This is a genomic window from Massilia aquatica (assembly GCF_011682045.1).
In the GTDB taxonomy this organism is placed as follows: domain Bacteria; phylum Pseudomonadota; class Gammaproteobacteria; order Burkholderiales; family Burkholderiaceae_D; genus Telluria_A; species Telluria_A aquatica.
Map to the genome: position 1 here is coordinate 457,527 of NZ_VVIW01000003.1, position 54,649 is coordinate 512,175.

Annotated in this window: 62 protein-coding genes (2 of these 62 only partly in view); 36 read left to right on the forward strand and 26 right to left on the reverse strand. The window is 62.7% G+C overall.

The genetic code is table 11. The annotated features are described in order from the left end of the window. The 12 genes from F1609_RS08125 to F1609_RS08180 all read left to right on the forward strand — a co-directional run. Positions 1-2,933, forward strand: the 3' portion of a protein-coding gene (locus tag F1609_RS08125) for a hypothetical protein (protein ID WP_167075967.1). It extends 2,551 nt beyond the left edge of the window; only the last 2,933 of its 5,484 coding nucleotides appear in the window; its start codon lies beyond the left edge, outside the window; the stop codon is at positions 2,931-2,933. Then, positions 2,930-3,850, forward strand: a complete 921-nt coding sequence (locus F1609_RS08130; RefSeq protein WP_167075968.1) for a hypothetical protein — start codon at positions 2,930-2,932, stop codon at positions 3,848-3,850. Before F1609_RS08125 ends, F1609_RS08130 begins: the two co-directional genes overlap by 4 nt. Next, complete coding sequence (locus tag F1609_RS08135; protein WP_167075969.1) at positions 3,847-4,785, forward strand: hypothetical protein; 939 nt, start codon at positions 3,847-3,849, stop codon at positions 4,783-4,785. The genes F1609_RS08130 and F1609_RS08135 overlap by 4 nt, the downstream gene beginning before the upstream one ends. Positions 4,786-4,795: 10 nt before the next feature. Beyond that, entirely contained in the window at positions 4,796-5,149 is a 354-nt protein-coding gene (locus F1609_RS08140; protein WP_167075970.1) for a hypothetical protein, read from the forward strand. 56 nt (positions 5,150-5,205) lie between these two features. Then, positions 5,206-5,529: a hypothetical protein gene (locus tag F1609_RS08145; RefSeq protein WP_167075971.1), complete on the forward strand. Its 324-nt coding sequence runs from the start codon at positions 5,206-5,208 to the stop codon at positions 5,527-5,529. After that, positions 5,526-5,747, forward strand: coding sequence for a DUF7940 domain-containing protein (locus F1609_RS08150; protein ID WP_167075972.1), 222 nt, complete (start codon positions 5,526-5,528; stop codon positions 5,745-5,747). Before F1609_RS08145 ends, F1609_RS08150 begins: the two co-directional genes overlap by 4 nt. Further along, positions 5,731-6,186, forward strand: a complete 456-nt coding sequence (locus tag F1609_RS08155) for a lysozyme (protein WP_167075973.1) — start codon at positions 5,731-5,733, stop codon at positions 6,184-6,186. The genes F1609_RS08150 and F1609_RS08155 overlap by 17 nt, the downstream gene beginning before the upstream one ends. Continuing rightward, the gene (locus F1609_RS08160; RefSeq protein WP_370661603.1) at positions 6,168-6,578 is read left to right on the forward strand and encodes a hypothetical protein; all 411 of its coding nucleotides are present in this window, start codon (positions 6,168-6,170) and stop codon (positions 6,576-6,578) included. Before F1609_RS08155 ends, F1609_RS08160 begins: the two co-directional genes overlap by 19 nt. Beyond that, on the forward strand, positions 6,575-6,844 hold the full coding sequence (locus F1609_RS08165; RefSeq protein WP_229421715.1) for a hypothetical protein: 270 nt from the start codon (positions 6,575-6,577) through the stop codon (positions 6,842-6,844). Before F1609_RS08160 ends, F1609_RS08165 begins: the two co-directional genes overlap by 4 nt. Then, on the forward strand, positions 6,841-6,981 hold the full coding sequence (locus F1609_RS08170; protein ID WP_167075974.1) for a hypothetical protein: 141 nt from the start codon (positions 6,841-6,843) through the stop codon (positions 6,979-6,981). Before F1609_RS08165 ends, F1609_RS08170 begins: the two co-directional genes overlap by 4 nt. Positions 6,982-7,279: 298 nt before the next feature. Beyond that, positions 7,280-7,528, forward strand: a complete 249-nt coding sequence (locus F1609_RS08175) for a hypothetical protein (protein ID WP_167075975.1) — start codon at positions 7,280-7,282, stop codon at positions 7,526-7,528. Positions 7,529-7,627: 99 nt separating this feature from the next. Continuing rightward, the gene (locus tag F1609_RS08180) at positions 7,628-9,286 is read left to right on the forward strand and encodes a diguanylate cyclase domain-containing protein (RefSeq protein ID WP_167075976.1); all 1,659 of its coding nucleotides are present in this window, start codon (positions 7,628-7,630) and stop codon (positions 9,284-9,286) included. Positions 9,287-9,450: 164 nt separating this feature from the next. Here the strand turns inward: F1609_RS08180 and F1609_RS08185 are convergent, their stop codons facing one another. Next, complete coding sequence (locus tag F1609_RS08185; RefSeq protein ID WP_370661604.1) at positions 9,451-10,647, reverse strand: tyrosine-type recombinase/integrase; 1,197 nt, start codon at positions 10,645-10,647, stop codon at positions 9,451-9,453. 421 nt (positions 10,648-11,068) lie between these two features. On the opposite strand from F1609_RS08185, the gene F1609_RS08190 reads away from it, so the two are divergent. Next, positions 11,069-11,767, forward strand: coding sequence for a DarT1-associated NADAR antitoxin family protein (locus tag F1609_RS08190; RefSeq protein WP_167075978.1), 699 nt, complete (start codon positions 11,069-11,071; stop codon positions 11,765-11,767). A gap of 60 nt (positions 11,768-11,827) precedes the next feature. Here F1609_RS08190 and F1609_RS08195 read toward each other — a convergent pair whose 3' ends face one another. Further along, positions 11,828-12,715, reverse strand: coding sequence for a zeta toxin family protein (locus F1609_RS08195; RefSeq protein WP_167075979.1), 888 nt, complete (start codon positions 12,713-12,715; stop codon positions 11,828-11,830). A 146-nt stretch (positions 12,716-12,861) separates the two neighbouring features. Here F1609_RS08195 and F1609_RS08200 point away from each other — a divergent pair, with 146 nt between their 5' ends. Next, positions 12,862-13,866, forward strand: coding sequence for a WD40/YVTN/BNR-like repeat-containing protein (locus tag F1609_RS08200; RefSeq protein WP_167075980.1), 1,005 nt, complete (start codon positions 12,862-12,864; stop codon positions 13,864-13,866). A gap of 90 nt (positions 13,867-13,956) precedes the next feature. Here F1609_RS08200 and udk read toward each other — a convergent pair whose 3' ends face one another. Together udk and F1609_RS08210 are read right to left on the reverse strand one after the other, a co-directional pair. Further along, complete coding sequence (gene udk / locus F1609_RS08205) at positions 13,957-14,598, reverse strand: uridine kinase (protein ID WP_167075981.1); 642 nt, start codon at positions 14,596-14,598, stop codon at positions 13,957-13,959. A gap of 73 nt (positions 14,599-14,671) precedes the next feature. Then, positions 14,672-15,106, reverse strand: coding sequence for a hypothetical protein (locus F1609_RS08210; protein WP_167075982.1), 435 nt, complete (start codon positions 15,104-15,106; stop codon positions 14,672-14,674). Positions 15,107-15,302: 196 nt separating this feature from the next. On the opposite strand from F1609_RS08210, the gene F1609_RS08215 reads away from it, so the two are divergent. Then, positions 15,303-15,842 carry a PEP-CTERM sorting domain-containing protein gene (locus tag F1609_RS08215; protein ID WP_167075983.1) on the forward strand — a complete coding sequence of 180 codons (540 nt, stop codon included), beginning with the start codon at positions 15,303-15,305 and terminating at the stop codon, positions 15,840-15,842. Between the two features lie 179 nt (positions 15,843-16,021). After that, positions 16,022-16,507 carry a VOC family protein gene (locus F1609_RS08220; protein ID WP_167075984.1) on the forward strand — a complete coding sequence of 162 codons (486 nt, stop codon included), beginning with the start codon at positions 16,022-16,024 and terminating at the stop codon, positions 16,505-16,507. A 3-nt stretch (positions 16,508-16,510) separates the two neighbouring features. Here F1609_RS08220 and F1609_RS08225 read toward each other — a convergent pair whose 3' ends face one another. Further along, positions 16,511-17,641: an acyltransferase family protein gene (locus F1609_RS08225; RefSeq protein ID WP_167075985.1), complete on the reverse strand. Its 1,131-nt coding sequence runs from the start codon at positions 17,639-17,641 to the stop codon at positions 16,511-16,513. A gap of 164 nt (positions 17,642-17,805) precedes the next feature. After that, entirely contained in the window at positions 17,806-18,267 is a 462-nt protein-coding gene (locus F1609_RS08230) for a cupin domain-containing protein (RefSeq protein ID WP_167075986.1), read from the reverse strand. 144 nt (positions 18,268-18,411) lie between these two features. Here F1609_RS08230 and F1609_RS08235 point away from each other — a divergent pair, with 144 nt between their 5' ends. Further along, positions 18,412-18,684 (forward strand): hypothetical protein, encoded by a 273-nt coding sequence (locus F1609_RS08235; RefSeq protein ID WP_167075987.1) that lies wholly within the window; start codon positions 18,412-18,414, stop codon positions 18,682-18,684. Positions 18,685-18,714: 30 nt separating this feature from the next. Then, a complete protein-coding gene (locus tag F1609_RS08240; RefSeq protein WP_167075988.1) occupies positions 18,715-19,206 on the forward strand; it encodes a hypothetical protein in 492 nt (163 codons plus the stop codon). Between the two features lie 12 nt (positions 19,207-19,218). Here the strand turns inward: F1609_RS08240 and F1609_RS08245 are convergent, their stop codons facing one another. Further along, positions 19,219-19,587, reverse strand: a complete 369-nt coding sequence (locus F1609_RS08245; RefSeq protein ID WP_167075989.1) for a hypothetical protein — start codon at positions 19,585-19,587, stop codon at positions 19,219-19,221. Positions 19,588-19,821: 234 nt separating this feature from the next. Here F1609_RS08245 and F1609_RS08250 point away from each other — a divergent pair, with 234 nt between their 5' ends. From F1609_RS08250 to F1609_RS08280, 7 genes are all read left to right on the forward strand, one after another. Then, complete coding sequence (locus F1609_RS08250) at positions 19,822-20,859, forward strand: OmpA family protein (protein ID WP_167075990.1); 1,038 nt, start codon at positions 19,822-19,824, stop codon at positions 20,857-20,859. Positions 20,860-21,003: 144 nt separating this feature from the next. Further along, a complete protein-coding gene (locus F1609_RS34060; protein WP_187362951.1) occupies positions 21,004-21,234 on the forward strand; it encodes a hypothetical protein in 231 nt (76 codons plus the stop codon). A 10-nt stretch (positions 21,235-21,244) separates the two neighbouring features. Continuing rightward, the gene (locus tag F1609_RS08260; protein WP_167075991.1) at positions 21,245-22,084 is read left to right on the forward strand and encodes an OmpA family protein; all 840 of its coding nucleotides are present in this window, start codon (positions 21,245-21,247) and stop codon (positions 22,082-22,084) included. Position 22,085: 1 nt separating this feature from the next. After that, entirely contained in the window at positions 22,086-22,694 is a 609-nt protein-coding gene (locus F1609_RS08265) for a hypothetical protein (protein ID WP_167075992.1), read from the forward strand. Positions 22,695-22,702: 8 nt separating this feature from the next. Further along, positions 22,703-23,026 carry a hypothetical protein gene (locus F1609_RS08270; RefSeq protein WP_167075993.1) on the forward strand — a complete coding sequence of 108 codons (324 nt, stop codon included), beginning with the start codon at positions 22,703-22,705 and terminating at the stop codon, positions 23,024-23,026. A gap of 133 nt (positions 23,027-23,159) precedes the next feature. Further along, entirely contained in the window at positions 23,160-23,924 is a 765-nt protein-coding gene (locus F1609_RS08275; RefSeq protein ID WP_229421717.1) for an OBAP family protein, read from the forward strand. Positions 23,925-24,104: 180 nt separating this feature from the next. Further along, positions 24,105-24,572 (forward strand): hypothetical protein, encoded by a 468-nt coding sequence (locus F1609_RS08280; RefSeq protein ID WP_167075994.1) that lies wholly within the window; start codon positions 24,105-24,107, stop codon positions 24,570-24,572. Between the two features lie 11 nt (positions 24,573-24,583). Here the strand turns inward: F1609_RS08280 and F1609_RS08285 are convergent, their stop codons facing one another. Next, positions 24,584-25,783, reverse strand: coding sequence for an MFS transporter (locus F1609_RS08285; RefSeq protein WP_187362952.1), 1,200 nt, complete (start codon positions 25,781-25,783; stop codon positions 24,584-24,586). Positions 25,784-25,883: 100 nt separating this feature from the next. Here F1609_RS08285 and F1609_RS08290 point away from each other — a divergent pair, with 100 nt between their 5' ends. From F1609_RS08290 to F1609_RS08300, 3 genes are all read left to right on the forward strand, one after another. Continuing rightward, complete coding sequence (locus F1609_RS08290; RefSeq protein ID WP_167075996.1) at positions 25,884-26,339, forward strand: winged helix-turn-helix transcriptional regulator; 456 nt, start codon at positions 25,884-25,886, stop codon at positions 26,337-26,339. A gap of 226 nt (positions 26,340-26,565) precedes the next feature. Then, positions 26,566-27,099, forward strand: a complete 534-nt coding sequence (locus F1609_RS08295) for a PAAR domain-containing protein (RefSeq protein ID WP_167075997.1) — start codon at positions 26,566-26,568, stop codon at positions 27,097-27,099. 8 nt (positions 27,100-27,107) lie between these two features. Then, positions 27,108-27,743, forward strand: a complete 636-nt coding sequence (locus F1609_RS08300) for a lysozyme family protein (protein WP_229421719.1) — start codon at positions 27,108-27,110, stop codon at positions 27,741-27,743. A 17-nt stretch (positions 27,744-27,760) separates the two neighbouring features. Here the strand turns inward: F1609_RS08300 and F1609_RS08305 are convergent, their stop codons facing one another. Next, a complete protein-coding gene (locus tag F1609_RS08305) occupies positions 27,761-28,699 on the reverse strand; it encodes an SMP-30/gluconolactonase/LRE family protein (RefSeq protein WP_196785416.1) in 939 nt (312 codons plus the stop codon). 102 nt (positions 28,700-28,801) lie between these two features. On the opposite strand from F1609_RS08305, the gene F1609_RS08310 reads away from it, so the two are divergent. After that, positions 28,802-31,066, forward strand: coding sequence for an NHL repeat-containing protein (locus F1609_RS08310; RefSeq protein WP_229421721.1), 2,265 nt, complete (start codon positions 28,802-28,804; stop codon positions 31,064-31,066). A gap of 20 nt (positions 31,067-31,086) precedes the next feature. On the opposite strand, the gene F1609_RS08315 is transcribed toward F1609_RS08310, so the two are convergent. Both F1609_RS08315 and F1609_RS08320 read right to left on the reverse strand, forming a co-directional pair. Further along, on the reverse strand, positions 31,087-31,749 hold the full coding sequence (locus F1609_RS08315) for a CCXG family PEP-CTERM protein (RefSeq protein WP_167075999.1): 663 nt from the start codon (positions 31,747-31,749) through the stop codon (positions 31,087-31,089). A gap of 358 nt (positions 31,750-32,107) precedes the next feature. Beyond that, positions 32,108-33,397 carry a D-amino acid dehydrogenase gene (locus F1609_RS08320; RefSeq protein WP_167076000.1) on the reverse strand — a complete coding sequence of 430 codons (1,290 nt, stop codon included), beginning with the start codon at positions 33,395-33,397 and terminating at the stop codon, positions 32,108-32,110. A 103-nt stretch (positions 33,398-33,500) separates the two neighbouring features. Between F1609_RS08320 and F1609_RS08325 the strand changes: the two genes are divergently transcribed. Further along, positions 33,501-34,004 carry an Lrp/AsnC ligand binding domain-containing protein gene (locus F1609_RS08325; protein ID WP_167076001.1) on the forward strand — a complete coding sequence of 168 codons (504 nt, stop codon included), beginning with the start codon at positions 33,501-33,503 and terminating at the stop codon, positions 34,002-34,004. 37 nt (positions 34,005-34,041) lie between these two features. Here the strand turns inward: F1609_RS08325 and F1609_RS08330 are convergent, their stop codons facing one another. After that, on the reverse strand, positions 34,042-34,899 hold the full coding sequence (locus tag F1609_RS08330; RefSeq protein ID WP_167076002.1) for a pirin family protein: 858 nt from the start codon (positions 34,897-34,899) through the stop codon (positions 34,042-34,044). Positions 34,900-35,048: 149 nt separating this feature from the next. Here F1609_RS08330 and F1609_RS08335 point away from each other — a divergent pair, with 149 nt between their 5' ends. The 4 genes from F1609_RS08335 to F1609_RS08350 all read left to right on the forward strand — a co-directional run bounded on the left by F1609_RS08335 (position 35,049) and on the right by F1609_RS08350 (position 41,877). Then, complete coding sequence (locus F1609_RS08335) at positions 35,049-35,336, forward strand: DUF378 domain-containing protein (RefSeq protein ID WP_167076003.1); 288 nt, start codon at positions 35,049-35,051, stop codon at positions 35,334-35,336. A 70-nt stretch (positions 35,337-35,406) separates the two neighbouring features. Continuing rightward, a complete protein-coding gene (locus F1609_RS08340; protein ID WP_167076004.1) occupies positions 35,407-36,912 on the forward strand; it encodes a dipeptidase in 1,506 nt (501 codons plus the stop codon). A 399-nt stretch (positions 36,913-37,311) separates the two neighbouring features. Then, on the forward strand, positions 37,312-39,099 hold the full coding sequence (locus tag F1609_RS08345; RefSeq protein WP_187362953.1) for a glycoside hydrolase family 2 TIM barrel-domain containing protein: 1,788 nt from the start codon (positions 37,312-37,314) through the stop codon (positions 39,097-39,099). Positions 39,100-39,195: 96 nt separating this feature from the next. Next, positions 39,196-41,877 carry an NAD(P)-binding protein gene (locus F1609_RS08350; RefSeq protein ID WP_167076006.1) on the forward strand — a complete coding sequence of 894 codons (2,682 nt, stop codon included), beginning with the start codon at positions 39,196-39,198 and terminating at the stop codon, positions 41,875-41,877. Between the two features lie 361 nt (positions 41,878-42,238). Here F1609_RS08350 and F1609_RS08355 read toward each other — a convergent pair whose 3' ends face one another. The 9 genes from F1609_RS08355 to F1609_RS08395 form a co-directional block, all read right to left on the reverse strand. After that, a complete protein-coding gene (locus F1609_RS08355; protein WP_167076007.1) occupies positions 42,239-42,994 on the reverse strand; it encodes a hypothetical protein in 756 nt (251 codons plus the stop codon). Between the two features lie 437 nt (positions 42,995-43,431). Continuing rightward, complete coding sequence (locus F1609_RS08360; RefSeq protein WP_167076008.1) at positions 43,432-43,824, reverse strand: VanZ family protein; 393 nt, start codon at positions 43,822-43,824, stop codon at positions 43,432-43,434. A 101-nt stretch (positions 43,825-43,925) separates the two neighbouring features. Continuing rightward, the gene (locus tag F1609_RS08365; RefSeq protein ID WP_167076009.1) at positions 43,926-44,252 is read right to left on the reverse strand and encodes a hypothetical protein; all 327 of its coding nucleotides are present in this window, start codon (positions 44,250-44,252) and stop codon (positions 43,926-43,928) included. A gap of 537 nt (positions 44,253-44,789) precedes the next feature. Beyond that, the gene (locus F1609_RS08370; protein WP_167076010.1) at positions 44,790-45,212 is read right to left on the reverse strand and encodes an organic hydroperoxide resistance protein; all 423 of its coding nucleotides are present in this window, start codon (positions 45,210-45,212) and stop codon (positions 44,790-44,792) included. A gap of 131 nt (positions 45,213-45,343) precedes the next feature. Then, entirely contained in the window at positions 45,344-45,820 is a 477-nt protein-coding gene (locus tag F1609_RS08375; RefSeq protein WP_166878963.1) for a MarR family winged helix-turn-helix transcriptional regulator, read from the reverse strand. Then, positions 45,817-46,581, reverse strand: coding sequence for an SDR family NAD(P)-dependent oxidoreductase (locus tag F1609_RS08380; RefSeq protein ID WP_167076011.1), 765 nt, complete (start codon positions 46,579-46,581; stop codon positions 45,817-45,819). The genes F1609_RS08375 and F1609_RS08380 overlap by 4 nt, the downstream gene beginning before the upstream one ends. A gap of 76 nt (positions 46,582-46,657) precedes the next feature. Further along, positions 46,658-47,185, reverse strand: coding sequence for a TPM domain-containing protein (locus F1609_RS08385; protein ID WP_167076012.1), 528 nt, complete (start codon positions 47,183-47,185; stop codon positions 46,658-46,660). After that, positions 47,185-47,982: a TPM domain-containing protein gene (locus tag F1609_RS08390; RefSeq protein ID WP_167076013.1), complete on the reverse strand. Its 798-nt coding sequence runs from the start codon at positions 47,980-47,982 to the stop codon at positions 47,185-47,187. Before F1609_RS08390 ends, F1609_RS08385 begins: the two co-directional genes overlap by 1 nt. A 4-nt stretch (positions 47,983-47,986) precedes the next feature. Then, a complete protein-coding gene (locus F1609_RS08395; RefSeq protein WP_167076014.1) occupies positions 47,987-48,598 on the reverse strand; it encodes a LemA family protein in 612 nt (203 codons plus the stop codon). 148 nt (positions 48,599-48,746) lie between these two features. Here F1609_RS08395 and pyrF point away from each other — a divergent pair, with 148 nt between their 5' ends. Further along, a complete protein-coding gene (gene pyrF / locus F1609_RS08400; RefSeq protein WP_167076015.1) occupies positions 48,747-49,565 on the forward strand; it encodes an orotidine-5'-phosphate decarboxylase in 819 nt (272 codons plus the stop codon). A gap of 111 nt (positions 49,566-49,676) precedes the next feature. Here pyrF and sbcB read toward each other — a convergent pair whose 3' ends face one another. Beyond that, positions 49,677-51,125 carry an exodeoxyribonuclease I gene (gene sbcB / locus F1609_RS08405; protein WP_167076016.1) on the reverse strand — a complete coding sequence of 483 codons (1,449 nt, stop codon included), beginning with the start codon at positions 51,123-51,125 and terminating at the stop codon, positions 49,677-49,679. A 197-nt stretch (positions 51,126-51,322) separates the two neighbouring features. Next, entirely contained in the window at positions 51,323-52,288 is a 966-nt protein-coding gene (locus F1609_RS08410; protein WP_167076062.1) for a GGDEF domain-containing protein, read from the reverse strand. 96 nt (positions 52,289-52,384) lie between these two features. Between F1609_RS08410 and F1609_RS08415 the strand changes: the two genes are divergently transcribed. Beyond that, complete coding sequence (locus tag F1609_RS08415; RefSeq protein ID WP_167076017.1) at positions 52,385-53,179, forward strand: helical backbone metal receptor; 795 nt, start codon at positions 52,385-52,387, stop codon at positions 53,177-53,179. 91 nt (positions 53,180-53,270) lie between these two features. Here the strand turns inward: F1609_RS08415 and F1609_RS08420 are convergent, their stop codons facing one another. The 3 genes from F1609_RS08420 to F1609_RS08430 form a co-directional block, all read right to left on the reverse strand. Beyond that, the gene (locus F1609_RS08420) at positions 53,271-53,636 is read right to left on the reverse strand and encodes an HPF/RaiA family ribosome-associated protein (RefSeq protein ID WP_166878943.1); all 366 of its coding nucleotides are present in this window, start codon (positions 53,634-53,636) and stop codon (positions 53,271-53,273) included. 129 nt (positions 53,637-53,765) lie between these two features. After that, positions 53,766-54,290 carry a GNAT family N-acetyltransferase gene (locus F1609_RS08425; RefSeq protein WP_167076018.1) on the reverse strand — a complete coding sequence of 175 codons (525 nt, stop codon included), beginning with the start codon at positions 54,288-54,290 and terminating at the stop codon, positions 53,766-53,768. Continuing rightward, a protein-coding gene (locus F1609_RS08430; protein ID WP_167076019.1) for an MFS transporter crosses the window boundary here: on the reverse strand, positions 54,287-54,649 show its 3' portion. 921 nt of this gene lie beyond the right edge of the window; only the last 363 of its 1,284 coding nucleotides appear in the window; the start codon falls outside the window, past its right edge; the stop codon is at positions 54,287-54,289. The genes F1609_RS08425 and F1609_RS08430 overlap by 4 nt, the downstream gene beginning before the upstream one ends.

Consider the following 54,649-nt stretch of genomic DNA (forward strand, 5'->3'; position numbering starts at 1 on the left):
TCACCGACGAGCGCACCCGCGCGGCTGAGTTGCTGGAAATTGACGCCGGGAAGTGGCGCGCGCGGATCGCGCTGGCCCAAGAAGGAACCGAATCGCAGAAGCTGCTCCAGCAGGAATTCGACACTTGGTACAAAAACCAGTCGGGCAAAGCGGCCATGGACGAATGGCGCAAGTCCGTCCAGCAGTACGACGACATTTTCCGTACTGGCTTTGCCGACATGCTGAACAACGGCCAGGATGGCTGGAAGTCGTTCACAAAATCACTGGTCACCACGTTCAAGACCTCGGTTGCGGACCAGATTTACAAGATGTTCATCAAACCGATCGTGGTCCAGGTCATCGGCAACGTCGTTGGCGGGAATGGCGGCGCCGGCGGCATCATGGGGCTCTTCAGCTCGTCAGGTGGCGGCGCAGGTGGTGCAGGCGGCGGGAGCCAATACGTTGGCCTGGCCCAAAGCGCATCGAACGCATACGAGGCAATTGAAAAGGGCTTTACCGGCATGTCCTCCCAAATGGGGAACATGATCAGTACAGTGGGCGACTACTTCGGCTCATCGAACATTTCCGCTTTCGGCAACGGTATGTCGATGGGAACCGGTAATGCCGCCAATGCCGCCAATGCCTATAACGGCGCAGGCATGACCAGCACGGGCACATCGTTGAACGCTGGTGCCACTGCTGGCAGCGCCGCAACCATCGCCATGGCATGGCTTGCTGCCGCGCAGATCGGGCGCAAGATCGGCAATTGGATTTCGGACGGATACTCCGTGCGAAGCGGCAGCAACGGCAACGGGTTTGTAAATTTCACGACCTTGCAGAGCTCGGTCCCGATCTTGGGCGGGATTGTCGGGGGGTTGATCAATCGCGCGTTCGGCCGCCGGCAAAAAGAAACAACCGGATCGACCCTGAACGGCACCTTCGCCGCAGACGGCGGATTCGCTGGCCAGACAGATTCGACCTGGCGCCAGAAAGGCGGCTGGTTCAGGAGCGATAAATCCGGCACCGACACCATGGCCGTCAACGACACGAGCGCCAAAGAATTCGCAAGCGCCTACTCGTCGATCAAACTGGCCGCCGCCGACTTCGCCACGGTGCTTGGCATCAACGCCGAGTCGATCGCCACGCGCACCCAGAAGATCAGCATCGCCATCACAAAGGACGAAGAGGCGACAAAAAAGGCGATTACCGACTTCTTCGTGGGCGTCGGCAACCAGATCGCGCTAGAGCTGGTGCCGTCGTTGGGTGAATTTACGAAGGGTACGGAGACGGCAAGTGAGACGCTGCAGCGTGTCGCTGGCGAGTATGCATTTATCGATGCCGCCCTTGCGGCTGTGGGTGACACGTTCGGCGCAGTGGGCGTCGGCTCGATCAAGGCGCGCGAGTACCTGTTGGAGCTGTCGGGCGGGATGGATGCGTTCGGTAAGGACGTAGCCTACTTCTCGCAAAACTATCTCACCGAAGCGGAACGGCTGGCGCCAGTTGCGAAGGCCGTTGAGGCCGCATTTGCTGACCTCCAGGTTGCAGCGCCCAAGACGCGCGCGGAATTCAAGGCTCTGGTGATGGGCCTTGACCTGACCAGCACGAATGGTGCGAAAACCTACGCCGGCCTGATGAATATTCAGGAGGCCTTCGCGCAGCTGAACCCAGCACTTGAGGAAGCGGCGACAAAGGTTCGTTCTGCCGCTGATATCGAGAAGGAACGCGCCGGCCTACAAGATCAGTTCGACCAGCTGGCCCTGACACCGGAGGCGTACCGCAAGAAGCAGTTGGATAAGCAGCGCCTTGATACGGATGTCAGTAATCGGGACCTGTTCGACAACGTGCAGTATGGGATCGCTGCCGATGCGGCAAACGCTGCGAAGAAGGCGGCGGCCGACACCCTGGCCGCGACGAATAAGGGCTATCAAGATCAGATCGACGCTTTCGAAAAGGTGGGCAAGAAGGCCGCAGAGGTGCGCGACCTGGAAATCGCAGGGATGGACGCCACCACGGTCAAGCTGTACGACAAGCTCAAGGCCTACCAGGCCACCGCCACGGCCGCAGCTCTCGCGGAACAAGCGGCAGAGAAGCTCAAATCGGTCAACAGCAGCTACGAAGATCGGATTTTTGAATTCAAAAAGCCTGACATGGTTCCGGCCAAGGTCCGCGAGCGCGAGATCGCCGGCATGGACGCGACCACGGTCAGGCTGTACGACGAACTCAAGGCGCTCGAAGCGGCGAAGGTGGCAAAGGACGCCTTTGACCGCATCGAAGCCGAGCGCGCGGCCGCCGCCAAGCGCGACCAGGAGGAGCTGGCGCGCGAACAGGCGCGCGTGGCAGAGGAAGCCACACGCGCTGCCGAGCAGATCAAATCTGCCTGGCAGTCGGTCACAGATTCGATCTTCGACGAGGTGGCGCGCATTCGCGGCATGGTATCTGGCAATGCCGCCCAATCGCTTGCGAGCGTGCAGACGGAATTCGCCATCAAGAACGCCCAGGCGCAGGCCGGCAACCAGGACGCGGCAAAGCTGCTGCCGTCCATCTCGCAAAAGCTGATCGAGCTGGCCGAGGCCAACGCCACATCGCTGATCGACTTGCAGCGCATTCGCGCGCGCACAGCGGCCAGCCTCGACGCAACCGGCGCCATCCTGGCCGCGCGCTTCGGGCTGACGCTGCCGAGCTTGGCTGTGGGCACCAACTACCTGCCGGCGGACATGATGATCCAGGCGCACCAGGGCGAGCGCGTGATCCCGGCCGCCGACAACCGCGCACTGATGCAGATGATCAACCGGCCAGCGCCGGCCGACACGTCGGGCGCGGCGCAGCAGCAGGCCAGCAACGAGATGGCCGGCCTGCGCGCCGAGGTGCGCTCGATCGCCATCAGCAATGCGGCCATGGCAGGCATGCTCAAACGCGTCATCAAGGACGACAAACTGCAAACGGAGGAAGCATGAGCGGCATGAAGGTCATCAAGCCAACGACGATCACCACGGCGATGCTGACCAGCAGCACGGTGCCCGAGCCTCACCCGGAGTCCGGAGAAAGCCTGTGGGTTTCAGGCACCACATACGGGGTCGGCGCTATGGTGATCCGGACAACAACCCACATGAGATACGAACGGACAGTCGCCGGGACATCAACAATCGTGCCCGAAAACGACCTGACGAACTGGATCGAGGCCGGGCCGACGCTGCGGTGGGCCATGTTCGACAGGAAGATCGGCACGGCTACCACCGCCGCGACGGCAATCACGGTCGTCACGCGCCCCGGCAGCATCTCCGGGCTGGGCATGTTAGAACTCGTCGGCCGGCAGGTAGCGGTAACGCTTAAGGACGCGCCTGGCGGCACCACGGTCTACAGCCGCACGGTCAACCTGGACGGCACGCAGATCACCAGCGTGTACGAATGGTTCTTCCTCGACTTCGAACAACTCTCGGACTTTGTGCTCACCGACCTGCCGCAGCATTACGCCGCGTGCGAGCTGACGGTGACGATCACGAGTACGAAGCCGGTTTCGGTCGGCGTGCTCCAGGTGGGCCAGGTGATAGCGGTGGGCAGTGCGCAAAAGGGCGCCACCGTCGGCATCATCGACTACAGCAAAAAGGAGAAGGACCGCTTCGGCAATTGGGATGTGGTCGCCGGCCTGTTCAGCAAGCGCGGCAATCTCCAGGTGCTCACTCCGGCCGGCGAGTTCAACAGAATTTTCCGGTCGCTGGCGGGCCTGCGGACGATACCGTGCATTTACATCGGGGCGGATCAAGTCGGCTTCGAACCGCTGATTTTTTACGGCTTTTTCAAAGACTTTTCCATGGTGATCCCGTACAGCAAGTACCACCTCTGCAACCTTGAAATCGAAGGACTCTCCCAATGACAATTACTGCAATTCCCCCGCTTGACCGGTTGTCGCCAACGTTCCGCGCGGACACCGACACCTATTTCGCCAGCCGCATTCCCACGCTCACCGTCGAGCTGAACACCTTGGCCGACGACCTGACGATCAAACAGGGCCTGGCCAGCGCCGCCGCCATCGCTGCGAACAACGACAAGATCACCACGGCCGGTTTAAAGGACACCGCACAACTGGCGGCCGATGCAGCTGCAAGTTATCGGACCCAAGCAAAAGGCTGGGCAGATGCCGCAGCGGATAGTGCAAAAACTATCGGCATCACAGCGGCTTTCTCGGATGTGAATCCAATTGTAAAGAATGCTGCGGATAATTCAAAAACCGGCAGATTTGATTTGAGTTTTATTTCACCATCAACCCAGCCCGTTATTCAGTGGCCTAATAAGAGCGGAAAGATGGCCTTAATCGGTGATGGTGGCCTCGCCTTTTTAGGCGAAGTAACATTGGCTGCGCCCGCTGCTGCAATTGATTTTCTTACCATTTTCAATACCCCGGCGCATGACCGATTTTTAATAACTGTGCATTATGCAAAGGCTGTAACCGACTTTGTTCCTGCGGCATTGCGATTTGCAGTAGGGGGCGTTGTAGAGACAGGTAATGTATACGGTATTGCCGCCCTGACAGGCTCGCAGACTAGTGGCAGTAACACCCTTTGGCCATTGGGTCCAACTGGGACTAATAACCCTAAAGACTACGAAATTACAGTTTATGATAAAAACCGCACATTAAGTTCATCGGGTTGTACCTGGCTTCATTTATACGGTACTGGCACTCAAATGTTCACCGGGAGTTTTAATCCTCCGAATCCAAACCCGATCAGCGGCTTTAGAATAGTTACCATAAATAATACCAACATCGCAGCGGGTGCAATTGTCCGCGTGTATGGATATGCAAAATCATAAAGGAATATACATGAGCATAGTTTATTGGGACGATGAGACGCAATCTCAACAAGAGCGCGACATGACGCCGGAAGAATTGGCGCAGCGTGAACTGGATATTGCAGCAGCCGCCGTGCCGCGCGTGCCGGAATCCGTGCCGATGTTGAATGCCCGGCTTGCGCTGATTGTCGCCGGGCACATGGTCAAGGTGAAGGCTTACGTCGACGGGATGACGGGCATCGAGGGCGAACAGGCACGCGCATATCTCGAATACGCGCAGAACGTCCGGCGCGACCACTGGCTGGTCGAAGGCATCCGGCAGGTGCTGGGCCTGACGCCGGCCGATATCGACCAGTTGTTCATCACCGCCGCGACGATCGCCTGATCGTGTGCGCTCCACCACTGGCCACCTTCGGGTGGCTTTTTTATTGAAAGAACCACATGGAACCGTCTACCCCACGCCCCGACATGATCGACACGAAACTACCCCTCACATGGCTGATCAGCACAGCCGGCGCCATCTGCCTTGCCCTCGCCGGCTTCGCCGTCACCAGTTCCAGCAACACGGATAAGACGCAGGCAAAGCTCGACCTGCTGCGCGTCGACCAGGCCACGCTGATCCTCAACATCGCCAAGCTGGAAAAGCGAGTCGATGACCGTGACACTCGCACCGATGCGCTCAAGGAAATGCAGTACTCCATGCAGCGCATCATCGACGGCCAGGGCATCCGGCTGGAATCGCTCGAGCGGGGCCAGCGCAAATGACCCTAATCGAAGACTGGCGCGCCGTGCTCGCCAAGGCCTGGAGCCTGAAATTCAACGCCGCTGCCGGCCTGCTGGGCGCCGCCGAGGTGTATATCGCGCTGGTGCAGCCGGTCGGCGTTCCCAATGGCGTATTCGCCGGCATCGGGGCCTTGGTCTCGACGCTGGCATTTGGCGCGCGCTTGCTCGCGCAGAAAGAAATCCATGGCAACGACACTTAAACAGCGGGCCGGCTGGCTGGCGATCGCGGCCGTCTTCGTCGGCGGCTTCGAGGGCCTGCGCCAAGCAGCCTACCTGGACCCGGTCGGCATCCCGACGATCTGCTTCGGGGAGACCAAGGGCGTGCGTCTGGGTCAGCGCGCGACGCTCGCGCAGTGCGATGCGATGCTGGCGGCCTCGCTCCAGCTGGCGAACCATGCCGTGGACGACTGCATCCGCGCGCCGCTGCCCGACTACCGGCGCGCCGCGCTGGTCAGCTTCACCTACAACGTGGGCCAGGCCAGTCTGTGCGGCTCCACGCTGGCGCGCAAGCTGAACGCGGGCGACGTGGCAGGTGGCTGCGACGAGCTGCTGCGCTGGACGCTCGCCAAGGGCATCCGGCTGCCGGGCCTGGTGAAGCGGCGCGCCATCGAGCGCAACATGTGTCTGGGGGTCGTGTGAGCGCCCTGGGCACGCTGGCCGCCGGCGTCACAGGCGGCATCTGGAAGGTCATCGCCGTCGTGCTGCTGGCCGCCCTGCTGGTGGTGAGCGCGTGGGCGGGCGGCAGCTGGTTCCTGGCGGCGCGCGACCGAGACGCCGCCCGCGCCGAGCTGTCCGCCGAGCGCAGCGCCAACGCGGAACTGCGCGCCGGGATCCAGTTGCAGAACGGCGCAATCGAGGCGGCCGGTACCGCCAAGCTGCTGGCCGAGGCGCGTGGCCAGGCCGCCCAGCAGCAGGCCGCCGCCACTGGCCGGCGCTTCGATGCCGCGCTGGCCAAGGTCGCCGGCGCGCGCGCCACCACCTGCGACGAGGCCATGCCGACCGTCGACCTGATCTTGGAGTCCGTGCGATGACCGCCCGCCGCATGCTGTGGGCGTGCGCCCTGCTGGCGGTACTGCTGCTGGCCGCCTGCGCTGGCCGGGCGCCGGTTGTGCAAGAGGTCAAGGTGCCAGTGTACCGGCCGTGCGTCACTGGCGCGCTCGAGCGACCGGCGTTCGCTGTACGCGGCCTGGCGCCCGATGCCAGTGACGGTGAGAAGGTGCTCGCCTTGGCGCGCGACCTCCCGTTGCACCTCAAGTACGAGGCGCAGCTGGAAGCCGTGATCGCGGGGTGCTTGTGAGCGACGAGGCCGGGCCGCTGATTTTGGAGATGCACCGGATCGACGGTCCGGACAAGTCACCCATGCAGATGGTCAGCGCCGAGCTGCTAGCGCACTACCGGTGCTGCAAGGCCGGGCTGGTGGCGCTTGCCGAATGACCAGATGTTAGTCCTGCTTGCTTGGGGCACGAGCACTCGGCATGCTTATCGCATTTACCGCGTCGGGAGAATTCCGACTGGATCGACAAGGGTACTCGCAATACTGAGCGCGAGCAAGCGTAAAATTTGTTCGATTGCTTTTGATGCAGCATCTGTAGCTTCCGTCCTTCGAGAAGATAAAATTTTTGGCCTCGTAGTGTGCTCGTTAGACTGTGATTGCGCGACTGCTGTATATTGTTTGTAATTGCATCTACGGATACGTCCACCGTAGAATATTAATCTTATGGGAGAGTTTTCGATGATCAAAATGCGCGTCGATTATCTTGGGTATGTTATCTATGTGGATGCCGTGCTAGGTGTAGATAAAAAATTCTGTGCTGGAGCTCAAGTGGCTGGTCCGACTGGATTTATTGGCTTCACAGATCTTGGGATTTTTGCGACCGATACTGAAGCGATAGAGTGTACGACGCGTTGGGTAAAAAAATGGATCGACAGCGGTGTCGCTGATAAGGCTTTAGCTGAGGCGTTTTCAAAACTAAGCTTTTAACTATATTTGTCGAATAGCGGTCTTGCGCCTACAGACATAGTGCGTAAAAGGCAGATACTATATGGGAAAACCTCGATTTTGCAACCTCCTGCCTTTAGCATGTCGGTATTGCAGGTGAAGCTTTCAAATCTAACCTTTTTCTTGGTATTTATGATAAAGACGCTTGCCGGAATTGGGACGCTCAGGTCTCGCCTAACGACAGTGGTGGTTTTTTTGGTACTGCTAGCGGCCGCATTAGTCGCCTATGTTTCTTTGCAGCTTGGAGAGCGGCAGATGCGTGCAGTAGTTGGCGATCAACAGGTTGCGTTGTTATCCAGTGCAGCGTCGTATATTGACGAGGACCTTGCGTCGAAAAAAACTCTTATGATGTCGATAGGTGAGCAATTGAGTCTGGGAGATTACAGAGCACCGTCGGCGATCCAGCAATTCCTCGAAGTTCACGCTAGTTTACGTGATGAGTTTTTCAATGTGATCGCCCTTGATGCAAACGGTAATCTTATTGCAAATCTTAATGACAGGCGTTCCATTGGTCTGTCTAATTTTAGCAAGCGAGACTATTTTATCGATACAGTGAACAACCGCGAAGGTGTGATATCTGCGCCGTTTCGGAGTGCGTTATCAAAGAAACCTGTGGTCGTGGTAACTGAGCCTGTATTCGATGTCAATGGGAAACTGCTGTACATTATAGGCGGAGCCATTGATCTGCAAAGGCCCCGTTTTTTTGGACAACTCGCGGTGCTGAAATCTGGTCAGAGTGGGTATCTGTTTATGCTCACGAAACAAGGTATTGTCATTCACCACCCTGACCAACAGAGAATTCTAATGAATGTCACACAAGAGGCGGGGGGCGCCGTTCCGTCAACGTTAGCAGCGATGAATGGTTTTGAAGGGTGGGTCGAAGGAAGGTCGAAAAAGGGGGTTAATTCACTAATTGCTTACAAGCGACTCTTTCGGACAGATTGGATAATTGGGTCAGTTTACCCTGTTGAAGAAGCATTCGCTCCACTTATCGATATGCGTCGGAAAGCCCTATTAGCATCCGGTGGGGTGGCAATCGTTGCCGGTTTGTTGGGTTGGCTTGCTATTATGCGGTTGTTGCTTCCGTTAGGCGCATTGCGCAGGCACGTTGCGGATATATCTGGTGGAAGTATTAACATAAAAGTTTTTGATGTCATCCGTCGAGACGAATTCGGTGAATTAAGTAGGGCATTTTTTTTGCTTTCTCTACAACGACGAGAGGTGGAGGAAGAGCTGGTCAGACTTACGCGCACCGACGCATTGACTGGTCTATATAATCGACGTATGTTTGAAGAATCGATGGTAATGGCTTTAGCGCGGGCGCGTCGAAATAAGCAATATATTGCGTTAGCGTATCTCGATATCGACCATTTTAAAAGTATAAATGATTCCTATGGCCACGGAACAGGTGACCAAGTATTAATTGAATTTGCGAGGCGAATTAAGCTTGCGGTTCGCACCACCGATACAGTAGTCAGGTTAGCGGGCGACGAGTTTGTAGTAATTTTCGAAAACCTGGCCGACGACACTGAGATCCCAGAGTTGGCAAGGAAAATTCTTGCCAGTATCGAGCCTGCGTTCGTTCTCGGCTGCCTCAGCTTTGCTGTCACCACGAGTATCGGCATCGCCATCAATGCCAACGGCTATAGTAGTGTGGGCGCGTTGATGGAGGCGTCCGACAGTGCGCTCTATGAAGCCAAGCGAAAAGGTAGAAATGGCTTTGCACTGCATCGTTGCTAGAGACTTTCCGCTCCGCTAACTTACGCGTGTTAGTTGTAGCTGGGTTCATGGGGCCGCAAATCGTCGCATCAACGTCGCATATTGAAGTCTGGTCCCGTTGTAACACGTTGGTTAGCCTTGAAAAAATCGCCTACCAACTCCTTGCGGAAAAGTAGTCCATGATTTCAAAGTCCTAATGTCGAAGAAAGCTTGCAGAATTCCGCCCAGTCGCGCATGAGTAACACACGCTTGTCGATCAGCGTCCCACGTCTGTAGGCGGCCTCGACCTTGTCCGGCAGCTTGTGCGCAAGCGCATGCTCACAAACCTCACGCGGATACGAGTTGCCCACGGCTTCCGCGCACCAGTCGCGAAACGTCGACCGAAAACCGTGAACAGTGATGTCGTCGCGCTTCAAGCGCCGTAGCACTGCTGTGAGGCTCATGTCGGATAACGGACGATCTTCTCGCTGACCAGGAAACAGAAAGCTCCCGGAGCGCTCCACCGCGCGGAGTAGGGTGACGGCATCAGGGGCAAGCGGTACCTGGTGCTCCACCTCGGCCTTCATCCGTGAAGCTGGAATCGTCCACAGCGCAGCTTCGAAATTAATTTCATCCCACGTTGCGCCCCGGACTTCGCCTGAGCGTGCCGCAGTCAAAATCGCGAACTCCAAGGCTCGTGCACCGACGCCTGCGCTGCCGCGCAAGGTCTGCATGAAGTCCCCGATTTCGCGCCATGGCAGGGCCGCATGGTGATCGACCTTTGCGATCTTCGCTGGTGCTGCAAGCAAGTTATCCAAATGCCCGCGCCAACGCGCCGGATTTTCCCCTGCGCGGAAATTGCTTACGGTGGCCCAGTCAAGGATGCTTTCGATTCGGCCCCGCAGCCGTGTTGCCGTCTCCGTCTTAGAGTGCCAGATGGGGGTGAGGACTTTAACGACCAGGGCAGTGTCAATATCGGCCACGGGCAGCGCACCGATTATCGGGCCAGCGTACGTGTCAATCGTGCTTTCCCATTGCGCCGCATGCTTGGCATTCTTCCAGCCGGACCGGTGCGTCGTGATATAGGCTGTAGCACACTGACCGAATGTCATCGCCTTCGCACGTTCGAGGTCATCAGCGAGCTTGCCAGCGACGCGGGCGGCGAGTGGATCTTGACCAGCAAGCAGGACGATGCGGCAATCCCTTGCTTTGGCACGAGCCTCGGCTAAAGTGACGGTATGAGTCGCCCCCAAGCCCATCTCCCGCCGCTTCCCGCCGAACGTGAAACGAAATATCCAGCTCTTTGTTAGCGATGCCGATATCTGCAAGTACAGACCGGCACCATCGCTATAATAGCCAGGCACTTTCATTTTACTCACGCCCAAGGGGGTAAGCTTTTCCACCGTTCTCGCCATTTTCTACCCACCATTGTACCCACCGTCGATACGTGGATTGTACCGCATGCATGTGAACAATGACGAACAAATTTATGCCCTACGCCCCGAGAGTTCATAGGAGAACGAACAAATAAGAACAATTTTGAATAAAAAATAGGCGGACCGTCTCTCCGCCAGAAAACAAAAGAAAGCCACCCTAGGGTGGCTTTTTTGTTTCCTGGCGGATAGAAGAAGAGCCCCTTCGGGCTCTTCGGCGGGGATTCGAAGGGCTGGGCGTACTCGCCCAGCCCTCTCCGAATCGTCCATCTGTCACCGCTGCGCGGTGGCGCGCCGGAGGCGCCGGGCGCTGTGCGCGGCGAGTACTCCCCGACTCGTTCACCCTGTCCGTTCCCAGTTATCGGCACAAAAGGAAAGCGAAAGAAAACCCATGGCAACCAGACCAATCTTCACTCCCTCACTATCCGGCAACCTGCTGGTCCAAACCCACCACATTGATTTCCAATGGTTCCCCGGCATATCAAAAAGCCAAGCCCAGAAGTCAATTACCTCATTACACGCCGCAGCCGGTTCACAACTCGGCGTCGACAAGGTCCTGGAAGTCTCCAGCAAATCCGCAAATGACCTCGGCGTCCAGCTCAGCGCATTCAACCTCATGATGACCAAGCACGGCCGAGAATTCAGCCTCGAGTGCGCGTTCCAGTCCAGCAAAGTATTCGAACAAGGCGGCCCGTTCATCGACTTGCTGGATGCAACGTCAATCGACGCCAAACGTGATCCCCGGCTCGACCAGCACGGACGTCTCACCAAATTCAGTTTTTTCGGTGAGGACTGGGAGCTGGAACCACGCACCGCTTTCTACGACTGGTTATATGTGAACGCGCTGCACAAGCACCCTGAACTGGCAAAAGAAGTACTAACGTATGCCGCTTTTTCCGACATCGCATTCAATCCCAAGCGCTCGGTCAACTGTCAGGCGTACGCTGCTGCGCTGTACGTATCGCTCCATGAGCGCGGCCTGCTCAATGACGACATGCTGATGAATCAATCGCAGTACCTCAATGCGATCAATACCGGTGAAGTCAGCAACGCGCACGAAAATACAGGTGGTCAAGCACGCCTGGTATAAACCTTTTACTTGCGCCGATGGCCGCCAAGTGCCCAGCCGGTGGCGCCGTCTTCAACGCCGCTACCGCTTGTACACCTGTACCGCATCCACACTCCTGGCCCGTTCAACTGCTTCAACACTGGCCGGCAGTCCCGCATAAGCTGCGTCGTGCACTGCCTGCGGAACAAACCGCCCCATTCCCTCTTGCGATTTCTGGATTTCATACCGCATCAGCAGTTGCAGGGTGCTCCATTCGCTGTTGACTGCCATGACTCTGAGCGTAACGTGATAGCCGGCCTGGCGCAGCCTTGTGGTCAGCGCTACCAGCGATTCCGCGTTTTTTGAGGTTTGGTCGATAATCAGGTTACGCCGGCCGTCCATCGCGTCGATGGCCAGGCGCTTGGCCCATTTCGAGGCATCGCGATGTGTCAAACTGGCCGCTTCGCGGTCGTTCTCGCGCATGAGTTCAAAGTACTGCGGGTGACTCAAGCGCAGCTCGTTGGGGTCGACAAGGACATAGCCGCCTTGCGTGGCCAATTCCCGTTTTGCATCGGCGGTCAGGTTCCCTTTCCCTGATCCGGGCTGGCCGCCGGTGATGATCGCCCTGGGTTGTTGCTGCGGCTCGACGCTCGAAAGATGATCTCTTGCAATGAGCGCATAGAGCCGGTCGTGTTCCGCCTGGTCGAGCTCATAAGGCGGTGCGGTGGCGGCGCTCGCCGTCGCCTTGCATGCACGCAGAACCGGCCCGTAAGTAGCGTTGATGTCGGCGATGGCGGCCTGGTGCTCGAGGTCCAGGGCCCTTGCCAGCGCCAGCAGGGAACGCTTTTCGTTTTCCCATTGCGCGATCTGCCGCAGGTCCGGGATCGCCTTCTGCTCCTCTTTGTACGCAAGCTGTGAGTAATAGCTGATCAAGAGGTGTAGCCTGCCCTCGGCAATGTCGTATTTCACCCGTTTTTCGCTCTGCTCCATGATCGTTCCTTGTAGTATGGGCGCCGCTGAAGATATGCCAGTTTCTAATTTTACAATAATTCAGGCTTGCATTATTCTTGCCATGATCGGCGCCGCAGGAAGCCGGCGTCATGTCGCACACGGACACTGCCTTTAAGAGAGACTCAATGAAACTCGACGCACATTCTTACGAGCAATGCTTCAAAGGGTTCTTCCTGATCGACTGTGTGGTCAGGAAAAAAGATATCTTGTATTTTGTGGTCGAACAAATTTACAACGAGGAAACGGACGACCCGCCGAAGCGCAAGTTGCGAACGAGGGTTATCTCCTGCATTGATCGTCCGGAGATACAACCGTGGGGCCGGTCCGACCTGGGTGGAATGGACCGTCTGAAAGCGGGCGTGTCGCTTCACCCCAAAGAACAATTCGTTGGGGTCTCCCTGAATGACCATGTGTATGTGGTTGGTGCTGGGGAGCGGGGATTGGAAGACGATATAAAAGGCTCCGACTCGCGGCAACTCCGGGAAGCGAATGCGGCGCCGGAAGCATATCTGACGCGCGGTGGCATCCATAAATTGCGTACCATTGCGGGCGAAGTGTACGGCTGCGGCTCAGGCCGTACCGTCATCACCCGCAAGGGTGCCAATGAGTGGTTCTATCACACGCAATTACCCAAGGATAAACACTTTCTCGATCCGACGGGCTTCCACGATATTGATGGATTTTCGGGCACCGATATCTATGCCGCTGGCGGGCATGGCGATCTCTGGCATTACGATGGACAAGAATGGAAGCATCTGCCTTTTCCAAGCAAAATGTCACTGGAAAGTATCTGCTGCGCGGGCGACGGCCAGGTGTATATCGGTGCTGACGGGGGAACCGTCTACCGCGGCCGGGCCGAGCGCTGGGAGCGCATTCATCGCGGAGACCTCACCTTATCCTACCGCGATATGGTCTGGCATGATGGCAAAGTGTGGGCCACCAACGACTACGGTGTATGGGTGATAGAAAATGGCAAGCTCAAAGGCGCAAAAGTGCCTGACAGCGTGCGCATTTGCTCTGGTCATTTATCGGTCGGTGACGGCGTGATGCTGTTGGCGGGAGTGTATGGCGCAGCGCTGCACGATGGGAAGGACTGGCAGATCATCATTGATTACAACGATCTGCAATAAGGCCTGCCAATTGGTCACCGGTCGAGCGCCGCAATGCTGCAGGACCGGGCCGATGACCGATTCGATTGACGCAAACCCGCGCCGCCGGAATCAGGAGCGCTTCAACTGCCCGATCACGCTGGCCACCTTGGTGGTAATCATATCCACCGCCGGCCCATTCGCGCCATGCGGAATAATCACATCGGCATAGCGCTTGGTCGGCTCGATGAATTGCTTGTGCATCGGGCGCACCGTGTCCAGATACTGGCCGACGACGCTTTCCACCGAGCGAGCGCGTTCGGTAATATCGCGCTGCATGCGGCGGATAAAGCGGATGTCGGAAGCGGTGTCGACGAAGATCTTCAGCGACATCATGTCGCGCAAATCCGCGTCATACAAGGCAAACAGGCCTTCGATCACAATGACCGGGGCTGGCTTGACCGGAATGGTCCTGTCGGAGCGGTTGTCGATCGTGAAGTCGTACTCCGGCATGGCAATCGCTTCGCCATTGCACAAGGCCTGGACATGCTGTACCAGCAATGGCCAGTCGAAGGCCTGCGGATGGTCGTAATTCTGCTGGCGCCGGATTTCAGGGGTAAGGTGGGTTTGGTCGCAGTAGTAATCGTCCTGCATCACGACCGACACCATATCGGCGCCGAAGGAAGCCAGCACTTGCTGGGACACGGTTGACTTGCCACTGCCGCTTCCGCCAGCAACACCAATCACAAAGGGAGGGGAGGAAATCTTATTCATGCCGAATGATACCGGAAGCGCGGCCGCGCGGACAGGGAGCCGCTCGGGCGGGCCGCGCTTGCGTGGGCAGAATCTACTTCGGTGGGGCTGGCGCGGCGGGTGGTGCCGCGAGCTGGGGCATGGGAATGGTGATGATGATCGGCGCAGGCTGCGCCAGCGGCGGTGATGGCGGCTTCTCCGTCATTTTCAACACGGTGAACAGGGCGCCAATGCTGGCGAGGTTGACCGCGATCACCCACTTGACGATGTCCGTCATGCCTTTGTGCATTTCGGCGCGCATTTTTTCCAACTCTGCGCGCACCTCCTCGCGATGCCTGGCCATCTCGCCGCGCAGTTCCACGAACTCGGCGCGCAGATCGGCGAAGTTGGCGCGCAGCTCCGCGAAGGCAGTGCGCAGCTCGGCGAAGCCGGTCTTGATGCTCGTGTCGAAGTTCGCCAGGCGCGCGTCGACCTTCGCTTCGCTGGCAACCAGCTTGGCGTCGATTTCCGGGCGGGTGAGGTCAGTCATGCGCTAATCATCAGGATAGCCGGCGTCATTGTCAACCGCGTTCATCAAGCTTTGGCGCCGATCCGAATCCGTTCATTTTTCCACCGAATGGTTTTAAAAATATTCCCATCGGTGTTAAAGAAGTCACAAATTAAGCACTGTGAATTAACTTTCTGATAAGATACCTGCTCCTATCATGTTATCAAAAAGGTCTCTCATGTTCATGAAATTGGCGAGTTGCGCCGCCCTCACACTATGCGCCCTGACCGCGAATGCGGCCGATCAGACGTATGAATGGTCCTTCCAGGGCTTTACTGAAAAATACAGCGATGTTTTTGATCCTGACGCCAAGATCTCGGGACAGTTCGTCGTCAACGATCTGAATCAGGACGGGAATTTCGATCTGACCGAACTGAAATCCTTCACCTACGACACACTTGCCCATGTGCCGTGTGCGAATGTAGGGAATATCACCTGCGCTGTGTCGACGTTTTCGTATAACCCCGCCGGTGCTTTGTCGTTTAACTACGATCTCAGGGAAACTGGCAACTCTTCCGGGACGCATTTCTTTATCAACACGGGCGCGAACTGGGGCAATGCGTCCTGGACGGCAACAGATGGACGAGACTTTGGACACTATTGGTCGCCCGAGACCGTCATGACGGTGACCGCAGTGCCTGAACCGCACAGCTACCTCATGCTCGGCGCGGGCCTGTTGGCGCTGGCCGGGTTCACCCGGCGCCGCAACCGCAAGTAAGCTTCACCGATGACGGCGACTGAGCCTGTGCCTGCCTGGCCCGCAGATAAGTACCTGCGGGCGCTATTGACGAATCCCGGCCCGCGTTTTAGTCTCACCAAGCGACCGATGCGCGCTCTGGCGGCGTCGTTCGTCTCGCAGCAATCGCTGCCGGTGTTCAACTTTCGGGAGGGCACGCAATGACCAGCAAGAACACGATCTGCCTGTGGTACGACGGCGACGCTGTCGACGCCGCAAACTTTTACGCAGAAACATTCCCCGACAGCGCAGTCCAGGCTGTGCACCGCGCACCGGGCGACTATCCGGATGGCAAACAAGGCGACGTCCTCACGGTCGAATTCACCGTGGCCGGCATCGCCTGCCTCGGGCTGAACGGCGGCCCGCATTTCAAGCACAACGAATCCTTCTCGTTCATGATCGCCACCGACGACCAGGAAGAAACCGACCGCCTGTGGAACGCCATCGTCGGCAATGGCGGCCAGGAAAGCGAATGCGGCTGGTGCAAGGACCGCTGGGGATTGTCCTGGCAGATCGCACCGCGCGCGCTCACCGCCGCCGTATTTGGCCCCGATCCGGCCGCCGCCAAGCGCGCGTTCGATGCGATGATGACGATGAAAAAAATCGATATCGCCACCATCGAACGGGCCGCGCTCGGCCACAATTGACGCTTAAACGAAGGCGGTGCGCGGCGAAGGCGACGTCTTGGCCGACTGCAACATGCGGCCCAGGGGAACTTCGACGCAGCGGTAAAACAGCGCGCCCGCCAGCAGGCTTGCCGCCCACGCCGCCAGCATGCCCAGCGCCTGGTAATGCGGCGCGGGCGGCACGAAGCGGGCAAACGCCGCATTGACCAGCAGGCAGACCGGGAAGTGGATCAGGAATACCGAATAGGAAATCTGCGCCAGGCGATTGACGGCCGACATGCCCCAGTATGAGGTCGATGCAATGCGCGCGCGGCCGAACAGGAACAGGATGCACGTCACCACCAGCGCCACCGCAATGCGCAGGCGGAAGTCGAGCACCAGCGCGGCCAGGGTCGGCACCAGGATCATCGCCACCAGCAGTGCGACTGCGCGCGGCCGCCGTTTCGGATCGCTCGCCAGCCACGCCATGATGCCCAGTCCGTAGCTGCCAAAGAAGTACGGCGCCCATTCGTCCCAGTCGGGATCGCGGTTGAAGTACAGCAAGGACGTGCTGACCCCGATCACCACCACGGCAGGCATCAGCCAGCGCCGTAGCGCGCTGCCGGAAAAGCGTCCGCACAGCCAGACCAGCAAGGCTGCCACGGCGTACAACTGGAAATCGATGGCCACATACCACGCCCCCGCCGACAGGGAGTCGTAGCCGAGCACGCCCTGCAGCAGCAGCGCATGCGCGGCCAGCTGCATGAAATCGGGCGGGGCGGAGATGGAGTCATGCGTCATCCAGCGGTTGGCCAGGGCCGAGGCGGCAACCGCGCACAGCATCGCCACCATAAACGGCGGCACCAGCTTGGCATAGCGCCGCCACACGGTTCCCAGCGGATTGATCGCGCCGGGCTGGCCTTGCGGGAACAGGGATTTGGCGACGAGAAAGCCACCGATCACCAGGAAGACTTGCACCGCGATGCGCGCGAAGGAACCGAGCCAATCGATCACGTCGGGCATCAGGGGCCGCGCATAGTCGGCCATGGGGCCGTAAAAGGCCAGGTGATGCAGCACGATCAATTGCGCCGCGATGACTTTTAACAGATTGATGAGTCCAAACTGCGGCGGGGCAGTTGTCTTGGCCCCCGGTACTTTTTCTACAACGACAGCCATCCAAACCTCTTCCAATAGCGCGACCGCGCACCTTGCGCAACGGCCGATACCAACCATCCATGTGCGACGGTTGATGATAACAATTTGCCATCATAGCGTATGCGGTCGGAATATGGCGCATGGATGAGTTACCGGATGTTACGCGGCGCCCGTCCGGCGTGCCGTCAATAGGGGCTGGCGGCGGGGTTTCCCGCGGCGCTCGTCCAGATATCGTCGGGCAGCGCGCGGTCGCGCTGGCACACCCGGTCGTGGTCGGGATAGGTGATCGTGTCGAGCGCAGCCCGGGTGCCGACCACCAGGCAGCGGGTGGGCGCGGCGCTGCGGTTCCACAAACAATGGCCCACCGCAACGCCCGCGCGAAAGGTCGCCGCGTCGCCCGGCTGGAGGAGGGTTTCGGCCTCGCCTTCGACCAGGGTCACCTGGCCTTCCAGCACGTACACCATTTCATCCTCGGCGCTGTGCCAGTGCTTGATGGATAAACGCGTGCCCGGTTGCAGCACCTCCACGAAGGCGCCGAACTGCGTCAATCCGCCAGCCTCCGAAATCCAGAGCGCCAGGTTCGGCCCGGCCTGTCCCTCGGCGCTGCCTTCCTCCTTGATGAAGCCATCCGGCGTGAGCGCAGTCATGCGGGTACTCCTTTTAATCAGTGATGAAACGGTGGATCATCCTCGACAGCGGGCGCGATGCGGCGCGCGCAGGGCTTGATTCTACGCCCGGTGGGGCAGGCGGCGGCAAGCTTGCAGCCCGTGTTCTGTTAGACTCTGTCGCCCATGCAAGCGATGGACCGCGACTATTGGCGCCTGTGGTCACTTGACGAGATCGTCGCTGATAATGACCTGCCAGCCGATGCAGGGGTCCTGTTTTCGGACTATTGCATGGACTGCTACGGCTTGCGCCTCAAATGTATCGATGACATGGTATCCGAGGCGTGGGCCGATGGTTTCGACGCCCGCCCACCGATTCGCGTGGCCGCCAGCCTGGCTGAGTTTCTCAACACCTACATGGAAAATCCGCATGCCGTCCTTGACTTTCCCGCGCGCTGATCCGGGCTGGCGCTTGTGCAAGCGCCAGCCATGAAGCGCCCCATCCTGGCCGCTGTCCTGATTCTTGCGATCGGCGCCGGCGGGGCGCTGGCCTTGCCGTATGTCTGGCTGCCCACCGGCACCTCCACCGTCAGCCTGTGGTGGGCTGCCGACACCTTCAAGCAGTGTTCGCGCGAGGCCCCGCAAGGGGGAGAACCGTATTGGCTGCCGACCGGCCAGCAGATTTTCGATCTCGAATTACGCCTGTGGGCCTTGATGCGCGACCGTGATGCCCGTGGCTTGCGGGCGCCGCGCAAATTCCAGCAATTCCAGCGCCAGTACATTGGCTTTACGCGCAACGGCGAGCGCCTGATTTACGCGAATGTCTACCCGCAGGACGACTACGGCTGGGAAGCCTGGACGCTGTTCAACAAGCCAGTGCTGATCTGCGACGGCGGCAATTTCTTTTGGGGCATCGTGTACAACCCCGCCACCGGCAAGTATGAAGAGCCCAGTTTCAACGGCCCAAGATCCCCGGAATAAGGCCGGCCCGGTTCAGGCGCTCACGTTAACCAGGAAATCGGCCACGCTGCCTTTTTTCATGATCAGGCTTGACGCGGCCGCATACGGATCGAAGCGGCGTTCCAGGCCGGCTTGCAGCGGCATGCAGACGCTGATCCGCTCGCCGTCGACCATCACCGAGGCATCGGCGACATCGACCAGATACTGCGAGATGAAGGCGCCGACCAGCCCGACGAAAAAGCCCAGGTCCCCGGGCTCGACCACCTGCGCTTGCACCCACTGGCTGAACGGCACCCGCAGCGCCTCCAGGTCGAGCGGCTCGCCCGGCGCCTGCAGGCCGGTCTGGGGCAGCACCGCATCGAGCATCGGACGGGCTTCTTCGAGAACTTTGTACAGATCCATGTTTGCCATGTGAGAGTGGGAGCGGGCCGACATCATACCATCGGCACGGCGCCGCGCAGAACCCTGCCACCCGGCCACGGCGCCGGCCGAAACGGTAAAACACCGGCGTGATTACCGATTGCGGCGCATCAACGCACGTGTATGATTGGCTTGCTTTTATGAAATTGTTGCAATTCCCCCCTGCATCGTCAGGCCGATCCTTCTCTATTTCGACTGCCCGCCATGAATAAACACATGAACCTCCTTTGCTTGTCGCTCCCGCTCGCCTTTGCCATCGCCGGATGCAAGCCGAAAGAAGCTGTGCCGCCGCCGGCACCGGTAGTCAGCGCCCCGGCCCCGGCGCCGCCGTCCGTAGCGGCTCCCGCGCCCGCAACGCCGCCGCCGGTCGCCGCCGGCGATCCCGCCGATGTCGATCTCGACAAGCTCGCCGTCATTGACAAGCCGATGCCGCCGTTCCCGTTTGTCGATTATCCGGAGAATATCGTCAAGGAGAAGCAGACCACCAAGGCCTCCGATTTCGACCAGCTGCACGTGATTGTGGGTAACAAGATCGTGGCCGTCGAAGGACGCTTCCGGACGATTGGCTTCGAACTGGCCGACGCCGGCATTTCGCGCTTCCAGGCCCAGCGCGATTACGCCAGGGCGGCCACCGACATGGGCGGCGTCAAGGTAAACGCCAGCATGCCGAAGGATGACGCGTTCCAGAAGGTCAGCGGCACCTACAACGACGCCATGCGCGAGAAGCTGAATTATTCCGGAGAAAATTACAGCTACGAGAGCTACTATTTCCCCACCCCGGGTGGGCGCAAATGGATGCTGATCATGGTCAGCCAAGAACGGGCGCGCATCACCTCCATCGAAGAAAAACAAACCGCCTCGGTGGTCAGGATGGTCACCGCCGCCGTCATGAAATCGGAACTCGACACCAAAGGCCATGTCGCGCTGTACATCAACTTCGATACCGACAAGGCCGCCATCCGCCCGGACGGCAAGCCGGCGGTCGATGAAATCGCCGCGCTGATGAAGAAGGAAACGGCGCTGCGCCTGTCGATCGAAGGGCACACCGACAATGTCGGCGACAAGGCCCGCAACCTGGCCTTGTCGCGCGAGCGGGCGCAGGCGGTGGTGCAGGCCCTGGTGGGCGACGGCATCGACGGCTCGCGCCTGAGCGCCGCCGGGCACGGGTCCGATAAACCGCTCACCGACAACGCCAGCGAAGAAGGCCGCGCGAAGAACCGCCGCGTCGAGCTGGTCAAGGTCGTCAAAGGCTGAGCGCAAGCCTGAACCGGTAAAACGCCGCCGCGATTACCGGTTGAGATACATCATCCACATGCGATGATGAACTTGTTTTTATGTAATCGTCGTACCTGATCCTGCAGCGCCAGGCCGAACTCATTCTTATTTCAGATCACTGCCATGACCAAACAACGTAACGCTGCCCTTTGCCTGTCGATCTCGCTGGCCCTTGCCCTTGCCGCGTGCAAACCGAAAACGCCGCCCGCCCCGGCCGAAGCACCGGTGGCCAGCGCGCCGGTCGCGGTGGCGCCGCCAGCGCCAGCGGCGGCGGCCCCGACGCCCGCCGCCGCCAGCGCCAGCGGCGGCGGCCCCGACGCCCGCCGCCGCCGATGCCATCGCCGACCTCGATAAAATCGCGATCATGGCCAAGCCGCTGCCGCCGTTCCCGTTCATCGATTATCCGGACACCGTGCCCGAGAAGCGCCAGCGCACCGAAGAATCGGACTTCGACCAGTTGCACGTTTTGGTTGGCAACAAGGTGCACACCATCGAAGGGCGTTTCCGCAAGTCGGTGTTCGATTTGTCGGACGCCAAGATTTCGCGGTTCCAGGCCCAGCGCGATTATTCCAAGGCGGCCCAGGAGCTGGGCGGGGTCAAGGTCAATACCGTCAATCCCGACGAGGATGCGTTCGACAAGGCCAATGACGGCAAAGGCTATGAGCTGCGCAAGAAACTGGACTACCCGGGTGCGAGCTACAGCTACGAAACCTATTTCCTGCCGACCCCGACCGGTCGCAAATGGCTGGTGCTGATGGTCAGCGACAGCAGTGTGCGCATGCATGCCATCGAAGAAAAGCAAACCGGATCGTCGGTGAAAATGGTGACCGCCGCCGCCATGCAGTCTGAGCTCGAGAGCAAGGGCCACATTGCGCTGTACATCAATTTCGACACCGACAAGGCTGCCATTCGCCCGGACGGCAAGCCGGCGGTCGACGAAATCGCCGCGCTGATGAAGAAGCAGACCGCGCTGCACCTGTCGGTCGAAGGCCACACCGACAACGTCGGCGACCCGGCCCGCAACAAGGCCTTGTCGCGCGAGCGCGCGCAGGCGGTGGTGCAAGCGCTGGTTGGCGACGGCATCGACGGCGCGCGCCTCGTCGCCGCCGGGCACGGCTCGGAAAAGCCGCTCACCGACAACAACAGCGACGAGTCGCGCGCGAAGAACCGCCGTGTCGAGCTGGTCAAGGTGGTCAAGGGATAAGATGCAGCTTATTTCTTACGACGCCTTCGAGGACTGGGCCAGCCGCCAGAGCCCGCTCCTGTGCGAGCGGGCGTTTTTTAACGACGCCGCTGCCTTCGATGAAGAACCGGTGCACTTCCACCAGGGCGACCTGGAGACCGATACGCTGATGGTCGCGCCGGTCACGGTCATCGACGGCAACCTGACCGTGCGCAAGATCGACTACGCGTACGACACCGGCCTGCTGGTCGTTTCCGGCAACGTCGTCTGCCAGCACCTGGGGCGGATGAATATCGATGTCGTCATCGGCGGCGAGCTGCAGGCAAAAACGCTGTGCCTGAACACCCTCAACGATTACAGCCTGTTCGTCGGCGGCGACCTGCATGCCGACTTTCTCTCGGAGCATGGCGCGCAGGTCGACGTGCGCGGCAAGATCGTCTGTCCCACCGTGCTGTCGCTGATGAACGAGATTGTGGCCCACGGCGGCGTGCAGGGCCGCTTCATCCATGCCGTGCGCGGCCGCAACGTCGGCCAGGTGCTCATTGATGCGGTCTTGACGCCGGAAGGCTACCTCGACGAAGAAAAACTGGAGGCCTGCGTGCTCGGCGGCGCCTCGCCTCTCAAATCCTGAACCACTATATGCCGACCTTTTTTTCGCATGATTTTCCGCAATTCATCATCTCGTTAGACCTGATGCAAGCGGTGGCGCAGCCGGGCATCGTGCTTGCCGGCGCCACCCTGGGGGAACTGCTGCAAGAGCTTGAAACTACCCGGAATATCCGCGTCGTTGCGGAGCCCGACTCGCCCAAGTACTTCCGCTATCACAACCCGGCAAGCGACCCGCAGTTTTACCCGGTGGATGTCCACATCCTTCGCGAGGGCATGACCATCTGCCCCAGACAGGACTTGTCGTTTGCGCTGCTGCCAGGCGACAAGGTGGAGGCTGGCGTCCTGGCTTGCTAGCGCTGCACAGTATCTCAGGCATCAACTGTGTCACGCCCGTAACGCGTGGCGCAAAGTGCGCCGCTGGGCTACCGTATCGGTGAACCGACGGCGCCGGATGGTCCGCGCCGTCGCACTTTTCGGGAGCTGTTTCATGATACGTACGCATCTTTCCATGACGATGGCAGCGCTGCTGCTGTCGCTATCGCCGGCCTGGGCGCAAGAAAAAGTCGCCCCGCCGCAAGCGCCGCCCGGCGCTGACAAGGCGCCCAAGACGCGCGCCCTCGAAGCCGGCGCCAAACTCTTACAAAGCAACAGCCCGGTGGCCGGTTTCGATATCTACCTGGTCGGCTTTCATCCCATGAAGGACCATCCCGAGCACCAGATGGAAGCGCACCACTACTGCCACCAGATGAACGAAGATTTCGCCCAGTGCGTGCTATTCGACAGCAACACCAGAAAAGCCAATATGCACGGCGTCGAGTACATTATTTCCGAGACCCTGTTCGAGACCTTGCCCGCCGAAGAAAAGAAATTCTGGCATCCGCACAACGGCGAAATCCTCAGCGGCCAGCTGATGGCGCCCGGCATCCCCAAGGTGGCCGAAAAAGCCCTTATGAAAACCAAGATGAACAGCTACGGGAAAACCTGGCACGTCTGGAACACCGGCCACATGGGCCAGCCCAACGACAGATTGCCGATGGGCCCACCGATGCTGGCCTGGTCCTTCAGCCGCGACGGCGAAGCGCAGCCCGGTCTGGTCGAACAGCGCGACCGCCGCATGAAGCTCGACACCGCCGCAACGCGCAAGGACCGTGCCGACCTGAGCAACATGGCCCGGCCGCAATCGGGCGTGGACGACCTCAAGGGCAAGTTCGCCCGCCCCACGCGCGACATCCCCGGCGTGACCAACAAATAGCCGCGCCGCGCCGCAGGCCGTATGCGCGGCGGGTGGGGGCCGGACATCTCCTACATGCATTGGGCAAGTAGGCCGATGGGCTCGGGTGGGGCAGGGCGCTACGATACGTCTCACTGGCTGCGCGCCTCGTGAAAAACGCGCGCCGCTTTTATCCACCGCATCATGCAAAGGAGCTGCGACATGAACAAACTTCCTCTGGTAAAGAATGTAGCGTGTATCTTGCTGGCAGCAATGTCGCTGGCGGCGTGCAAGAACGATGGGGCCGGCCCGGGCGCCGGCAGCGACGCTGCGCCATCGGCCAACGTGGCTGGTAGCGGGGCTGGCAACACCACCACGGGCGCGACCGGCGGCACGGCGACCTCGACCACGGCAGGCAATGACAGCGGCGCTGCGACCACGCCCGGCGTCACTGGCGGCAACAGCGCAACCGGCACCAGCGGGGCGGCCGGCAGCACCGCCACCGGCGATAGCGGTGGGGCGACGGGCGTCACCGGAACAGGCACGGCCGGTACAGGCACGGCCGGTACAGGCATGACCGGGTCGACTGGCACGACCTCGATGACCGGCAGCGACGGCGCAGCCGGGGCCAACAGCACCGACACCGGTACCCGAGGCACGGCCGGCACCACGCGCCCGCCGGGCCAGTAGCAAGCGGCCACTCAGGCCGGCGTCCAGCGCAAGCTGAGCGCCCAGAACAGCGCGGCCAGCGCACTCACCCCGGCCCCGAGCCAGCACACGCCGCTCCAGCCGGCGGCCGCATACATGGCGGTGGCCGCCAGCGCACCGGCGCCGCTGCCGACCGCGTAGAACAGCATGTAGCAACCCACCAGGCGGCTGTGCGCGTCCGGGCGGCTGCGGAAAATCATGCTCTGGTTGAGTACCTGGATCGCCTGCGCGCCGATATCGAGCAGCACGATGCCCAGCCCCAGCAGCCAGAGCGAGCGATGCAGCATGCCGAGCGGCAGCCAGGCCAGCACCAGCAGTCCCAGCGCGATGCCGGTGGCGCGCTGTCCCAGGCCGCGGTCGGCCCAGCCGCCCGCCTTGCCGGCCGCCAGCGCCCCGGCCACGCCCACCAGGCCGAAGGCGCCGATGGCGGTGTGCGACAGCGCATGCGGCGCCGCGCTCAGCGGCAGCACCAGCGCGCTCCAGAACATGCTGAACGCCGCAAACATCAGCATGGCGATCACGCCCCGGATCTGCAGCATCCGTTCCCGCCGCAGCAAGTGAAGCATCGACAGCAGCAGATCTCCGTACGACAGGTCGGATCGCGCGCGCGCCTGCGCCGGCAGGGCCGTCCACAGCAGCGCCGCCAGCGCCAGCATGGCGGCCGCCGACAGCACGTACACCCAGCGCCAGCCGGCCGCGTCGGCCACCAGTCCGGCCAGCACGCGCGCCAGCAGCAGGCCGATGACGACGCCGCCTTGCGCCGCACCGACCACGCGCCCGTGCTCGGTGGCATCGGCGGCGCTGGCGGCGCTGGCGATCAAGCCCTGCGTCATGGCGGTGCCGAGCAGGCCGACCGCCAGCATGCCGGCCAGCAGCAGCGGCGTCTGGCGCGCCAGCGCCACGCACCCCAGCGCCAGCGCCAGCAGGAGCGCCTGCACCAGCATCAGGCGGCGCCGGTCGAGCCGGTCACCGAGCGGCACCAGCAGCAGCAAGGCCAGGATGCTGCCGGCCTGGGTGGCCGTGATCACGCCGCCGACGGCCGCCGGGCTGATCGCGAAGTCGGCCGCGAGCGAACCGAGCAGGGGCTGGGCGTAGTACACATTGGCGACGCTCAGGCCGCTGCCACAGGCAAACAGCGCGACCAGCCGGGGCGGCACGCGCGGCGCCGCAGCGGCGCCGGAAAAGGTTTCCATCATCGTTATCCTAAACTAGTTTCAAATTAAAACTGCTTGAAGTGTAGAGAGTCTGGTTTTAAAATGCAACCAGTTAACTGAAAGAAGGGAATCCGCAACGATGGCCAAACGTAAAAGCATGAAAGGCGACGCCTGCCCGGTGGCGCGCTCGCTCGATGCGATCGGCGAGCGCTGGTGCCTGCTGGTGGTGCGCGACGCCTTCGACGGCGCGCGCCGCTTCGGCGACTTCCAGCGCCGCCTCGGGGTGGCGCGCAACATCCTGGCCGACCGCCTGCGCCTGCTGGTCGAGCAGGGCGTGCTGGCGGTGCAGCCGGCGGCCGACGGCACGGCCTACCAGGAATACGTCCTCACCGCCAAAGGCGAGAGCCTGTTTCCTGTCATCGTGGCGCTGCGCCAGTGGGGCGAACGGCAACTGTTCGCCGAGGGCGAAGCGCACTCGCAGCTGGTCGACAGGCAAGGCGGACAGCCCCTGGCGCCTTTGCTGCCGCGCGCCGCCGACGGCCGCCTGCTGGCGAGCGCCGACACGCTCGTCAACAAGCTGGCGGACATCCCCTGACAGGAGGTGCTGTCACCCTGTTCAGGCTGCTAGCTAGCAATGGTTTGATTGAGCGATATCAAGCCCGCAACAGCCTCGAAAAGTAACCTTGGCATATGTCAGGCGCCCCGGCGCCGCCAGCGCCAGCTTGTTGATACCGTCGCAAAGGAAGAGCCATGAAACCGACCTCCCATCCCGTCGTTCCCGCCGCAGCCCGCCGCCAATCCGCCCTGTGGAGCCTGGCGCAATGAGGCGCTACACCATCACCCTGGGCGCCACCACCAGCGCCGGCGGAAAGGTGGTCTCTGCCAGCGGCAGCGGCTGCATCAACGGCGTGCCCGTCGCACTCGAGGGCGACCTGGTCGCTTGTCCCGCATGCAAGGCGACCGGGCGCATCATGTGCGTCGGCCCGCGTATCCCCGAAATGTCCAACGGCAAGCACGTCGCGCTCGAAAACGATCTGTGCAGCTGCCGCTGCTCGCCCTCGCCCAAGCTGCTGCCGGTGCAGATGATGCGCAGCCAGGTGCTCAAGGATACCGGGCGCGCCCTGTCCGACAGCGACAGCCGGCCAGCGCGCGCCGCGCGTCACGCCCCGTGCGGACCGAGCTTCAACGAGCGCTTCGTGCTGCTCGACGAAGAAACGGGCGATCCGCTGGTGCACAAGGAATATGCGGTGGTGCGCGCCAGCGGCCAGCTCGAATTCGGCACCTCCGACCGCAACGGCTACACCCACCTGCTGTCGACCACGGCCATGGCCGAATCGGTCGAATTGTTCGTCTAGGAAGCGGCATGGGCGCCACCCTCATTTCGCCGTCCGGCGCCGTCCTGCACCACCGCGCGCGCCTGAGCACCACGCCGGCCGAGGAGGCCGAAGCCAAGACAGTGCGCATCCGCCTGGAAAAAGCCTGCCGGCTTGAAGAAAACCGGGTCTACCTCACGCAGCCCAACATCCGGGCGTTCCTGCGCGCGATGTGCCACTGCCTGGGCGGCGGCGTTGACTTTCTCGACGGCGCCATTCGCGGCCGGCGCAACGATCCGTGGCGCTTCACCGATTTTTCCACCCATCCCGGTCCGGGCCACAACGGCACCTGTACCGCAGCCGGCCTGTACCGCATCACGCGCGAAGTATGGCAAGAGGTCGGCGCGCGCATGGACCTCACCGACTTTTGCGCGGAGACGCAGGAACTGATCGCGGTCGACGTGCTGCGCGAACTGGGCGTGCTGGGAAAAATCCAGGCCGGCGATATCGATGCCAGCCTTGCCGCGGCAGCCGCCATCTGGCCGGGGCTGCCCAAGACGCCGTCCAGCCAGGCGCGCTTTGCGGTGCCCGACGTGGCCTACCAGAGTTTCGTGCAAAAGTATGGCGAATGCGGCGGCACCGTCCAGGCGCCGCCGGAACACGGGTTGACGCCACCGCGCCGCTAGGGCGGCGGGCGGCTGGCCTATTTTACTGCGCCGCCCTGGCGTTGCTGCCATTCCAGCCCCGGACGCGCCACCCGGAATTGCAGCAACTGTCCATTCTCCACCTCGGTCACATACGCGGTGCGCCCGTCCGGGCCGCCGAAGCTGATATTGCTCGGCTTCTTGCCGGGCAGGGCGATTTCGGCCAGGGTTTTCCCGTCCGGCGACAGCTTGACCACCGTGCCCTTGCCGATGCGCGTGACGTACAGGTTGCCGTCGACATCGACCCGCATCCCGTCCAGTCCGTGATCGGTAAAGCTGGCGATGCGGCGCTTGCCGCCGAGCGTGCCGTCGGGCGCGATGGTGAATGCCCAGACCACGCGCTGCACGCTCTCGTTGACGTACAGGGTGCGCCCGTCCGGGCTGACGTCGATGCCGTTGGCGGTCCCGAGCTGGTCGGCCGCAAGCGTCACTTTACCGTCGCGCTCGATGCGCCACACGCGCCCGGTGTTCTTCTTCCAGTCCGGGTCGCTCGCATAGATGACCCCGGCGGCCGTGATGGCCAGGTCGTTCGGCTGGCTCATGGCGGCCTCGCGCGCATGGATGGCGATGGCGCCGCTGGCCGGATCGATGCGGTAAATCGTGTGTTCGACGTAATCGGCCACGTACATCGCGCCGTCGGGTCCGAAGCGGATGCCGTTGGCAATGCTGGTGCCGGGCAGGGTCGCGAACACCTCGGCCGCGCCGTCCGGCTTGACCTTGCCGATGGTTTGCTGGCGCCCAAAATTGACCGCGTACACATTCCCGGCCGCATCCACGGCCGGGCCTTCCACGCCCGCGGTAAACGACTTGGGCGCGGTCAGGGCGCTGGCCACGTGCAAGCGTTCCAGGGTGGCCGGCGGCGCGCCGGCGGCCACTGCGGGTCCCGCCTGGCAGGCGGCAAAGGCCAGCGCGCACGCCAGCCGGGTCGAGGTCATCATGCAAACTCCGTTCGGGGAAATTGCCGGTCATCCGGCCGCCACCAGTGTACTTGATGATGAGGTAAGCTTCGTGTTTTGATAATGCTGAGCCAGGTGACAAGTTTGAACCGACAATACACGAAACCGCTGCTGATCGCGGCAGTCATCGGCGCCATCGGCGTCTGCGCCGCGGGCGGCGTGTGGTACGCCCTGCACAGCGGCGCCCAGCCGTCAGTGGACAGGGTGGCGGCCATGGTCGGCATCAAACCGCGCCCGACCGTGCTGGGCTGGCCGGTCAGCATCGGCAGCGTGGCCGGCAACGGCAGCGCCGGCTTTGCCGACGGCCGCGCGGCGCAGGCGCGTTTTTCCGACCCCTTCGGCATGGTGATCGACCGCGACGGCAACCTGTTCGTGGCCGACGCCGGCGACAACAACCGCATCCGCAGAATCACGCCCGAGGGCGTGGTCTCGACCCTGGCCGGCGGCAAGGAAGGCTTTGCCGACGGCAACGGCGGCGCCGCCGCGTTCCACACGCCGTCCGGCATGGCCATCGACGCCGCCGGCAACCTGTATGTGGCCGACACCGGCAACAACGCGATTCGCAAAGTGACCCCGCAAGGCGTGGTCAGCACCTTGGCTGGCGGCGGCGTGCCGGGCTACCTGGACGGCAAGGCCGACCTCGCCATGTTCAACGGGCCGGTTGGCGTGGCGGTCGATCAGGCCGGCGTGGTGTACGTAGCCGACACCTACAACGACCGCATCCGCGCCATCGGGACCGACGGCATGGTGCGCACCATCGCCGGCAGCACGCCCGGCTACGTGGACGGTCCGGCAGGGGCCGCGCTGTTCGACACGCCGACCTCGGTCGTGGTCGATGCCAAAGGCAACCTGTACGTGGCCGACACCAGCAACGGCGCGGTGCGCAAACTGGCGCCGGACGGCCAGGTCAGCACTGTGGCGATTGCGCCCGAAGGCGCCGAAAAACCGCTGCTGCGGCGCCCGGTCGCGCTGGCGCTCACGCATGACGGCTTTCTGTACGTGGGCGACATCTGGCGCGGGCGCATCCTGCAGCTCAGTCCCGACGGCGTGTTGCAGGGCCTGACCGGAATCGGGGTCGATATCGAGGTCGGCGACGCCCAGGCGGTGCGCTTGAGCCGGCCCAGCGCGATCGCCATCGACCGCGCCGGCGGGCTGTATGTGAGCGACGCGGTCAGGCGCACCGTGCACCGGGTCGCGCCGCGCGGCGACGGCGCCAGCGCGGTGCTGGCGCCCAGGGCGGCGCCGGTCGCCACGGCTGCCGCGCCGGCCGGTGAAATCGGCGCTGTGCCGGTTGCCGCCACGGCTGCCGCGCCGGCTACCGCCTCGGCTACCTTGCCGGTTCCTGTGCCCGCGTCCCAGGCGGCTGCGAGCGGGAATTTTCCGTGGCCGTTCAAGCCGCAGCACCAGCGCCACGAAGTGGTTGGCACCATCGGCGAAGTGCGCGGCAGCTACAACGGCGAAAGCCGCCACCACTTCCACAGCGGCCTCGACGTGCAGGCCGACATGGGCGTGCCGGTGCTGGCGGTGGCCGACGAAAAGGTCAGCAGCCCCGTGTCCAACTGGGCATTCGGGGAAGTGGGCGAAGGCATGAGCATCGACAGCATGGCCTACATCCACATGCGGGTCGGGCGTACGGGGAAGGACGCGCCGCTCGACCCGGCGCGCTTCATCATGCTCGATAACGAGAAAGGCAAGCCGGCGCGCATGCGCGTGCGGCGCGGCACGCGTTTCCACGTCGGCGACGCGCTGGGCACGGTCAACCGCATGTACCACGTGCACCTGGTGTACCAGCCGGGCGGGGTGGAAGCCAATCCGATGGTGCTGCCGTTCACCGGTTTCAGCGACCAGGTGGCGCCGCGCATCGACAAGATCCAGCTGGTGGACGCGGCCGGCACTGCGCTGGCGCGCAAGCCGGGCAAGCGCGTGGTGGTGGCGCGTGGCGCCGGGCCGCTGGGCATCGTGGTCGACGCCTACGACCAGGCCGACGGCAACGCCGCGCGCCGCAAGCTCGGTTTGTACAAGGTGGGTTACCAGGTCTTGCAGGCGGACGGCACGCCGGTGGCGGGCTTCGGCAAGCCGCTGGTCAACATCGAATTCAACAAGCTGCCGCCGGACCCGGAAAGCGTCAAGCTGGCGTATGCCGACAACAGCGGCATCACCGTGTATGGCAGCGCGACGACGCGCTTCCTGTACGTGGTGACCAACACCGTGCGCGACGGCGTGGCGAAAAGCGGTGGCTGGGACCCGGCCGCGCTGGCGCCGGGCGACTACGTGATCCGCATCTTCGCGGCCGACTATGCCGGCAACGAAGCGTTGAGCGGACGCGAGCTGCCGATCACGGTGGAATAAGGGGAGGGCCCCGCCTTGCGTCAGGCCTGGATGGGGGCCGCACGCTTGCGGCGGCGCGCCAGCAAGCCCAGCATGCCCATGCCAGTGAGGAACATGGCATAGGTTTCCGGTTCCGGCACGGCGCTGACCAGCTTGTCCGTATTGCTGAAGCTGGTGAAGGTGCCGGCGGGCGCCATGAACTGCGCCTGCTGGCCGCCATCGCAGCAGCCCTCGAAGCCGTAGATGGTCAGGGTGTGGTTGCCCGCGCCCAGGTTGACTGCCGCGTTGAAATACTGCGACGTATTGTTGTACTGGCCGGCCCACCACATATCGTGGCTTTTGACGTCCAGCGCCACATCGTTGAGGAACAGCGCGCCGCCATGGCCGAAATCGACGCCTGCGCGGAACTGCCACAGGCCGGCGGCCGCTTGCGTCACGCCGAAGTTGATGGTTGACTTCAGGGCAAAGTTACTGTTGCCGCCGAACAGGCTGGCGTGGGTGATGTTGTTATACGACTCGACGCTGGTCCTGGTGTAGCTTGTGCCCTGCAGCGACGCGTTGACGGCGCTCTGGTAGGCGCCGGCGTCCGACAGCATGCCCGATGGCGTGGCGGAAGCCGATTCGATCGTGATCGTGCTGGCGCAGACGCTACCGGCGACGGCGAGGGTCGCGGTAGCCAAGACCCATGAGAGATTCTTTTTCATATATTTTCCTGGACGAGGACCGTGCGCGCGCAACGGCGGCGCGGTCGGGATGAAAGAAGGTTTCGCTCCGCACGAGCGTCCAAGGCGTGCGATGGACGGTCAGTCTGGGTGCTGGCGCTGAATCACGGTGCAGCGGATGGTTATCGGATGCACGAACAGTAGCCAAAGAGTAACATGAATTCACATGCGCCAACTTTATTCCTCAGCGCTGTCCGCCTTTTACAACATCCAGTTCCTACCCCGTCGTCAAAATGACGACAACCGGGGTCAGAGCTTTCATTAGCAACAAAAACGTTGCTAATTAAAGCTCTGACCCCGGTTGTAGGCGGTTTTGGGGCGGGGGTAGGAGTTTTGGACGTCAGGCGTTGGCGAGGTCGAGGCGGGTGTCGCTGCCGCGGCCGTGGTAGCGCCCGGCCGAGAGGTCGTCGAAGCGGATCGCCGGACGCTTGGCCGACATCAGGTCGGCCAGCATCTGCGCCGAGCCGCATGACATGGTCCAGCCCAAAGTGCCGTGGCCGGTGTTGAGGAACAGGTTGCCCAGCGCGGTGCGGCCGACGATCGGGGTGCCGTCCGGCGTCATGGGACGCAGCCCGGTCCAGAACGAGGCGCGCGCGCTGTCGCCGGCGCCCGGGAACAGGTCGTTGACAACCATCTCGAGCGTGGCGCGGCGGCGTGGATTGAGACGCTGGTCGAAGCCGGCAATCTCGGCCATGCCGCCAACGCGGATGCGGTCGTCGAAACGGGTCACGGCAATCTTGTAGCTTTCGTCCAGAATGGTCGAGACCGGCGCCTTGCTGGCGTCGGTGATCGGTACGGTGATCGAGTAACCTTTCATCGGGTACACGGGAATGTCGACGATGGACTTGAGCAGGGCGGTGGAGTGCGCACCGAGCGCAACCACGTAGGCGTCGGCTTGCACCAGTTCATCGCCGCAGTGCACGCCGGCAATCGCATTGCCGCTGAGCGCCAGGCGGTCGATGGCGACGTTGTAGCGAAAGCGCACGCCCAGCGCTTCGGCCATGGCGGCCAGGCGCGTGGTGAACAGCTGGCAGTCGCCGGTCTCGTCATTGGGCAGGCGCAGCGCGCCGACCAGCTTGTCCTTGACCAGGGCCAGCGCCGGCTCGGCATTGCCAAGCTGGTCGCGCGTGAGCAGTTCGTAGGGCACGCCGGAATCCTGCAGTACCTTGATGTCTTTTTCGGCGCTGGCGAACTGTTGTTCGGTGCGGAACAGCTGCATGGTGCCGCGCTGCCGGCTTTCGTAGCTGATGCCGGCTTCTTCGCGCAGGGTCTTGAAGCAGTCGCGGCTGTACTCGGCCAGGCGCACCATGCGTTCCTTGTTCACCGCGTAACGGTCGGCGGTGCAGTTGCGCAGCATGTCCCACATCCATTTGAGCTGGAAGGTGGTGCCGTCGGGCGTGATCGAGAGCGGCGCGTGGCGCTGCAGCATCCATTTCACCGCTTTCAGGGGAATCCCGGGCGCGGCCCAGGGCGAGGCGTAGCCGGGCGAAATCTGGCCGGCGTTGGCGAAGCTGGTTTCCAGCGCGGGACCGGGCTGGCGGTCGAGCACGGTGACGTCGTGGCCGGCTTTGGCCAGGTAGTAAGCCGTGGTCACGCCGATAACGCCGCTGCCCAAAATGACGACACGCATGGTCTCTCCGGAAGAATAAATGTGGATGCAAGAATTTCCGCTATATTATTGGGTTTCAACCAGTCCTTGTTCACGTATAACTGCACTTATTTAGTGGAATTTCATGCGCATCGTTAAAGAATCGACCCGCAGTCTCGACAAGCTGGACCGCCACATCCTGCGCATCCTGCAACTCGAAGGCCGCATTTCGATGAAGGACCTGGGCGAGCGGGTCGGTTTGTCGGTGACGCCCTGCATCGAGCGCGTCAAGCGCATGGAGCGCGACGGCGTCATCAGCGGCTATTACGCGCGCGTCGATCCGGCCGCGCTGGGCGCAAAGTTGCTGGTGTTTGTGGAAATTACCCTGAACCAGAAGTCGGCCTCGGCTTTTGAACAGTTCCGGCGCGAGGTGCTGCGCATTCCCGAGGTGCAGGAATGCCATCTGGTGTCGGGCGACTTCGATTACCTGATCAAGGCGCGCATCCACGAGATGGCGGAGTACCGCAAGCTGCTCGGCGACATGCTGCTGCAGCTGCCGGGCGCGGCCCAGTCGAAGAGCTATGTGGTGATGGAGGAGATCAAGGAGACCCTGGTGCTGTCGACCGAGGCGCTCCTCTCGCAGGCTTGATGCGGCCTTCACTGAACCGAACTGAACTTAACTTAACTTAACGCAAGGCCTGGAAGCGCCCCGCCTCGAAGTCGGCAATGGCAACCTGGATTTCTTCCTTCGTGTTCATCACGAACGGTCCGTGCGACACCACCGGCTCGTTGATCGGCGTGGCGTGGCCGAAGATCAGCAGCGCATCGGTCTCGGCGGTGATCGTGAGCGCGACGCCTTCGTCGCTCAGTTCGGCCAGGTGGAAGGCGTCGGCGCGGTCGCCATTCACCTCCACGGTGCCGCGCACCACGTACAGGAACACATTGCGCGCGCGCAGGTCGGGTACGTGCAACTGGGCGCCGGCGCGCATCGCCACGGTGCTCATGAACACACCGGTGAGCGACTGCACCGGGCCTGTGTGACCGTCCCATTCGCCGGCGATCAGGTGCAGGTCGGCCTTGCCGCCATCGAGCTGCACGGTCGGAATATCGCTTTGCTGCAGCCCGGCATAGGCCGGCGCCGTCATCTTCAGGCGTCCCGGCAGGTTGATCCACAGTTGCAGGATTTCGAGCTGGCCGCCCTGCTCGCGAAAGGCCGGCGGCGAGACTTCGGCATGCACGATGCCGCTGCCGGCCGTCATCCATTGCACGCCGCCGGCGCCGATGACGCTTTCGTGGCCGGCGCTATCTTTGTGCATCAGGCTGCCGTCGATAATGAACGTCACGGTTTCGAAGCCGCGGTGCGGATGCGGTCCGAACGGCAAGCCGCGGTTGCCGGGCGGGTAGTGCTGCGGACCATGGTGATTGAGGAACAGGAACGGGTCGATCTGCTCGGCGTACGGGCCGGGCAGCGGGCGCTGGGTCAACAGGTCGCCAATGTCGTCGCGCTGCGCGGGGTGCAGGCGCTTGATGCTCTTTTCGCTCATGGGCGAACTCCTTGGATGGGTGGTGTCGTCCGTTACGATACCCGAAGCGCGGCGCGTGCGTCGGCCTGCACGATTGCGAAAACTTTATGCCCCGGTTTGCTGTCCTAGAGGGACGCCACCGCTCTGGTGGACACCACAAGGAGGCAATAATGGCAACAATGAACGCACCTGCAAACGAACGCCGCCACATTCCAGAACGGCGCAACGCCGGCAGCATCTTGCACGCAACGCACTTTTCGGCCCTCGACTGGGTCGCGATGGTGCTGATGATTATCGGCGGCATCAACTGGGGTCTGGTCGGGGCCCTTCATGTCGACCTGGTGGCCGCGCTGTTCGGCGATGGCACCACCTGGTCGCGCCTGGTATATACGGTGGTTGGCATCGCGGCGCTGTATGGTATTTACTTGCTGAGCAAGATGGCCGCGCGCAGCCGCTAGACCGCTGCGCCGCACGGCTGGCGGTGATAGACTTTGACGTTCATCAAACACCACGTCCGGGATTGTCACCATGCGTCATTCGTTCGTCATCGCCAGCCTGCTGTGCTGCCTGGGCAGCGCCGCCAGCGCCGCTCCCCCGCCACCGGGGGATGCGGCCTTGCGCGCGGCCGCCCATGCGGCGGCGACCTATCGCACCGAGCTGATCAACAGCCTGGGCAAGATGGTCAGTTTCAATACGGTGGCCGACAAGGCGGTGCCGTTCGAGCGCAATGCGCAGCATCTCGGTTTCAAGCAGTACCTCAAGGCCGAGGCCGAGCGGCTCGGACTCGATTACACCGACCACGGCTATGTGATGGTGATCGGCCTGGGCAGCGGCACTGAGCGGGTCGGCATCATCACGCATGGCGATATCCAGCCGGTCGATCCGTCCAAGTGGAAAAAGTCGCCGTTCGAGCTGGACAAGACCAGCGAGGCCGGGCGCCTGATCGGGCGCGGCACCGAGGACGACAAGGGGCCGATCGCGACCGCCATGTACGCGATGAAGGCGATCAAGGACAGCAAGCTGGCGCTGTCGAAACGGCTGGAACTGTATATCTACATGGCCGAGGAATCGGACTGGGGGCCGCTGACCGAGTTTCTCAAGACGCACCAGGCGCCCCAGGTGAATATCACCCTCGACGCCGAGTATCCGGTGGTGACGGCCGAGAAGGGCTACGGCACCATCAGCGTGACGGTGCCCGCACAGCCGTCCGCCGCGCCGGACACGGCCTCGCTGAGCGCCTTCGGCGGCGGCTTTTTCGGCAGCCAGATTCCGGAAGACGCCAGCGCCACCATCGACAACGTCACGCCCGAGCTCGAAGCGCGCATCCGCCAGCGCGCCACCGCCCAGGGCGGCATGCGCTACACCTTCACCCGCCAGGGCCAGCAGTTGCTGGTCAAGGCGCAGGGACTGGCGGCGCACTCGTCCAAGCCGGAAGACGGCGTCAACGCCATCAGCATGCTGGCCGATGCGCTCAGCGTGCAGGCGTGGCCGAACAGCACGGCCGGCGCCATGGTCAATTTTCTCAACGACCTGATCGGGACCAGCATGTATGGCGACAAGTTCGGCGCCATCGCTTACCGCGATAAATTCATGGGCCCGCTGACGGTGGCGCCGACCGTCATCAAGCAGGGCGAGGCCGGCATCTCGCTGCATGTGAATCTGCGCCGCCCGCAAGGCAAGACCACCGAACAGCTCACGCGCGAGGTGAACGCGGCGCTGGCGCAGTGGCAGGCGCAGCGCGTCGCGCTGGCCGATGTGAAGGTGGAGATCACCGAACCGTGGCTGCAGAAAAGCGCGCCGCAGGTGCCGACCTTGCTGTCGGTGTTTTCCTACTACACCGGGATCAAGAATCCGCGTCCGGTCTCGATCGGCGGCGGCACCAATTCGCGCCTGTTTCCGAACGCGGTCAGCTTCGGTCCGGCCATGCCGGGCACGGTGTACTCGGGCCACTCGGAGCACGAGTTCATCACCGTCAAGCAATTGATGCTGAACCTGCAGATGTACACGGCCGTCATGGTCGAGCTCGCAAAATAGACACGCGCGCCGGCGCGGCGCGAGGCGACGCGCATGCGCCGCCGCGCCTCGCCGGCCGCGCATCTCCCCGTGTCCGGTTCGATCGCACCCGTAAAAACACCGATCCGTGATGTAGGTGACAGCCTACTTAATGTAACCAGTTTCTCCGCTCAATCGTCAGTCCGGCGACGTCTCCCTCTGGCGCGTAACACCGCTTTGGCGCGGCTGAAATACAGCCGGTTACAAGCCATTTTCCTCTAGAAATCTTGCCTCGCCTACGCGTGAAAATACGCAAAATTGGCGTGCTAGCATCCATTCCCTGTCCGCGATCGACGGCGTTTTTGCGGCATGGCGCCGCCCACGCGCAGCCTGAAAAGGACCAGCGGCCACGGCCGTTTCGGCCCACGACAAGGAACATCGATGAGTCAATTCGAATACCCGCGCCCCCAGCTCGTGCGCGAGCAATGGATCAGCCTGAACGGCCCGTGGAAATTCATGTTCGACGACGGGCGGCGCTGCCGCATGCCCGATGGCGCGACCGCATGGACGCACCAGATCGAGGTGCCGTTCGCGCCCGAAGCGCGCGCCAGCGGCCTGGGCGATACCGGCTTTCACTCGGTGTGCTGGTACGAGCGCAGCTTCCAGCTCACGCCGCACAGCGGGCGCACCATCCTGCATTTTGGCGCGGTCGACTACCGCGCCCGGGTCTGGGTCAACCAGCACCTGGTGGCCGAGCACGAGGGCGGGCACACGCCGTTCTCGGCCGACATCAGCGGCGTACTCGAGGAGGAGGGCGCGCAGCTCGTGACCGTGTACGTCGAGGACGATCCGCACGACCTGGCCAAGCCGCGCGGCAAGCAGGACTGGCTGCTCGAAGCGCACTCGATCTGGTATCCGCGCACCACCGGCATCTGGCAGACGGTGTGGATCGAACAGGTCGCCTCGACCTACATCCAGAGCTTGCGCTGGACGCCGATCTTCGAAACCTACGAAATCGGTTGCGAAATCTTTGCCACCGGCGACATCACCGAAGAACTGTTCGTCGAAGTCAAGATCTGGCACGGCGACAACCTGCTGGCGGACGACCACTACAAGCTGCTCGGCCACGAGGCCAACCGCAAGATTTCCCTGTCCGACCCCGGCATCGACGATTCGCGCAACGAACTGCTGTGGAGCCCCGAGCGGCCCACCCTGCTCAATGCCGAGGTGACCCTGCACCACCGTGGCCAGGTGCTCGACGTGGTGCGTTCCTACACGGCGCTGCGCTCGGTGGCGATCAACCGCGACCGCTTCATGCTCAACGGGCGCGCCTACGCGCTGCGGCTGGTGCTCGACCAGGGCTACTGGCCCGAGTCGCTGCTGACGGCGCCCTCCGACCTGGCCCTGAAACGCGATGTCGAGCTGGCCAGGGCGATGGGCTTTAACGGCGTGCGCAAGCACCAGAAAATCGAAGACCCGCGCTACCTGTACTGGGCCGACCGGCTGGGCCTGCTGGTGTGGGAAGAAATGCCCTCGGCCTACCGTTTCAGTCCCAAGGCCATCACGCGCATGGTGCGCGAATGGACCGAGGCCATCGAGCGCGACTACAGCCACCCGTGCATCATCGTCTGGGTCGCCTTCAACGAATCGTGGGGCGTGCCGAACCTGACCCTCACGCAAGCCCACCGCAACGCGGTCGAGGCCCTGTACCACCTGACCCGCACGCTCGACGCCACGCGCCCGGTGATCGGCAACGATGGCTGGGAAGCCTCGGCCACCGACATCCTCGGCATCCACGACTACGACTGCAGTCCCGAGCGGCTGGCGGCGCGCTACACCACCAGCGAGCCGACCCGCACCCTGTTCGACCAGCGCCGCCCGGGCGGACGCATCCTCACCCTGGACGGCTTTCCGCACCGCGGCCAGCCGATCGTGCTGACCGAGTTCGGCGGCATCGCTTTTGATAAGCACGGCGCCGGCGAGCGTACCTGGGGCTATTCGCGCGCCCGCACCGAAGACAGTTTCCTCGACCTGTACCGGCGCCTGCTCACGGTGGTCAATACCACGACCATGTTCAGCGGCTTTTGCTACACCCAGTTCAGCGACACCTTCCAGGAAGCGAACGGCCTGCTGTGCGCCGACCGCACGCCCAAGGTCCCGCTCGAACTGATCCGCGCGGCCACGCGCAACGACCACGAGAAGGAGGATTGCTATCCGGGATTTTCCTGACCAGCCGCCTTCCTCACCCGCGCACGACGACGCTGCGGGTTCGCAGGAGACCACACAGCCAACCACATACGCCCGGGACGGGCGAAAGGAGATCACATGTCGACCATCATCGTTTTTTGCCACCTGCGCTGGGACTTTGTTTACCAGCGGCCGCAGCAGTTGTTATCGCGGCTGGCGCACCATTTCCGCATCCTCTTTGTGGAGGAGCCCGTTCACGACGATGGCGACAGCTTCATGGAACAATCGAGTCCGGTCCCGAATGTGACCGTGTTGCGGCCGCACACGCCGGTGCATGCGCCGGGTTTCCACGACGACCAGATCCGCCTGCTGCAACCGCTGCTGGCCGGCCTGGCGCCGCCCGGCGAGCGGCCCATCGTCTGGTTCTATACGCCGATGGCCCTGCCGCTGCTGCAAGAGCTGCACGCGGGCCTGGTGGTGTACGACTGCATGGACGAGCTGGCGGCGTTCAAGAATCCGCCGCGCCAGCTCCTGCAGCGCGAAACAGCCCTGCTGAACCTGGCCGACCTGGTGTTTGCCGGCGGACCGAGCCTGTACCAGGCCAAGCGCGAGCGCCATCCGAACGCGCATTGCTTTCCCAGCAGCGTGGACGTGCGCCACTTCGAGCGCGCGCTCGGGCGCGACCGTGGTCATCCGCTCCAGGCCGGCATCGGCGCGCCGCGCCTGGGCTTTTACGGCGTGATCGACGAGCGCTTCGACGCCGCCCTGATCGGCGCGCTGGCCGATGCGCATCCCGACTGGCAACTGGTGATGGTGGGGCCGGTCATGAAGATCGACCCGGCCAGCCTGCCGCAGCGCCCGAACATCCACTACCTGGGGCAGCAATCGTACCAGGCGCTGCCGGGCCTGCTGGCCGGGTGGGATGTGTGCCTGCTCCCGTTCGCCCTGAATGAGGCCACCCGCTTCATCAGTCCGACCAAGGTGCTCGAATACATGGCCGCCGAGCTGCCGATCGTCAGCACCGGCATTGCCGACGTGGCCCGGCCGTATGGCCATGTGGTGGCGATCGCGCGCGACGCCGGCGACTTCATCGCGGCGTGCGAAGCGGCCCTGGCGATGACGCCGGAACGGCGCGCCGCGATGTGCGCCACCATGCGCAATATCGTGGCCGCCACCTCGTGGGACGTCACCGTGGACGCGATGCGGCGCCTGCTGGCCGAGACCACGCCGGGACGCAGCACGGCGCGCTTCAGCGGCGCCGGCTATGCGGGCGCCGGCTATGCGGGCGCCGGCTATGCGGGCGCCGGCGCGGGGACTGGCAGCGGCAGCGGCAGCGGCAGCGGCGCCACTGTCAACCCGCTGCGCTCGCAGACCGGCGCGCAGAAGGTGCAGACCGTCATCGTCGGCGCCGGTCCGACCGGGCTGTCCGCAGCCTACCACTTGGGGGAGGGCGCGCTGCTGCTCGACAAGAACAGCAGCGTTGGCGGCTGGTGCCGTTCGATCCACGACCAGGGCTTCACCTTCGACCATGCCGGCCACATCATGTTTTCGAACGATCCCTATGTGCTGTCGCTGTACGAGATGCTGCTCGGGCCGAACCTGCACTGGCAAAACCGCGAAGCCTGGGTCTACAGCAAGCGGGTGTACACGCGCTACCCGTTCCAGGGTGCGCTGTACGGTTTGCCGCCCAAGGTCATCACCGAATGCATCATCGGCGCCGTGGAAGCGCGCTTCGGCAGCATCGACGGGGCTGCGGCGGCGCCGCCACCGTGCGCGGTCAAGCCGGTGGAAGACTGCTGCGCCGATGGAACGGTCGAGGTCGCTCACGGCACGGCCAGCATTGCGCCGCGCAAGCGCGAGAGCCAGAACTTCGAAGAATTCATTTACAAGGTATGGGGGCGCGGCATCGCCGAGCACTTCGCCATTCCCTACAACAAAAAGCTGTGGACCGTGCCGCTCTCCGAGATGGAAACCTCCTGGCTCGGCGGCAGGGTGCCGCTGCCCGACCTGGAAGACATCATCGAAGGCGCGCTGGAACCGGTCGCCAAGCCGATGGGGCCGAATGCACGCTTCGGCTATCCGCTCTCGGGCGGCTTCCAGGCGCTGATGTCCGGTTTTCTGCCGCACATCAAAGGCAGGATCGAGATGAACGCCGAAGCGGCCCAGCTGCTGCCGCGCGAACATGTGCTGGTGATGGCCGATGGCAGCCGCTACCGTTACGATCACCTGATCAGCACCATGCCCCTGCCCGAGTTGATCAAGCTGATCGGCAGTGAAGCGCCGCCCGAGGTGCGGGCGGCGGCCGCGGGCTTGCGTCACTTGTCGGTGCGCTGCGTCAACCTTGGCGTGGCGCGTGAAAACATCACCGACAAGCACTGGATTTACTATCCCGAAGACACGATTTTCCACCGCATTTTCGTGCAGGGCAACGCCAGTCCTCACTGCAATCCGCCGGGTGGATTCGGGCTGACCTGCGAGATTTCGTACTCCCCCTGGAAGCCGCTGCCGCTCGACGGCAAGGCGCTGATCGACCGCTGCATCGAAGACTGCATCAAGGTCACCATGCTCAGGCCCGACGACCGCATCATCACCGCCAACCTGGTCGACATGCCGTATGCGTACGTGGTGTACGACCATGCACGCACGGACAACGTGGCGCTGGTCAAAGCGTGGCTGGCGCGTTACGACATCGTGCTGGCGGGCCGTTACAGCGAATGGGAGTACTACAATTCCGATCACGCGTTCATCGCCGGCAAGAAGGCGGCGGAAGCGGTGTTGCGCCAGCGCGCCGATGCGGCCAAGAACGTCGGGTCGGAGTAAGCTTGCGTTGACCTGTCGCGCACTTGGGGCCAAGTGCGCTGATGTCGCCTGATGGCTGGGTCATGCCTGCCGCTTGCGCCGACGGGCGTCCTTGCCGGCTTGTCGTTCCCACCACGGGGAAGACGGTGACAGTGCCAGCGCGTAAAACGTTCTGGCGCGTGAAACGTGTCAGCGGCTAACACGGGTAGCGACAACACGTGTAGCGACAACCCGCGTAGCAACAACAGGTGTAGCAACTACGGCGCGTCATCGGCTGCGACATGCCGGTGGGTAGAGCCAGCCAGTCGGTAGCGCCAGCCAGTGGGTAGAGTCAGCCAGTCGGTAGAGCCAGCCAGTGGCCGGCCCCCATTATCCAGTGCTGCTAACGCTCGATTGTGCCACCCGACATGCGCACGCGGTCGCCGGTAGCGAACGATGGCGCCGTTTCCTGTGTGACGACCTGGGTCGCGCCATCGTCCATTTTCAGGGTGATGCGGTAGACGCGTTCGCCGGTCATGGTGCCGCCGCTGGTGCCGGTGCTGCCGGCGCTGCCGGTGGAACCAGTCGATCCTCCGCTACCCGCCGTCCCGCTGGTCTGGCGTGGCACGACTTCGATCTTGCTCACGGTACTGTTGGGCATGCCTCCCGACGCGCCGGAAGGGCTCGTTCCACTGGCCATGCTGCCGCCCGACTGGGTGCTTCCCGCCGCGGTTGAACTGCCCGCGCCCGCCATGGAACTGTCCATGCCGCTGCCGCTACCTGAGCTGCCCGAGCCCGCCATGCTGCCGCCGCTCCCGGTCGACATGGAGCTGCCGCTGCCCGTGGTGCTTCCGGTCGAGGTCGACGTCGAGCCGCCGGTGCCCGCGCTGCTGCCCGTGCCGGTGTCGGCCATGCTTCCGCTGCCGCCGGTGGCGCTGGTCTGGCTGCTGCCGCCGGTTCCCGTGCTACCGCTGCCGCCGCTTCCTGAACTGCCGGCCGCGCCGCCGCTGTCGGTCGTGCCGCTTCCTGCCGACGCCGTGCTCGCCGAGGTGTCTGGGCTGGTGCTGCTGGCCGTGTCGCTGCCGTTCATGCCGGTGGAACTGCAGGCCGCCAGGGCCAGCAAGCCCGCCAAGAGCACGCTTTGTTCGATACGCTTCATGATCAACTCCTTTGGTTGGGTGTCTTCCTTGTGTGCGTGACAATGCCGCGTGCCACTGGGGTAAGAGCGGGCATTTGAACTAACGTTCCCATGCATTCATGTGCCTTTTGACACAGGTCAAACAATAAGCAGATTGTCTTGAATTTTTCGGGGAGGATGGGAATGGCGCAAAGACGGCGCAGTGCACGCTTGATACAGCGCAAATCCCCGTTTCTTTGACCAGGCAATAATTTTTCTACTGAATTTTTTGCGAGTTTTCCATGCCTGCCACTTCACTCTCCAGCCTGATCATTGACCTGGTCGCTTCGATGGAATCGAGCGTCACCAGCCTGCGCGAGCATCATTACTCGCAACAGGCGGTGCGGCGCCTCGTGCGCGAGGCGCAACCGCTTGACGGTGGCATTGGCGCTGGCGTGACGTCGCCCGGCGCGGCAGTACTAGCGGGAACGCGCCTGCGGCAGAAATGCCCAGAGCAGGCCCGCGGTGACGAGTGCGGCATTGCAGTCGACCATCCAGTCGCCGACTGCGCCTGTACGGTACGGTAAAAAACTCTGCACCAGTTCGTCCAGCGCGCCCATGACCATCACGGTCAGCACCGATTTGATGGCGCGTTCGCGTGCACTGCCCAGGCTGCCGGTAAACAAGAGGAAGGTGATGGTGCCGTAGGCCAGCGAGTGCAGCACGATGCCGGACGCCACGGTCCCAATTTCGGCGCGCGCCCCAGGCAGGGAACCCATGATGAGAATGGCGGCGTAGATCGCGAGCGCGGTGCCGTAGCGCAACTTGCGCAGGCGTTCATCGAGAACAAGCAGGGAAAGCAGGGCGGACATGACAGGGAGCGTGAGGGAAAACCGCCACCTTACCATGCCGGCCGCCGCGCAGGCGCGGCCGGCATATTGTTTGCCCAATAATGTTTTACCCGAATGGGCACTCAGATCGTCAGTGCGGGCGCGCCGTTGGGGTAGCGGGCGTCAAAGCAGCCGTGGCACTCGGCACAGAACAGATGGGCCACACGGACGGCACGCTGGCGCAAGACCAGCTTGAGATGGGAATGATTGCAGTTCGGACAAGTCTCGCGAACCGTACCGAAGGTGATCAGTTCGACCGGGGCATGATCGCTGTCGAGGTGGTCGACGACCGTGTTGGGGTTGAGTTCGCTCAGGACGAGGGTGTCGTCCGGGGTGTGGCGCTGGCGGCGGCTGGCGTTTGCCTGTTGATAAAGTGGCTCGGATAGTGCATCAAGGACATATTCGCTCATTCTTATCGCTCCGCTTGGCTGGCCAATGGTTATGAAAAAAGCTCGAGGAACTTCATGATAGATGAATGGGCGCCAGCTTCAAGCCTTTGCGTCATCTTTTTGCCCGTCCTAGTCAAAGGAACAGGAAAAAGTGTTGCGCCAAAAAAAAGCCCGCTTGTGGGAGCGGGCTAAACCCAAGATCGGGCCAAGAGATCGTCAATTCGGAGTGGTGTGCCGCCCTCTGGGTCGACACACCTGGCTGCCAGTCACGCATATCGGTTACGTGTACAGCAGATGAAGCAAGTATAGGCAGGCAATGTTACGCAGCTATGACACTGCGCAACATTCTCGAAAGTGGGAAGATAATTTCCGGAAGCATCCGGGCTGGCTGCGCACTGGCGGCCAGGCAAAAAAAAGCCCGCTGATGAAAGCGGGCTTAAACTATTTTCTTGGAGGAAGATAGTGGAGACAGGTGCAATTATGCGGGTCGGGCACTTATATGTCTAATTGCCTTTTCGGATACCAGACATGCACCTGTCTTATATCTGATGCGGTCGCTTAAACCGTGACGCTCAGGTCGACGTCGATGTTGCCGCGTGTTGCGTTCGAGTATGGGCAAACTTCATGTGCCTTGTCCACGGCAGCCTGGGCCGTTGCCTGGTCCATGCCCGGGGTGTTGACCACCAGCTTGATGGTCAGGCCGAAGCCGCCTTTGTCGTTCGGGCCCACGCCGACCGAGGCGTCGATGCGGGTGTCCGCTGGAACCGGGGTTTTCAGCGCGCCGCTGACCAGTTTCAGGGCCGACAGGAAGCAAGCCGCATAGCCTGCCGCGAACAGTTGCTCGGGATTGGTGCCGTCGCCGCCCGCGCCACCCAGTGCCTTCGGGGTCGACAGTTTGACATCCAGGACCTTGTCATCGGAAACTGCGCGGCCATCACGACCACCGGTTGCTGTTGCGTGTGCTGTGTAGAGAACTTGCATGGTAACTCCTTGGTTGGGTTGGGACGGCAACGCTGTGCCGATGGGAGAACTATAGCGAACAATTCAATTGTGTGCAATCGTTTTATTTGGATGTGTTGATGGCAAAGGCGGGGCTCAGCCCCGCCGTGTCATCAGTCGTGGTCTTCCATCGCCTTGAACAGGTCGTCGCGCACGCCCGACAGCTCGCTGCGCATGCGTCCCAGCGCGGCCAGTTCCTGCCCGCTGGCGCACAGCACCTGTTCCGGAATCGCTTCGGCCTGGACCCGCAGCGCCTGGCCCTGGGCGGTCAGCACGATGCGCACCTGGCGCTCGTCATGCGGATCGCGGTTGCGCGAGAGCAGGCCGTTCGCTTCCAGGCGCTTGAGCAGCGGCGTGAGCGTGCCCGAATCGAGAAACAGGCGCGCCCCGATATCCTTGACCAGGATCGCATCCTGTTCCCACAGCACCAGCATCACCAGGTATTGCGGGTAGGTCAGGCCGAGCCGGTCGAGCATCGGCTTGTAGGTCTTGGTCATCGCGTGCGAGGCTGAATACAGGGCGAAGCAGAACTGGTTTTCCAGCGCAAGCATGTTGATCCCTGCCGGCAGCGGTTGTTTGGTTTGGCTCATTCCTTCACCGGGACCGTGTAGTTGAGGGCGAGCCGGCCACCATCGACATACATGGTCTGGCCGGTCATGTAGGAAGCGTCGTCGCTGGCCAGGAACACCACCACCGAGGCGATTTCTTCCGGTTCGCCGCAGCGTCCCAGCGGCGTGCGCGACAGGATCGTGTTGCGCGCTTCCGGGCTGCCCAGCACGGCTTTCTTGGCCAGTTCGGTCAGGATGGTGCCGGGGCCGATGCCGTTCACGCGGATGCCGTAGCCGGCCAGGTTCAGCGCCATGACCTTGGTCAGCTGGTTGATGCCGCCCTTGGACACCACGTATGGCACCTGGTTGGCGATCGCCACTTCCGAATTGACGCTCGACATATTGATGATGCAGCCGTGTTGCTGGCTCACCATGTGGCGCGCCGCAGCCTGGCCGCACAGGAACATGGACTTCAGATTGATGCGCATCACGCGGTCGAAATCGTCTTCGGTCAGGTCGAGGAAATCGGCGGCGTGGGTCACGCCGGCGTTGTTGACCAGCACATCGATGCGCCCGAAGGCGGCCACGGTCGCGGCGATCATGGCATCGACATCGGCCTTCTGGCTGACGTCGGCGGCAAAGAAGCGGGCGTTCTCGCCAAGCGCCTCGGCCGCGGCGGCGCCGTCGGGCTTGATATCGACCAGCATCACGCGCGCGCCTTCCTTCACCAGGCGCTGGGCGCAGGCCAGGCCGATGCCTTGCGTGGCGCCGGTGACGATCGCTACTTTTTGCTCAAGTCTCATGTATTGCTTTCAATGTGATGCGGAATAGCGAATTTTAACCACACAGTGCGCCCGGCGTCGGGTTTTTTGCACTGCATCACAGCATGATGGGGCGATCCGGCAACTCGTTGGCGCGCGCGCCCTGCGCTGGAAAGTGCTCCACCAGCAAGCTGTTGACTTGTGCCAATGCAGCCAGCGTGGCGGCGTGGAATTGGCCGAGTGCAAAACCCTGCGTCATGGTCGCGCACACACGTTTCCAGACGATATTGTCGATCTTGCGCCCGACGTTGCGGTCGGTCACGATTTCGATCTGATGCTCGGCCAGGTTCACGTAGATGAGCACGCCGCAATTGTCTTCCGTATCCCAGATGCCATATTCGGCAAACAGGGCAATCGCGCGTTCGCGGATGCCCATGCCGGCCCACAAGGCGTCGAAGGGCATGCCGTGCTCGACGATGAGGCGCACCTCGCTGCGGTGGCGTTGCTCGCCGGACGCGATGGCCTTGGCGATCGCATCGAGCGTCTCCGGCGGAAACGCGCGCCGGCCGTTCGCTTGCGTGCTGCGCCAGTGGCGCCAGATGCGCGCCAGGCGCGAACCGCTTGTTGATGTGGCGGACTGACTCATTACCAATCTCCCGAGGCGCCGCCGCCGTCAAAACTGCCGCCGCCGCCGGAAAACCCGCCGCCGGAAAAACCACCACCGCCGCCACCGCCGCGACCGAGGCCGCCAAGCGCGCTGCCGATGATGAAGCCGGTCGCACCGCTGCTCCAGCCGCCGCTGCCCAGACGCGAGCGGCGTGGCCGCAACATCGATGCCAGCGCAATCGCGCCGAACAGGATCAGCGGCACCAGCATGCCGCCGCCGCCCGACTCCTGCGCCTGGCGCTGCTGTTGTGCCTGCGGCGGGGCAGGGAACTGCTCGGCGTTGAGCAGGGTCGCAATGGCGCCCACGCCGGCCACCAGGCCGTCATAAAACTGTTTCTGCTGAAAATGCGGGGCGATTACATCCTGCAAGATGCGCTTCGATTGCGCATCAGTCAGCACGCCTTGCACGCCGCGCCCGGCTTCGATGCGCAAGCGCCGCAGGGCGGTGGGATTCTCGGGCGCCACCACCAGCAGCACGCCATCGTCGACGCCCTTGCGGCCGAGCTTCCAGGCATCGGTCACGCGGATGCTGTACTGCTCGATCTGTTCCGGCGCCGTGCTCTTGACCAGCAACACCGCGATCTGGCTGCCGGTCTTGCTTTCGTAGTCGGTCAGCACGGCTTCGAGTTTGGCGCGCTGTTCCGCGCTCAGCATGCCGGCCTGGTCGGTGACATGGCTGCTCAGGGTCGGCACCGGCGCCAGCTGGGCGTGGGCGGTGGCGCCCAGACCGAGCCCGAACGCCAGGGCCAGCAACCATAAATAACGCAGCAGCTTCATCGGCTTACTTGCCAAAGTTCACGGCTGGGGCGGTCGAAATCGCCTTTTCGTTTTCGACGGTGAACGACGGCTTGACCTCGTAGCCGAACATCTTGGCGGTCAGGTTGGTCGGGAACTTGCGCACCTGGACGTTGTAATCCTGCACGGTGACGATGTAACGCTGGCGCGCCACGGTGATGCGGTTCTCGGTGCCTTCCAGCTGCGACTGCAGGTCGCGGAAGCTGGCGTCGGCCTTCAGGTCGGGATACTTCTCGGCAACCACCATCAGGCGCGACAAGGCGCCGGACAACTCGCCCTGGGCCGCCTGGAACTTCTTGAACGCTTCCGGATCGTTGAGCACCTCGGGAGTGACCTGGACGCTGGTGGCGGAGGCGCGTGCGCGCGTGACCGCTTCCAGCGTTTCTTTTTCGTGCGAGGCATAGCCCTTGACCGTGTTGACCAGATTCGGAATCAGGTCGGCGCGGCGCTGGTACTGGTTGACGACTTCGCCCCAGGCCGCCTTGCTGGCTTCATCCTTGGTCTGGAATTCGTTATAGCCGCAGCCGGACAGGAGTGTCCCCGTCAGTGCCAGGGTCAGCAGCACCCGTGTGCAGCGTGCGAATGCGTTGTTTGTCATGGTATTTCCGTCCGTAGCAAGTTGTCGAATGGTCAAAAATATACCCTAAATGCCCACAAGATGGCTTTTCAAGCGTGCGTGCTTGCGGGCGGGGAGGGCGAGGGGAAGGTTACAATGGCGGGTTTGTAATTGACTACGAGGCTGTCCTGTGAACTTTATCAACAAGCTGTCCGCCGCCTGGACCACCAACAACTCCCTGCTGTGCGTGGGCCTGGACCCCGACCTGGCGCGTTTCCCGGCGCAACTGGCCAGCGAGCCGGACGCGATTTACCTGTTTTGCAAGGAAATCATCGACGCCACGGCGGACCTGGCCTGTTCCTTCAAGCCGCAGATCGCTTACTTTGCCGCGCTGGGCGCGGAGGGGCAGCTCGAGCGCATTTGCGCGTATGCGCGCCAGCATTATCCGCACATTCCCGTCATTCTCGACGCCAAGCGCGGCGACATCGGCGCCACCGCGCGCCAGTACGCGCGCGAAGCGTTCGACCGCTACGGGGCCGATGCGGTGACGGTTAACCCGTACATGGGTTTCGACTCGGTCGAGCCGTACATGGAATGGACCGACCGCGGCGCTATCGTGCTGTGCCGCACGTCCAATCCGGGCGGATCGGATTTGCAGTTCCTGATGGCCGACGGCAAGCCGCTGTACCAGCACGTGGCGCGCATGGTGGCCGACACGTGGAACAAGAACGGGCAGTGCGCGCTGGTGGTGGGGGCGACCTTTCCGGAAGAACTGGCGCAGGTGCGGGCGATCGTGGGCGAGATGCCGCTGCTGGTGCCGGGGGTGGGTGCGCAGGGCGGGGATGTGGAAGCGACCGTCAGGTCCGGACGCACGGCCAGCGGCGCCGGCATGATGATCAACTCTTCGCGCGCGATCTTGTATGCGACGGCGCAGGGGAGCGAGGATTTTGCGGCGGCTGCGCGCCGGGTGGCGACCGAGACGCGCGACGCGATTAATTTGTATCGCTAACCCGTCGTTCGCGCAGAGGCGGGAACCCAAGTTCGTACCGTAGCCAGTGTCGGCTCGGCAAACTTGGGTTCCCGCTTTCGCGGGAACGACGAGCTAGCGGCGACAGGATAATTAGTACCTGCTCGGCGCAATCGCCTCGGCATAATCGTACAAGGTCCCCAGAATTTCCTCGGCCCGCTCATCGGCATCTTCCGACAAGGTATCAATCTCCGCAAACAACTGCTCGATCGTGCGCGCGCCGCCTTCCCCGTCGAACAGCCTGGCCGCGCGGTGCGCTTCCCACTGCTGCGCTTCGGCTTCGCTCAACAACTCCGGGAAATTGCGCGCGCGATACCTGAACACCAGCTCCACCAGGCGCTGATCCTCGAACGACGGCCTGGCCTTGGCCAGCTTTTCCGGCGTCTCGGTGCGCAAGGACTCCAGCTTGCGCCGGTCGCCGCTGCCGATAAAGCCGCCATACAGGTCTTCATCCACATCCACGCTTTCCTGCGCACCCGGCCGCTGGTACACCTGCGCCCACAAGGCCCCCATATCCGGCCCCGCCGCCGCCACGGCCGCAAAGGCGCGGGCCTGCTCGATATCGATGCCCCATTTCTGCGCCATCTCGGCGCTCAAGGTCTTGAGATTGCCCACCAGCATAGGCGACTTGTTCAAATGGATGCTCTTGATCGGCAAGCGCGTCACGCCTTCCGGCAGGTCGGCCGAGCGCGTGAACATGCGCAGGCGGATCGTGTCCGCGTCGAGCCCGAACAGCTCGGTCGGATCGTAGCTGCAATCCCACACCAGCACTTCATTCTTGTTGGTCGGATGCGTTGCCAGCGGCCACACCAGGCCGATGCAGCCGCGCTCGGTCGGGAACATGCCCGACACGTGCAGGAAGGGCTGGCGTTGCGCCGCCGCCAGATGCATGCCCATTTCCGAGGCGACCTTGTCTTTCTTGTGCAGGGCCAGGCAAAAATCGAACAGCTTGGGCTGCTTGTCGCGGATCAGGCGCGCCAGCGCGATGGTGGCGCGCACGTCCGACAACGCATCGTGCGCCGACTCGTGCAGCAAACCATTGGCCTTGGCCAGATGTTCCAGCTTGAAACTCGGCTTGCCATCCTCGCGCATCGGCCATTCGATACCTTCCGGACGCAGCGCGTAGGTCATGCGCACCACGTCGAGCAAGTCCCAGCGTCCGCAATTGTGCTGCCACTCGCGCGCGTACGGGTCGATCAGGTTGCGCCAGAACAGGAAGCGGGTGATCTCGTCATCGAAACGGATGGTGTTGTAGCCCACGCCAATGGTGCCCGCCTGGCTGAACGCGGCCTCGATGGTGGCCGCGAACTGGTGCTCGGGCACGCCCATTTCCAGGCATTGCTGGGGCGTGATGCCGGTGATCAGGCAGGACTGCGGGTCGGGCAGGAAATCCGGGGCCGGCTGGCAGTACAGCATGATCGGCTCGCCGATTTCGTTCAGGGCGGCATCGGTGCGGATCGCGGCGAACTGCGCCGGACGATCGCGGCGCGGCTGGGCGCCGAAGGTTTCGTAGTCGTGCCAGAGAAAGGTATGGGTGGTCATGGAACTTTGATCAATAAGTTGCGCTAAGTTCCGTCGTTCCCGCGCAGGCGGGAACCCAAGCTCTCGTTGCTAAGCGACGGTGCCTTGGATTCCCGCCTGCGCGGGAATGACGGTTCCGAATGTTGCGGTCAGAATTTCGATGGCGTCAGGGGCGGACCCATATGGTACACAGATTGGCGCCGCCCCGGGGCGCGCTTTCAGCGCGCCACCCGGTTGCGTCCGCCGTCCTTGGCGCGGTACAAGGCGGCGTCGGCCGCTGCGATCAGGCCGCTGTCATCCATGCCCGCTTCCAGCAAGGCCACCCCGAACGAGGCCGTGATGTGCGGCAGGGGAACGCGCATGTCGCGGAAAATCGGCGCTTCGCGCATGCGCGCGCACAGGCGGTCGGCCACCATCACGGCCAGCGGTTCCGGCGTTTCTGGCAGGATCACCATCAACTCCTCGCCGCCGTAGCGCAGCGCAAAATCGGACGGGCGCAGCGCCGTCGAAATCACATCGGCCGCCGCGCGCAACGCGTCGTCGCCGGCCAGGTGGCCATGGGTGTCGTTGAACAGCTTGAAGTGGTCGAGGTCGAGCATCACCAGCGCCAGCGGCGTGCCGGCGCGGTGCGCGGTGGCGATCAGCTTGGGCAGCATGTCGTTCATCCAGGCCCGGTTGTACAGCCCGGTCAAGCCATCGTTCATCGACAGCTGGCGATAGAATTCGCCCAGCTTCTGGCGCCGCCGCAGCAGCGCGTTGGCGGCCCGGATGCGGAACGACAGCAGCCGCAGCAGGTTGCGCGCCAGGCCGTTCGACTGGTCGATCAGCTTCCACACCAGTTCGCCTTCGATGACCAGCAGCTCCGATTCTTCGAGCGCACTGATCGAGGCCAGGTTGGCCGCTTCGTCCAGTACCGACTGCTCGCCCACGCTCTCGCCCGGCAAGATCTTGCTGACCGTGCCGTCGGCCATGCCGTTGCGCGTGTCGGCCTCGACCGCCAGGGCGCCGCGCAGCACGATGTACAGGCGCGCGCGGTTGCTGTCTTCGACCCGGTCGCCGGTGCCCAGCCGGATCACGGCGCACCCGGCCAGCGCCTGCGCGATCTGGTCGTCGTCGATATCGCGGAACAAATGCAGGTCGCGGATGGTGTAGCTTGATGCTGCGAAGGTGCCGATCTGTTCCAACATAGTCTCTCCGGTCAGGTATGCGCCGCTATAACAATTGGCGTTTGCATCATATCAGTGTTCCAATAGCGTCATTCGAATTCCACGGTTGATTCCATGCACTTCCTTGATGCCATTGGCACCCAACACAAGCCGGACCCGGCGGCACGGATCGTGTCGCTGGTGCCCTCGATTACTGAACTCCTGTGCGACCTCGGCCTGGCCGGGCAAGTGGTTGGGCGCACCGGCTTTTGCATCCATCCGGCCGCGCAGGTGGCGGCGATCGCCAAGATCGGCGGCACCAAGGATGTGAACCTGGAAAAGATCCGCAAGCTCGCACCCACCCATCTGGTGGTCAACATCGACGAAAACGAAAAGCCGACGGTCGAGGCGCTGGCCGCATTCGTGCCGAACATCGTCGTCACCCATCCGGTGGCGCCGCGCGACAACCTGGCATTGGCGCGCCTGATGGGCGGCATTTTTTGTGCCGGCGACAAGGCCGACGCCTGGTGCGCCGACTTTGAAGCGGAGTACGCCGCCTTGCAGGCGCTGCCCAAGGGCCGCCCGGCGACAGTGCTGTACTGCATCTGGCAAGATCCGTGGATGAGCATTTCGGCCGATACCTATATTGCCCGCATGATGGCCGAAATCGGCTGGCGCGTGCCGCAGCTGGACGATGCGACGCGCTACCCGCGCTTTACCTGGTCGGAGGAACTGGTGGCGCGCATCGACGGCGTATTGCTGTCGACCGAGCCCTACCGCTTCACGGAGGCCCACGCGGACGCATTGGAAAAGCAGATCGGCAAGCCGGTCTATCTGGTCGATGGGGAAATGATGTCGTGGTACGGCAGCCGTTCGGTCGCCGGTTTGCGCTACCTGCGCGCCATGGCGCAGTCGGCGTCGATGTTTTGAGCGGGGCAGCGGATGTGCCATGCCGGTGCTGCGTTGCGCTGGCTCAGGCCGGCCTGCCGCGGGGGCAGGCGCTGGCCCGATTGTCAGGCAATTACTCGTTCACTTCATCCGGCTCAGGCACCAGTTTCGGCGTGGCGTGCAGCTGCTTGTCGTGCAGGCGGCCCAGGGCGCTGTCAATGGCGCGCTTGAGTTTGTCGGCAGCGCCGCTGATGGCCTGGTGCAAGCTGACAGCGTGGTCGCTGACCGCGATCGGCTGATAGCCGGTCACGCGCGCTTCGAGCAGGCAGCGGTTGCCGCCGTCGGAGGATTTCTGGCTGTTTTCGTCGCTGAGGTGGACTTCAACACGGGTAATGTGTTCGCTAAAACGCGAGACGGCGGCCGAGACCACGGATTGCACATGATCGTCCAGGCCTTGATGACGTTCGATCGTTTTATCGGTATTGATGTTGATTTGCATAAGCTCACTCCCGGCTGTTCATAAAGGTACTCGCACAACCCCTTGTTGACCTGCATGTGCGGCCTGAGCGCATTGCTGCGCCACGCCAGGGTTGGCACTTCGTTAAGCACACGACCTATCTTACACCTTTCATTGAGATTGCTCAGTGCAAATGAAATCGAGGCGTGCGGGCTGCCAGCGCAGGGCGTCCGCATGCGCGCCGGCGCGTTCGATGGCAAAGCCCAGGCCCAGGTACAAACGGCGCGCTTGCGGGTTGCTTCGGTGCACCGACAAGGTCAGCGGTAACCGGTGAGCGGCCGCCCATTGCTGCAATGCGCGCAGCACGGCGCTGCCGGTGCCGTGTCCGCGCGCGTGCGGCAGCAGGGCGATATCGACCAGGCGCATTGCCAGCGGCCCATGCTCGAGCACGATGCGCGCCACCGGCTCGCCGGCTTCCTCGAGGATCAGATAGATGGCGTCGGGAAAGCGCTGGCGGTAGTCGGCCATTTGCAGGCGCTGCTGCATCGACATGATCGAGGCCGCCAGGGCCGGATCGGCGCGGCCGCTGCCGAGCAAGTCCTGGCGCGTGGACGCGTACAGGCGCGCCAGGAACGGCGCATCGCCCGGCACCAAGGCACGCGCGCCGAAAGCGTGCAGATGGGTGGCCAGGTTCATGCCCCGGCCTTGGCCTCGCGCGCGGCGGCCGCTTTTTCCTCTTCCTCTTTTTGGTGATGGGGAAAGCGGTCCATGCGCGAGAGCACCGGAAACTTGAAGATCCAGATCGCCGTGACCGCCAGGGTGGCGGCGCCGCCGAACAGGATGGCGCGGGTCAGGCCGAACCAGCCGGCGGTCAGGCCCGACTCGAATTCACCGAGCTCGTTGGACGCGCCGATGAACACCGCATTGACCGCGCTCACGCGGCCGCGGATTTCATCGGGCGTCTCGAACTGCACCAGCAGATGGCGCACATAGACGCTGACCATATCGCCCGCGCCGAGCAGGAACAGGGCCGCCAGCGCCACCGGAAAACTCGC

Bases quoted from the DNA above. Each gene is read 5' to 3' on its own strand.
- F1609_RS08130 (WP_167075968.1), top strand. From the start codon at position 2,930: ATGAGCGGCATGAAGGTCATCAAGCCAACGACGATCACCACGGCGATG.
- F1609_RS08135 (WP_167075969.1), top strand. From the start codon at position 3,847: ATGACAATTACTGCAATTCCCCCGCTTGACCGGTTGTCGCCAACGTTC.
- F1609_RS08140 (WP_167075970.1), top strand. From the start codon at position 4,796: ATGAGCATAGTTTATTGGGACGATGAGACGCAATCTCAACAAGAGCGC.
- F1609_RS08145 (WP_167075971.1), top strand. From the start codon at position 5,206: ATGGAACCGTCTACCCCACGCCCCGACATGATCGACACGAAACTACCC.
- F1609_RS08150 (WP_167075972.1), top strand. From the start codon at position 5,526: ATGACCCTAATCGAAGACTGGCGCGCCGTGCTCGCCAAGGCCTGGAGC.
- F1609_RS08155 (WP_167075973.1), top strand. From the start codon at position 5,731: ATGGCAACGACACTTAAACAGCGGGCCGGCTGGCTGGCGATCGCGGCC.
- F1609_RS08165 (WP_229421715.1), top strand. From the start codon at position 6,575: ATGACCGCCCGCCGCATGCTGTGGGCGTGCGCCCTGCTGGCGGTACTG.
- F1609_RS08175 (WP_167075975.1), top strand. From the start codon at position 7,280: ATGATCAAAATGCGCGTCGATTATCTTGGGTATGTTATCTATGTGGAT.
- F1609_RS08180 (WP_167075976.1), top strand. From the start codon at position 7,628: ATGTCGGTATTGCAGGTGAAGCTTTCAAATCTAACCTTTTTCTTGGTA.
- F1609_RS08190 (WP_167075978.1), top strand. From the start codon at position 11,069: ATGGCAACCAGACCAATCTTCACTCCCTCACTATCCGGCAACCTGCTG.
- F1609_RS08195 (WP_167075979.1), bottom strand. From the start codon at position 12,715: ATGGAGCAGAGCGAAAAACGGGTGAAATACGACATTGCCGAGGGCAGG.
- F1609_RS08200 (WP_167075980.1), top strand. From the start codon at position 12,862: ATGAAACTCGACGCACATTCTTACGAGCAATGCTTCAAAGGGTTCTTC.
- udk (WP_167075981.1), bottom strand. From the start codon at position 14,598: ATGAATAAGATTTCCTCCCCTCCCTTTGTGATTGGTGTTGCTGGCGGA.
- F1609_RS08210 (WP_167075982.1), bottom strand. From the start codon at position 15,106: ATGACTGACCTCACCCGCCCGGAAATCGACGCCAAGCTGGTTGCCAGC.
- F1609_RS08215 (WP_167075983.1), top strand. From the start codon at position 15,303: ATGTTCATGAAATTGGCGAGTTGCGCCGCCCTCACACTATGCGCCCTG.
- F1609_RS08220 (WP_167075984.1), top strand. From the start codon at position 16,022: ATGACCAGCAAGAACACGATCTGCCTGTGGTACGACGGCGACGCTGTC.
- F1609_RS08225 (WP_167075985.1), bottom strand. From the start codon at position 17,641: ATGGCTGTCGTTGTAGAAAAAGTACCGGGGGCCAAGACAACTGCCCCG.
- F1609_RS08230 (WP_167075986.1), bottom strand. From the start codon at position 18,267: ATGACTGCGCTCACGCCGGATGGCTTCATCAAGGAGGAAGGCAGCGCC.
- F1609_RS08235 (WP_167075987.1), top strand. From the start codon at position 18,412: ATGCAAGCGATGGACCGCGACTATTGGCGCCTGTGGTCACTTGACGAG.
- F1609_RS08240 (WP_167075988.1), top strand. From the start codon at position 18,715: ATGAAGCGCCCCATCCTGGCCGCTGTCCTGATTCTTGCGATCGGCGCC.
- F1609_RS08245 (WP_167075989.1), bottom strand. From the start codon at position 19,587: ATGGATCTGTACAAAGTTCTCGAAGAAGCCCGTCCGATGCTCGATGCG.
- F1609_RS08250 (WP_167075990.1), top strand. From the start codon at position 19,822: ATGAACCTCCTTTGCTTGTCGCTCCCGCTCGCCTTTGCCATCGCCGGA.
- F1609_RS34060 (WP_187362951.1), top strand. From the start codon at position 21,004: ATGACCAAACAACGTAACGCTGCCCTTTGCCTGTCGATCTCGCTGGCC.
- F1609_RS08260 (WP_167075991.1), top strand. From the start codon at position 21,245: ATGGCCAAGCCGCTGCCGCCGTTCCCGTTCATCGATTATCCGGACACC.
- F1609_RS08265 (WP_167075992.1), top strand. From the start codon at position 22,086: ATGCAGCTTATTTCTTACGACGCCTTCGAGGACTGGGCCAGCCGCCAG.
- F1609_RS08270 (WP_167075993.1), top strand. From the start codon at position 22,703: ATGCCGACCTTTTTTTCGCATGATTTTCCGCAATTCATCATCTCGTTA.
- F1609_RS08275 (WP_229421717.1), top strand. From the start codon at position 23,160: ATGATACGTACGCATCTTTCCATGACGATGGCAGCGCTGCTGCTGTCG.
- F1609_RS08280 (WP_167075994.1), top strand. From the start codon at position 24,105: ATGAACAAACTTCCTCTGGTAAAGAATGTAGCGTGTATCTTGCTGGCA.
- F1609_RS08285 (WP_187362952.1), bottom strand. From the start codon at position 25,783: ATGGAAACCTTTTCCGGCGCCGCTGCGGCGCCGCGCGTGCCGCCCCGG.
- F1609_RS08290 (WP_167075996.1), top strand. From the start codon at position 25,884: ATGGCCAAACGTAAAAGCATGAAAGGCGACGCCTGCCCGGTGGCGCGC.
- F1609_RS08295 (WP_167075997.1), top strand. From the start codon at position 26,566: ATGAGGCGCTACACCATCACCCTGGGCGCCACCACCAGCGCCGGCGGA.
- F1609_RS08300 (WP_229421719.1), top strand. From the start codon at position 27,108: ATGGGCGCCACCCTCATTTCGCCGTCCGGCGCCGTCCTGCACCACCGC.
- F1609_RS08305 (WP_196785416.1), bottom strand. From the start codon at position 28,699: ATGATGACCTCGACCCGGCTGGCGTGCGCGCTGGCCTTTGCCGCCTGC.
- F1609_RS08315 (WP_167075999.1), bottom strand. From the start codon at position 31,749: ATGAAAAAGAATCTCTCATGGGTCTTGGCTACCGCGACCCTCGCCGTC.
- F1609_RS08320 (WP_167076000.1), bottom strand. From the start codon at position 33,397: ATGCGTGTCGTCATTTTGGGCAGCGGCGTTATCGGCGTGACCACGGCT.
- F1609_RS08325 (WP_167076001.1), top strand. From the start codon at position 33,501: ATGCGCATCGTTAAAGAATCGACCCGCAGTCTCGACAAGCTGGACCGC.
- F1609_RS08330 (WP_167076002.1), bottom strand. From the start codon at position 34,899: ATGAGCGAAAAGAGCATCAAGCGCCTGCACCCCGCGCAGCGCGACGAC.
- F1609_RS08335 (WP_167076003.1), top strand. From the start codon at position 35,049: ATGGCAACAATGAACGCACCTGCAAACGAACGCCGCCACATTCCAGAA.
- F1609_RS08340 (WP_167076004.1), top strand. From the start codon at position 35,407: ATGCGTCATTCGTTCGTCATCGCCAGCCTGCTGTGCTGCCTGGGCAGC.
- F1609_RS08345 (WP_187362953.1), top strand. From the start codon at position 37,312: ATGAGTCAATTCGAATACCCGCGCCCCCAGCTCGTGCGCGAGCAATGG.
- F1609_RS08350 (WP_167076006.1), top strand. From the start codon at position 39,196: ATGTCGACCATCATCGTTTTTTGCCACCTGCGCTGGGACTTTGTTTAC.
- F1609_RS08355 (WP_167076007.1), bottom strand. From the start codon at position 42,994: ATGAAGCGTATCGAACAAAGCGTGCTCTTGGCGGGCTTGCTGGCCCTG.
- F1609_RS08360 (WP_167076008.1), bottom strand. From the start codon at position 43,824: ATGTCCGCCCTGCTTTCCCTGCTTGTTCTCGATGAACGCCTGCGCAAG.
- F1609_RS08365 (WP_167076009.1), bottom strand. From the start codon at position 44,252: ATGAGCGAATATGTCCTTGATGCACTATCCGAGCCACTTTATCAACAG.
- F1609_RS08370 (WP_167076010.1), bottom strand. From the start codon at position 45,212: ATGCAAGTTCTCTACACAGCACACGCAACAGCAACCGGTGGTCGTGAT.
- F1609_RS08375 (WP_166878963.1), bottom strand. From the start codon at position 45,820: ATGAGCCAAACCAAACAACCGCTGCCGGCAGGGATCAACATGCTTGCG.
- F1609_RS08380 (WP_167076011.1), bottom strand. From the start codon at position 46,581: ATGAGACTTGAGCAAAAAGTAGCGATCGTCACCGGCGCCACGCAAGGC.
- F1609_RS08385 (WP_167076012.1), bottom strand. From the start codon at position 47,185: ATGAGTCAGTCCGCCACATCAACAAGCGGTTCGCGCCTGGCGCGCATC.
- F1609_RS08390 (WP_167076013.1), bottom strand. From the start codon at position 47,982: ATGAAGCTGCTGCGTTATTTATGGTTGCTGGCCCTGGCGTTCGGGCTC.
- F1609_RS08395 (WP_167076014.1), bottom strand. From the start codon at position 48,598: ATGACAAACAACGCATTCGCACGCTGCACACGGGTGCTGCTGACCCTG.
- sbcB (WP_167076016.1), bottom strand. From the start codon at position 51,125: ATGACCACCCATACCTTTCTCTGGCACGACTACGAAACCTTCGGCGCC.
- F1609_RS08415 (WP_167076017.1), top strand. From the start codon at position 52,385: ATGCACTTCCTTGATGCCATTGGCACCCAACACAAGCCGGACCCGGCG.
- F1609_RS08420 (WP_166878943.1), bottom strand. From the start codon at position 53,636: ATGCAAATCAACATCAATACCGATAAAACGATCGAACGTCATCAAGGC.
- F1609_RS08425 (WP_167076018.1), bottom strand. From the start codon at position 54,290: ATGAACCTGGCCACCCATCTGCACGCTTTCGGCGCGCGTGCCTTGGTG.